This window comes from Polaribacter sp. L3A8, from assembly GCF_009796785.1.
Taxonomy (GTDB): Bacteria; Bacteroidota; Bacteroidia; order Flavobacteriales; family Flavobacteriaceae; genus Polaribacter.
Genome location: NZ_CP047026.1, coordinates 1,892,059 through 1,949,729 on the forward strand (window position 1 = coordinate 1,892,059; position 57,671 = coordinate 1,949,729).

Here is a 57,671-nt window from a genome sequence, read left to right on the forward strand (position 1 = left end):
CTAATAAAACAACATCAAAAGTTTCTTTTTCTATTTTAGCTAGCGCCTCTAAACCATCGTTTACAAGGGTTAAATTAGATTTTTCTTTCCCTAAAATATGTGCAACTATTGTTTGATTCATAATATCATCATCAGCCACTAAAATATTTTTACCTTTTAAAGACTTATTACCTTGTTTAAGACTTTCTCCTTCTAATGGTTTTGGTAATTCTTTTATTTTAGAAAAAGGAATTTCAACAAAAAAAGAAGTTCCTATATTTAGTTCACTTTCAACAGAAATATTTCCATTCATAGCAGAAATTAAGCGATTTACAATCGCCAAACCTAAACCTGCTCCACCATGAATTCTATTATCATCTAATTCGTTTTGTTGGTATTCTTCAAATATTTTTAAGCATTGCTCTTTAGACATTCCTCTACCAAAATCCGTAACTTCAAAAATGATCTTCACCAATTTCGCTGACTCAGAAGCCACTTTTACACTTGTAATAACACGTCCTTTACTCGTAAATTTTATAGCATTACCTATTAAATTTGCTAGTATTTGTTGAATTCTAACAGCATCTCCTAAAACAAGTTTAGGTAACTTACTAGAAGTAATAAAAACGAGCTCTACTGCTTGGTTTGTATGTAACTGTTCAAAATCATTTTTACAATTCTGAATAATTTTTTGAATAGAAACTTGCTCAGACGCCAATCTTAATTTACCTGCTTCAATACGAGATAAATCTAAAATATCTTCAACAATAACTTTTAAGTTTTTACCAGAAGTTGATAAATTTGCTATATATGTTGCAGCCTTTTCATTCAGTTTCTCTGATGTAATCATTTCTGCATAGCCAAGAATTGAGTTCAGTGGGTTTCGAATTTCATGGCTCATAATTGCTAAAAATCGTGATTTTTCTTCATTTGCCTTGTCAGCAATTTTTCGCAATACATCTAATTCAATGTTCTTTTCTGCAAGTTCTCTTTTGATAAAGAAAATATCATTTCTATTCTGATTCAGTTCACTTACATACTTATATACATTTGTTCTATTATGTATTAAAATATCTATTGAACTATCAGATTTAAAAATTTCTAAATCTATGTTGTATTCTATTGACTCCGAACTCAGAATCATCCCTTCTAAAAGAAAAGACTCTTTTAAAGGTAGCGCTTCTAAAGTACCTTCTAAAAAAGGGCAAGCATCATAGATAGATTCTTTAAGTACAAATTCTTTTTTAGTAAATTTTCCCGCAATAATATTTGTTATAACTCCTGAATAATCAGTAGTTAGTTGTAAAAAAACATCTTCTATTTTTGCAGGTATCAATAAATATTATTTTAAAGTTTCACTGGTTAATTTCATAAAAGCATCGGCTACATTTTCATCTTCTTTTGCACTCGTAATTAGATCTATGTCTACAGAAACCTTCTGTATTACGTTTTCTAATTCTTTATCAGAAAGTAAATCTTTTTTATTACCAACAATAGTTATATTCTGCAAACCAGACAACTCCCTAATCATGTTTAAGTTTTCATCAATCGTCACATAAGTTTCCTCTCTACTAAGATCAAACACAAACATTGCTGCATGAGAGCCTAAAAAATAGGCTTTCGGTATTTTCTCATTACCATTTGTACCTGCAACATCCCAAATCATTAATTTAATAGTTTCGTTCTTATACTCCACTACCTTTTTGCTTACTCTTACGCCAATAGTACTAATGTAATCCTCAGAAAACTCATTTAAAACAAACCTTCTAATTAATGAAGTTTTACCAACACCAAAATTACCAACTAGTAGTACTTTTTTTGCTTTCATAAATTATGATTGATTATTTATTCTTTAATTAATTCGTTAAATATTAATTGGTTTAAGCGTTCTTCATCAGACAAATAAGAACGATCTCTTAAAATAATTTCAGTTAAATTATTTATATTATCAGATAGTTCTTCTGTATGTTCTTCCGTTAAAACACCCGAGGTTGCAATGGCAATATAAATTGTTTTAAAATTTTTAATAGAAAGCTGAAAAGTTTCAAACTTTATATTTTCTAAATCTTGGCCTTCTTTAGAAAAAGCATCTTCGGCAAAAGATTTAATAGCCGTTAACATACCAGAAATCATGTCTTTATCTGCAATACTACCTCTAGAATAGCTTCCAGAAAGTAAACCAGATTCTTTTTCAATCACAAAAATTTCTTCGATAACAAATTCAAAAACTTCTTCTAAAACAATACCTGCATCGTTTCTTTTTCCTTTAAAGAATCTTTTAAGAATTTCTTGAATAGAGAATTTTTCTTTTATCGTTTTATTAATTCTATCGGATAACTTTGTAATTTCTGCAACAATAAATTTCTTAACCATTTTACCCATAATTGGGTATAAGGCTTCTACAACTTCGTCTTGAGAGTCTCTAATTTGAACTTTTATAGTTTCTGTAATTGTATCTCCAAAATCTCTTGAAAAGTTTTTACGTAAATCTAAGATTTTCTCATCTACAAGTGGAGCAACTCTTTTAGATAGTTTTTCTCTTAGAATAATTTCTTCACTAAGGGAATTAAACTTTTCTCTATCTTCAGTTAATAAAAGGTCTCTGAGCAACTCAAAACGATTGTCTTTATTGTTATCTACAGTTTTTTTTTTCATTTATTCTTGCAACATCAATGCAATTTTCTCTAAAGCTTTACCTAGTTTTTTTCTATCTGCTTTTTCATCATCTAAATCGGCTAATTTTTTATCTAAATCGTCATTTAAGTCTTGAAACTTGTGTTCCATCAAACTTTCTAAATCAGCTAATTTATTTTCTAGGTTTGTAACAGACTCTGAAATATTTTTTTCAGTTTGATCTTTAAGTGTTTTAATTTTGTCGTAAACATCAGCAAATTCACTGCTGTATTGTTGCATGTTTTCGCCAAAAATTAAATCTCTTACTGCTGCAATTCTATCATCAATTTTATGATTTTCAACTACAGGCTGTTTATTTTCTGAATTTTTTTCCATTTATACTAAAAGTTGGTTACTAAAAAGAGTTGTTTTATTCTTTATAAGTTTTTAAAAAGAAGCACTCCTAACAAAGATACATTAAAAAAAAGTTTATAAAAACCTAAATGGTTATTTTTAGGCCATCGTACGCCAAAAAAACGTTATTTGGTAGTATTTTAGAAACAGCATCATGAAAGCCTAACTTATGACTTATATGCGTTAAATATGCTTTTTTTGGTTTTAATTCGGCTATAAAATCTAATGCTTCTTGCAAATTAAAATGAGTTGAATGTTCTTCTATTCTTAACGCATTAACTACTAAAACATCTAAATTTTTCAATTTTAATTTTTCATCCTCAGAAACATATTTTACATCTGTTAAATACCCGAAATCGCCAAATCTATACGCTTTTATTGGTAAATTTCCGTGTAAAACTTCTATAGGTGTTACTTTTAATTCATCAACATAAAAACTAGTGCTACCAACAATTTTGGGCAACACACTTGGCGCTCCTGGATACCTGTTTTCTGTACTAAAAATATATTCAAACCGCTTTTCTAAACTGTGTAATGTTCTCTCATTTAAATAAATAGGCATCTCTCCTATTTGATAGCAAAAAGCTCTTAAATCATCTAAACCTCCTATATGATCTGCATGTTCATGTGTAAAAAAGACCCCGTTTAAAGACTGTACATTCTCTCTTAACATTTGCTGTCTAAAATCTAAACCACAATCTACAGTGTAAGAAACATTGTCCCAAGATATTAAAACAGAAGACCGCAAACGCTTATCTTTTAGGTTCTTAGACAAACAAACAGGGTCATTATTTGCAATCATAGGGATTCCTTGAGAAGTACCTGTTCCTAAAAAGGTAATATTTAGTTGTTTCTTGGTAAAGTTCATTAGAACAAAAATAACATAAAAATTGACTCATAGCAGTCTATTTTAGTACATTTGTTTCAACCTAAAAATCGTTATATATGGCAATTTCTTTAAAAGGAGACCAAGAAATTAGTAGTGTTCCTACTATAAAAAGCAAAGCGTTACGAATTAACCTAAATAGAGATATTTACGGAACCTTTGCGGAAATTGGGGCAGGGCAAGAAACTGCTCGTAACTTTTTTAGATCTGGAGCTGCTTCTGGAACCATAGCTAAAGCAATGAGTGCTTATGATAAAGATTTTTCTGATGCTATTTATGGCATAGAAGAAGATAAGCGTTATGTAACACAGCCTAGATTAAAAAAAATGTTAGGTCACGAAATCGATTTAATGGAAGATCGTTTAAGCCGACAAAAACATCCTGACAAATTATTTTTCAGTTATGCAAATACAGTTACTACCATAGATTTTGCAAAACAATTTAAAGGTCATGGTTGGGTAGGTATCCGTTTTCAGTTAGATCCACTAGAGGGTTATAATGAAATTGTTTTACACTTACGTTTTAAAGAAACGGATGCTCGTTTACAACAAGAAACCTTAGGTATTTTAGGTGTAAATTTAATTTACGGTGCTTTTTATTTAAATGACAATCCTAAAGACTTAGTAAAATCTTTTTACGATAATTTAAGTAGCGACCATTTAGAAATTGATATGATTAATTTCTCTGGACCGCGTTTTATGTATGTAGACAACAGATTAATGAGTTTACAGTTACTTAAAAATGGTATGACCAATGCTGTAATGTTTGGCCCAGACGGAAACAACTTATTACCTGCTCAGGTTTTATACAAAAAAAACATTTTAGCTTTACGTGGAAGTTTTAGACCTGTTACTAAGGTAAATATGGACATGTATGAAAAATCTAAAAAATTATTTTTATCAGAAAATAAAGTTGAAGAAATTAAAACACAAGTTATTTTTGAAATTACATTAAGTAACTTAACAGCTGAAGGTAAAATTAATGAAAGAGATTTCTTAGATAGAGCAGAATTATTGTGTTCTTTAGGACAAAATGTAATGATTACTAGTTTTCAACAATACTTTAAATTAGTAGAATATTTTAGTGAATTTACTAAAGAAAGAATGGGGTTAACGATGGGAACTCAAAACCTTATTCAAATTTTTGATGAAAAATATTATAGAAATTTAAGTGGAGGAATTTTAGAAGCTTTTGGAAAACTATTTAATAGAGACCTAAAGGTATATATGTATCCTTACCATGATGTAGCTACTGGAGAGTATATAGATAGTGAAAGCTTAAAGGTACACCCTAGAATGAAAGAACTTTATAAATTCTTTAAGAACAATGGTAAACTTGTAAATATTGATGATTTTGACAAAGAAATACTAGATATTTTTTCTCGTACGGTTTTAAAAATGATTTTAAACGGAGAACAAGGTTGGGAAGAAATGCTACCAGAAGGAATTGCAGATACTATTAAACAAAAAAGACTATTTGGCTACTCTAGATCTAGAATAAAAAAATAAGTATTAAACCTTTTTATATTTTTAAAGTCTAAACAATAGAAACTACTTAATTGACAGACGAAACTCTTTTAATAGAACAGTTAAAAAACGTTAAGACTAAAGAAAAAGCGTTTAGAGAACTCATTACGCTCTACAAAGAACGCTTGTATTGGCACATTCGTAAAATTGTGATTTCTCATGATGATGCAGATGATGTTTTGCAAAATACTTTTATTAAAGTTTTTAAAAACATCGATAAATTTAATCAAGAGAGTAAACTATTTTCTTGGATGTATAGAATTGCAACCAATGAATCCATTACTTTTATCAACAAAAGAGCAAAAAATAGAAATGTCGATATTTCTGATTATCAACAAGAATTAGCTTCTACGCTAGCGAGTGATGATTTTTTTACTGGTGACGAAATTCAGGTTATTTTACAAAAAGCAGTTGCTACTTTACCACAAAAACAACAACTTGTTTTTAACATGAAATATTTTGATGAAATAAAATATGAAGAAATGTCTAACATACTAGAAACCTCTGTAGGAGCATTAAAAGCCTCTTATTTTCATGCAGTTAAGAAAATTGAACTTTATATTAAAAAGGAAACCAATTAAACCTTTTAATAAATAAAAGGTCTAAAAAGTATCATGGAAAACAACATAAAAAATAGCGAACAATATTTAAACTCAATTTTAGGAGAAGAAACTGGTTTTTCTGTTCCTAAAGATTATTTTGCCAGCATTGAAGAGAGTATAGCAACAAAGTTGTCTGAAGAAGTGCTAACAAAAGAGCACGGTTTTACAATGCCTGATACTTATTTTAAAGAACTAGAAAACGAGATTTTAGCTAAAGTTGCAGTACCTAAAAAAGAAACAAAAGTTATTTCTTTTAAAGAACGAATTTTTAAAATGATTCCTATTGCGGCGGCAGCCTCTATTATTTTATTTATTGGATTAAATTCTTTTGTATTTAATACTAATGAAGAACTTACTATAGATTCTCTTTCTGATGATGATATTGAATTCTGGCTAGACTCTAACACTATAAACACCACAGACATGGCTATTGTGTTAGAAAATGACGTATTAGAAGAAGGTGACTTTTACTTTTCATCATTAGAGGATGAAAATATTGAAGATTACATAAACTCTATTGATAACACTTCGTTTTTAAACGAAATAAATTAAAATTAAGGATATGAAAAAATTAATAACTATTACATGTATAGCCCTTTTTTGTACTCTTACTTTATCTGCACAAGAAAGAAAAGATAGTAGAGAAAAAATTAAGGCCCTTAAAGTTTCTTACATCACAGAACAATTAAACTTAACACCAAATGAAGCCGAAAAATTTTGGCCTCTTTACAATGCCTACTCTAAAGAGCAGTATTCTTTAAGATACAAACTTAAGTCGGAAATAAAAGGCGCTATTAAAGATGATAAAAATGCTGTTTCTGAAAACGAGGCGGAAAGGTTAATACTATTAAAATTAGCTACAGATAAGAAGTTTTATGAAGCTCAAAAAGATTTTATAAGCAACATTAAAAAAGTAATTTCTTATAAAAAAATAATTCAACTGCAATTAGCCGAAATGGAATTTGGCAGAAAATTAATGAGAAAATATAAGCATAGAAGAGAAGATTCTAAAAATTAAAGACAAAAAAAAAAGGAAGCAATTAGCTTCCTTTTTTTTTACTTAATTAATGCTAGGCAAGAATATAACTCTGGTTTGTTAGATGTAAACTGCTTTAACCAAATTGTTAGCTCATCTATTTCATAAGGTAACAATTGACTTAATGCTTTTTCAACTTCTTTACAAAATAAATCCGAATTAAAACTCACCTTTTTTAGCACCGTTTTAGTGTACTCAAACATTGCTCTAGCCATTTTTAAGAATTAAGTTATACAATAAGAACGTTTACTATATCGTTTTAGTATGTTCGATCAAATTTAATGAAAAAACCATCATTTTTTCAAATGATGGTCTTAAATTTTGCTTAAAAATTTGTTAAGATTATAAAGTATTAATCTTTTCAACCAAACCTTTTGCTTTAACTTCTAATTCTTCATTAATCGCTTTAAAGTGCGCTTTCTTATTTTCTACCTTACTATTGTTAACTTTAGAAACTAAAGTATCAAAAGTTTCGATAGCTTCATCTATAATTGCTTCACCTTTTTCTGGTGCATTTTTTAAGATTGAAACATCTAATGCATATTCGATAACATCACCTAAAACGTAATTGATATCTTTTTTTAAGTTTTTTATACTTGCCATAACTTATTTTAAATTTTAATTTTGCAAAGTTAGGTGTTTTTATCTAATTGCCTTTGATATTCTTCAAAAAATAAACCAATGTGGTAACCGTCTACCAATGCATGGTTTGCAGAAATAGCCACAGGCATTATAAATCTTGAGTTTTCTTTAAATATTTTACCAAATGCTAACTTTGGGATACTTTCGTTTTTTTGTCCAGAATTGGGCTCTTTATGACCTGTAAACGAAACCCAAGGTAACGCAGAGCAGTAGATACACTCATCTGAATTTACAAGAGGAAACAAGTCTGTGGAATTTAAAATTCGTGTTTTTTCTTCTAGAAAATTTTGATGGAAGGTTTTAAAGTCTTTAGAAAATTTTATAAATGAAAAACCAAAAGTATTATCTTCTCTTGCAATTGTAGCCGATGCATGTAACACATCGCGAATAACAATTTTATCCTCTTTAAGAATTCTATACCTAAAATTTTCTATCTTATTTAACGCTATTAAACAAGCGTGTAAATACATAGCGAATAAAGATTCTTTTTGTTTTTTAGATGTATTAAAAATTTTAGTAACATCTAAATTTGCTGTTATTCCAAAATAAGGATCTTCTAAATTAATAAAGTGTTGAAAATGTTGTTTTCTATTCCAGTTTCCAATATCTAAATAATTCATAAAAAATCAATTATATCTCTAATGTTAGCAAGTGTTTTATAGTCAACCTCTAATTTTTCTTCATCACTCACTTCTTCATGCATCCAAGTGGTATGAAACGGAACGTGAATAGCAGAAGCCCCTAATTCTATTAAAGGTAAAACATCTGATTTTAAAGAATTACCAATCATTAAAAATTCTGATGGAGCAACATCTAAATGACTGATTAACTTCTTATAGTCTTTCTTCTTTTTATCACTCATTACCTCTATATGATGAAAGTATTTTAGCAAATTAGATTTTTCTAATTTTCTTTCTTGGTCTAACAAATCTCCTTTGGTAGCAACAATTAATTTATACTTGCCTTGTAACGACTGTAGCACCTCTTCTACTCCATCTAACAATTCTATAGGTTTTTCTATCATTTCTTTACCTATCTCTAAAATTGCTTCTATTGTTTTTTGTTTTACTTGGTAATTAGACAATTCTAAAGCACATTCTACCATAGATAAAACAAAGCCTTTAACACCGTAACCATAGAGTTTTAAGTTTTTAATTTCCTTCTTAAAAAGCTCTTGATCTATTTTATTTTCGGTCTCGTACTTTGCTAGTAGTTTTGCAAACTGATGCTCTGCATCTCTAAAATAAGTTTCATTTACCCATAAAGTATCATCTGCATCAAAAGCAATTACTTTTATGTTTTTACCTATTTTAGTCATAATTTATGCCTTTAAAAATTGAATTGCTTTTTCTAAATCTTCTGGAGTATCTATACCAACAGCTTCTACATCTGTTTCTACCATTTTAATTTTCTTACCAATTTCTTGATATCTAATGGCTTCTATTTTTTCTGCCGCTTCTAAAGGCGTCATCGGTGTATTATAAAAATCTATTAATGCTTGTTTTCTAAACGCATAGACTCCTTTATGTTTATAGTATTTTACAGCTACATCTTTATCTCTATGGTAAGGAATTACGCTTCTAGAAAAGTAAATAGCTAAATTATTTACATCGGTAATTACCTTAACATTATTAGGGTTTTCTATATCTTCTTTATTGGTAATTTGTACTTTTAACGAAGCTAAATCAATTTCTTTTTTATCGTCTTTTTTAAAGACATCAATTAATTTAGATAATGAAACTTCATCAATAAAAGGTTCATCTCCCTGAACATTAATCACAATATCTGCTTCTATATTTTCTACCGCTTCGGCAATTCTATCAGAACCACATTCGTGTTCTTTGGTACTCATAATTGCTTTTCCACCTGCTTTTTCTATGGTTTTAAAAATAATATCAGAATCTGTTACAATATAAACATCATCAAATAGGTTGGTATGCAAAGCTGCTTCATACGTTCTTAAAATAACGGGTTTACCTCCTAAATCTTTCATTAATTTCCCTGGAAAACGAGATGCACTATAACGTGCAGGAATCATGGCAATTATTTTCATAAATTATATTTAATGTAGATGCTTGTAAAAGAGATTACTCTCCTGTATAACGCACAAAATTTCTTCGTGTTTCGTATAAAGTTACTTCTATTTCTAAATGTGCTGGTATATGAGGACGTAATTTATTGTAAATAACAATTGAAATATTTTCTGCCGTAGGATTCAAACTTTTAAATTCTGCTACTTCAATATTTAAGTTTTTATGATCAAACGGATCTTCTACTTCGTTTTTAATCAACTCTCTTAACAAGCCTAAATCATACACAAAACCAGTTATAGGATCTACCTCACCAAACAAAGCTATAATCATCTCGTAATTATGACCATGGTAATTAGGGTTGCTACATTTGCCAAATACTTCTGCATTTTTGGCATCAGACCAAGCAGGATTAAACAACCTATGTGCAGCATTAAAATGGGCTCTTCTATAAACTTTTACTTTAGGCATTTGTTAATTTTTCAAAAGATTTGTCAAAAATAATTTTAAACCACTCTGTATATTCTTGCGGATTCTCTGTCATGTCTTTTTTAACATCAATTAAAGTCATCCATTTATAAGCCTCTACTTCTTCTTTGTTAATTTTAGGTGCATCATTATAATACCCAATCATAACATGGTCTAATTCGTGTTCTGTTAAACCATTGTCAAAAGGCGCTTTGTAAATAAACGAAAAAACTTCCTTAATTTCGGTAACAAACCCCATTTCTTCTTCTAATCTTCTTTTACCTGCTGCTAAATTAGTTTCCCCATCTCTTTGATGAGAACAACAAGTGTTTGTCCATAATAAAGGCGAATGGTATTTACTTGCTGCTCTTTGTTGCAACATTAACTCTCCTTTTTTATTAAACACAAATACAGAAAAAGCTCTATGTAAAAGGGCTTTTTCGTGGGCTTCCATTTTTGGCATCAATCCTATCGGATTGTCTTTTTCATCAACTAAAACTACTTGTTCTTCCATAGTTACAAAAATAAGAAAATCAACTATCAATAAATCATAAATTAATTACAAAAACCATAAGACTTTTCTATTCTTTTATTATGATACCATATATTTGTAAGAATTAACATCTAATTGCTTTCATGAAAACTTTATTTAAACTCTTTTTAGTGCTCGCTTTCATCACTTTTTATCAATGTAAAGACGAAAACAAATCTGTAGAAAAAAAGACCTTAACCTTAAAAAATAAGAAAGTTAAAAAAGAGGTTATTAAAGCTTGGGATAGTTTAAATAGTAATAATACAGAAGCTTTTTTAACCGAATTTGGCAATCAGAATTCAGAAACAAAAGTATTGATTAAGACAGATTTTGGTGATATAAAAATCCGCTTATATGATGATGTTCCTATCCACAGAGCTAATTTTATATTCTTAACCAAAATAAAATATTTTAATACGACTGTTTTTTATAGAATTGCTAAAAATTTTGTAATTCAAGGTGGTAATTCCGATGAAATGTACACGCAACGAGAACGTAGAAAATATGGAAATTATTTATTAAAACCCGAATTCAGAAAAAACAGAAAACATAAATACGGAGCATTGGCCGCTGCCAGACAGTGGGATCATAATCCTAATAAATTATCAAGTCCTTTTGAGTTTTATATTGTTCAGAAAAAAAGTGGCGCACATCATTTAGACAATGAGCACACTGTTTTTGGTGAAGTAATTTCTGGTTTTTCTACCATGGAAAAAATATCTAAAGTAGCTGTTGGTGTTGATGAATGGCCAATTGACGATGTAAAAATGACTGTAGAAATTATAGATTAGTAAAAAAAACACTGAAATTTTATACTTTTTTTTGATAGTTTTATGCGGTAAAACGATTAAAAAAACAAACAATTACTACATTTTACAACCCTTTAAATTGACTATAAAATATCGTATATAAACCCTATCTTTGCACCTCAAATTTTGTAGATGACTTTTTTAGAAGAAATAGCACGTAGAAGAACCTTTGGTATTATATCGCATCCAGATGCTGGTAAAACCACATTAACAGAGAAATTGTTACTTTTTGGAGGGGCAATTCAAGAAGCAGGTGCTGTAAAAAATAATAAGATAAAAAAGGGAGCAACTTCCGATTTTATGGAGATTGAACGTCAGCGTGGTATCTCTGTAGCTACTTCTGTTTTAGCTTTCATCTATCAAGATAAAAAAATAAACATTTTAGACACACCTGGTCACAAAGATTTTGCAGAAGATACTTTTAGAACTTTAACAGCTGTAGATAGTGTTATTGTTGTAATTGATGTTGCAAAAGGTGTAGAACCACAAACTGAGAAATTAGTTGAAGTTTGTAGAATGAGAAATATTCCAATGTTGGTTTTTATCAACAAGTTGGATAGAGAAGGAAAAGATGCCTTTGATTTATTAGACGAAGTTGAACAAAAATTAGGCTTAACCGTTACACCAATGAGTTTTCCTATTGGAATGGGATACGACTTTAAAGGAATTTACAATATCTGGGAAAAGAAATTAAATCTTTTTTCTGGTGATAATAAAACTTCTATTTCTGAAGGTGTTGAGTTTGATGATTTATCAAACCCAGAATTAGACACTATAGTTGGTAAAAAAGCTGCTGATACTTTACGTGAAGAAATAGAATTAATTAGTGAAGTATATCCAGAATTTGACAGAGATGAATACTTAAAAGGCTTGCTACAACCTGTATTTTTTGGTTCTGCTTTAAATAACTTTGGAGTAAAAGAATTATTAGATGCATTTATTAAGATTGCTCCTTCTCCGCAACCTAAAAAAGCAGAAGAGCGTTTAGTAGATTCTAAAGAGAAAAAAATGACTGGTTTTGTGTTTAAAATCCATGCAAACATGGATCCTAAACATAGAGATAGACTGGCTTTTATTAAAATTGTATCGGGTACTTTTAAAAGAAATGCGCCTTATTTACATGTTAGAAACGGTAAAAAAGTAAAATTTTCTAGTCCGAATGCATTTTTTGCTGAAAAGAAAGAAATTGTAGACGAGTCATTTCCTGGAGATATTGTTGGTATTCATGATACCGGAAACTTTAAAATTGGAGATACTTTAACAGAAGGAGAAGAATTGAATTTTAAAGGAATTCCAAGTTTTTCTCCAGAGCATTTCCGTTATGTAAATAACGCAGACCCAATGAAATCTAAACAATTGTACAAAGGTTTAGACCAATTAATGGATGAAGGTGTTGCCCAATTATTTACGTTAGATATGAATGGTCGTAAGGTAATTGGTACTGTTGGTGCATTACAATACGAGGTTATTCAATATCGATTAGAGCATGAATATGGAGCAAAATGTTCTTACGAAAACTTAAGTGTTCATAAAGCTTGTTGGGTAGAACCAGAAGATATAAAGAACGATGAGTTTAAAGAATTTAAACGTGTTAAACAACGCTATTTAGCAAAAGACAAACAAGGTCAGTTAGTATTTTTAGCAGACTCTGAGTTTACAATACAAATGACTCAAAGTAAATATCCAACGGTGAAATTACATTTCACGAGTGAATTTAAAAAATAGATTATGAAGAAAATATTTTTTTTACTAATTACTTTTGTAGCCCTAAATACTTTTTCTCAAACAGATAATCTATCCTATTTAAAAGGTAATGAACTACGCAACAGTATTCGTTTAAATTATATTTTAGTTCATCAGCCAGTAAGTCAAGTTAGCTATGGCTTAGAGCCAACAATGGGCTTTATTGGTTTAAATTATAACTTCCCTTTAAATGATTGGTTGTATACAGGTATTGGTTTCCACACAGCAATTACAGGAGATCAAGGTGGTTTGTTTACTCTTGGTGTAAATTTAGGGGTAAATAAACAAATTTATAAAAACTTATATTTTGATGCTAACGTTCACTTTGGTGGCGGTGGTGGCTTTAGAAGTTTGGTTAACGGAGGAGGTATTATTTACCCTAATGCAGGTTTACAATACAAAGCTAATGGGTATTCCTTTGGAGTGCAGTATGGTTACGTAAACTTTTTTACGGGAATTCAAAAAAGTGATAATATTTCGTTTTTTGTAGAAATACCAACTTCTTTAAGATCTACTTCTTATGCAGATGCTCAAAAATCTTTTATCAACAAAAACGAATCTAAAGATGAATTTTGGACAAAACCAGCCGTAAAAAGTGTGCAACAAGTAACTTTCGACTACTTTTTTCCTTTTGGAGATTCTAGAACAGATGCTAGTACAACACCAAAATACAAACCTATAGATCATACATTATCTATTATCGGTTTTGAGTACCAACGTTACCTAACAAATAATACTTTTATCTATGCACATGTAGATGCCATGTATGCAGGTTTAACTGCTGGTTTTATGGATTTATTTATGGGTGTTGGAAAAAATTTTATTGAAACCAAATATGTAAATTTCTTTGGTAAGTTTGGTATTGGAGCTGCAGGTGGTAGAATTTACCCAGAAGGAGGTTTAACCATGTACCCAAGTGTTGGTGCCGATGTAAAAATTACAGAAAAATTTGGTTTAAGTGCTCATGGTGGTTATCACAGATCTATTGGCGGTACATTCGAAGCTTATACGGCAGGTTTTAGTATTAAATATTATGGCTTAAGTGGAGGAACTAAAGATCCTTTTTCGGGTGAAGAAGCAACAAGTATAAAAACACAAGGAATACAAATTGGCGTTCAAAATCAAACATATTTTGATGTTGCTAAATTTGGAATTCCAGCAAGTGATTTACAATTAATTGCCATAAAAGTAAACTACGATTTAAATCATCGTTTTTACATTACTGGAGAAGCTTCTTTTGCATACGAAGGAGAATCTGGTGGGTATGCACACGGTATTTTTGGTTTGGGCGTAAAATCAAATAGATTTGCAAACGATAAACTTTCTTTATTTGTAGAAGCTGCTGCTGGTGTAGCTGGTGGTGGAAGAGTAGATTCTGGTGAAGGTATTTTAGTAAGACCAACCGCAGGTATTAATTACCACGTAAACGATAATTTTTCTTTTAATATTGCAGGCGGACAAATGTGGTCTCCTTATGGTAATGTAAATTCATCTAACATCAATATTGGTTTATCTTATGGTCTATCAATTTTAAATGCTAAAAAATAATGTATGCTGAATGAATTTCAGCATTTTATCAATAATAAAATCTTAAGTTATTTTAAGATTACAATTAAGGTCAGTTCGAGCGCAGTCGAGAACTAATAAATGAATAAAACCTCTCGACTGCGCTCGAGAACACAAAAAAGTAAATTAAAGATTATGAATAACGGAATTTATGCAAAATTCACCACTCCAAAAGGTGAGATTTTAGTACAATTAGAACACGAAAAAACTCCTGGAACTGTTGGTAATTTTGTTGCTTTAACAGAAGGTAATTTAGAAAATGCTGTAAAAGAGCAAGGAACTCCTTATTATGACGGATTAAAATTCCACAGAGTAATTCCAGAATTTATGGTACAAGGTGGTTGTCCACAAGGTTCAGGTACTGGTAACCCAGGTTATAAATTTGATGATGAATTTCATCCAGATTTAAAACATGATGCTCCTGGTAAATTAGCAATGGCTAATTCTGGACCTGCAACAAACGGAAGTCAGTTTTACATTACCCACGTTCCTACTCCATGGTTAGACGGTAAACATACTGTTTTTGGTTCTGTAATAGAAGGACAAGATGTTGTTGATGCAATTGCGCAAGGAGATGAAATAACAACTGTAGAAATTATTAAAGTTGGTGCAGAAGCAGAAGCTTTTAATGCGGTTGAAGCTTTTAGAACTTTTGAAGGATCTAGAGAAAAGCGTGAAGCTGCTGAAATAGCAAAACAAAAAGCATTGTTAGATACAGTTGCTGCTGGTTATGACGAAACTGCAAGTGGTTTGCGTTACCAAATTTTACAAAAAGGTGATGGAAAAAAAGCAACAAAAGGCGCTGGAGTTTCTGTACACTATAAAGGTCAATTATTAGACGGTACTGTTTTTGATTCTTCTTACAAGAGAAAAGAACCAATCGACTTTAATGTTGGTGTAGGTCAGGTTATTGCTGGTTGGGATGAAGGAATTTTATTATTACAAGTTGGCGATAAAGCTCGTTTTGTAATTCCTTCTAATTTAGCGTATGGTTCTGCAGGTGCAGGAGGAGTAATTCCACCAGATGCAACACTTATTTTTGATGTTGAATTAATGGCTGTAAAATAAGAATAACATTCTTTACAAGTTATATAATTACAAAAAGCTCTCTGATTTCAGGGAGCTTTTTTTTATGTAAAAATTTAACTTCTTAGACCTATATTATAAGTTCTTAAAAAAATTATACTAAACTAGTTGCGAGTCTTACTCGTAATCTTTCATTTCTAAATCATAAAAAGCACCTGCTTTATCCATTAAATCGGCTAATTCAGTTGCAATATCTTCTTCACTTTCTCCTGTTAAATCCTCAAACCACTCTATTTCATCATCTTTTAAATTAATTAAAAAACGAGGAAACTCTGTATGGAGTACAAAAATATCTTCAGGAAAGTTACTGTTATCTGCTAATAAAAATTTAGGTAAAGTCATTGTTATTTTATTAATTATATCTGTTCGAGCGCAGTCGAAAATTAATTTAAACTTCTTAAAACAACCTCTCAACTGCACTCGAGAGGACTCAATTATTCTTTTTCTCTTATTAACTTTAAAGTTAATCTATTAAACCTTATAAACAACAAAATAGAAGCTGTTGTTAAACCAGCAAGCAAACCTAACCAAATTCCAAAACTACCATACATTTCTTCGCTTCCAAAATAATAAGAAACAGGAAAACCTACAATCCAATAAGAAATAAAAGTAAGAATTGTAGGCACTTTCACGTCTTGCAAACCACGTAAAGCACCTAAAAACACAACTTGTATACTATCTGATATTTGAAAGAATGCTGCTGCTAATAATAAGCTAGAAGCAATGGAAACTACCTCCATATTATCTACATAATTTGCAGTGTCATTTAAATCTACATAAATCATTGGTAAACTTTCATGAAAAACAAAGAAAAGTAATGCAAAAAACATTGCTAATAAAACTCCTAATAAAAAGATAGAAAAAGCAATTCTACGCAATTCTTTATAATTCTGCAACCCTTTCTGATTCCCTACTCTAATCATAGCAGCAACACTTAACCCAGTTGCAACCATAAATGTCATAGAAGATAAGTTTAATGCTATTTGATTTGCCGCTTGCGGATTCTTCCCTAACAAACCACTTAACCAAACTGCAGCAGTAAAAATAGCGACTTCAAAAAACATTTGCATAGCGCTTAAAGAACCTAAATTAACAATTTTTTTTATTGTTAAAATATCTAAAACAAAGAACTTTATATTTTTTACTATTTCTGCAGATCTTTCTTTATAACGAAGTAATAGCCATAAGTAAATAACCATTATAATTCTAGAAATTAACGTACCATAAGCTGCGCCAACAATACCCATCTCTGGAAAACCAAATTTTCCGAAAATTAATAAATAATTTAAAACAATATTTACAATATTTGCTATTAAGGTAGCATACATTGGGTATTTTGTCATAGACATACCATCACTAAATTGCTTAATAGCTTGAAAAATAATTAATGGAATTAATGAAAAGGCAACCAAATCTAAATACGGAATAGCCAATTCTACAACCTCTTTTGGCTGTTTCATTAAATACATAAAAGGTTTAGAAAAATAAACCCCTAAAAATAAAGCAATCCCCAAAGTTGTACATAAAAACAAGCCACTTTTATAAGTAGACCTTGCTTCTTGTATATTACCAGACGAGTCTGCTTCTGCAATTAATGGTGTAATAGCTGTAGAAAAACCAATACCTATAGACATTGCAATAAACATAAAACTGTTTCCTAAAGAAACTGCAGCCAATTGCGCTGTTCCCATTTGCCCAACCATAATATTATCTACAAAACTCACAAAAGTATGCCCTAACATACCTAACATTACAGGTGCTGCAAGCTTCCAATTGTATTTAAATTCTGATGTATATTGAGAAATATTCACTTTTATTATTTATTTTTAAGACTGCAAAAATACAACTTGTAAACAGAATAAATTGCAGCTATTATATAAAATAAAAAGCACAAAAAAACCACTTATATAAAGTGGTCTTTCAATTTAAATAATTAAATATTTTCTACATTGTTGGTCTTGGTAATAAAACAGCATCAATAACATGAATAACTCCGTTAGATTGATTTACATCTGCAATAGTAACTTTAGCTTTCCCTCCGTTTTCATCAGAAATATAAACGTTTTTGCCTTTCATCCAAGCAGTAATTGTTCCACCACTTACTGTTTTAATAGCAGCTTTACCCTTTCCTTTTTTTATCAATGCGATAATTTCTTTCGCATTCCATTTACCTGCAACAACATGGTATTTTAAAATTATTTGCAACTTCATTTTATTATCTGCCATTAACAAAGTGCTTACAGTGCCTTCTGGTAACATGTTAAAAGCCTTGTTTGTTGGTGCAAAAACAGTAAAAGGACCTTCACTAGTTAGAACATCTACTAAATCTGCTGCTTTAACCGCTGCAACCAAAGTGGTATGGTCTTTAGAGTTTACCGCATTTTCTACAATGTTTTTAGAAGGATACATTTCTGCTCCTCCAACCATTTTTGATTTTTCTTGTGCAAGAAAATTTTGACTGATAAATATACTAAATACTAGAACTGTTGCTTTTAAAAAATTTAAAGTTTTCATAATTTGATTTTAAAAATTAATAATAATTTTGTGTTCAATATATCTACGAAATTTATTTACTTATGGTTTTAAAAAAAATTTAAATCTAAATGAATCGCTAGATTATTTCCATAAATAATTTAATTATCATTACTTTTGAAGTTCCAAAAAAACATACTAAAATGGCAAATATCACATTAAAAGGAAATGCAATAAACACAATAGGTAGTTTACCAGAAACAGGAACTAAAGCTCCTGACTTTAAGTTAACTGGCGCAGATTTATCTCAAAAAAGTTTATCAGATTTTTCTGGTAAAAAAGTAATTTTAAATATTTTTCCAAGTGTAGACACAGGTACTTGTGCTACGTCTGTTAGAGAATTTAACAAAAAAGCAGCAGATTTAGAAAACACAGTAGTTTTATGTATTTCTAAAGATTTACCATTTGCTCAGGCTCGTTTTTGTGGTGCAGAAGGTATTGATAATGTAGTTATGTTATCTGATTTTGCTGATGGAAACTTTGGGTTGTCTTACAAATTAGAAATTGCAGATGGTCCTTTAGCTCATTTACACTCTAGAGCAATTGTTATTATTGATGAAAATGGTAAAGTAATTTATACAGAACAAGTTTCTGAAATTGTGGACGAACCAAATTACACAGCTGCTTTAAACGTAATTTAGTCTATGAAGAATCCTAATGATAGCTTTTTAAGAGGAAGACTTCGTAGTTTTAAGTTTGCATTGAGAGGAATGTGGCTTTTAACAACTACTGAAGATAGCATTAAAGCACAACTATTTATTGCTATTCTTGCTACTATTTTAGGTTTTTATTTTAAGATTTCTAATGTAGAATGGATGTTTCAGTTTATTGTAATCGGGCTCGTTTTAGTTGCTGAAGCTTTAAACACCGCCATAGAAAAAATGGCTGATTTTGTACATCCAGATTATCATGAGAAAATAGGTTTTATAAAAGATATAGCTGCAGGTGCACCAAGCTTTGCAGCTTTTACTTCATTAATTATTGCGGGTTTTATATACCTGCCTAAAATAGCGTTACTATTTTAAGTAAATATGTATATTTACTGCTAATACGACCAAAAATCATTAATGGCCAAAAGGAAAACAATCACAAAAAAACCCTTAAATTCTTCGGAAAATAAACCGAATATTTTTGCCTTCTTTAAAACAAGACAGGCACAAACAATTTTAGGTACCTTCTTAATTTTATTCTCATTTTTTCTTTGTATTGCTTTTATTTCTTTTTTCTTTAACTGGCAAGAAGATCAAAGTACACTTACAGAAATGGCTGATAAAACGGTTAGAAGCAAAAATTTATTAGGTAAAGTTGGTGCTAATTTAAGTAACTTTTTTGTTTATAATGGTTTTGGTATTGCTGCTTTTATAATTGCTTTTCAAGTGTTCTTAACAGGTTTATACATTCTTGTTCAAAAGAAATTATCTGCAGTAATTATTTCTTGGAATTGGGGTATTATAACAATGTTATGGATTTCTATTTCTCTAGGCTTTGTAAATAACAACTATGCGCTTTTATCAGGAACTATTGGTTTTGAAGTTCATCAATATTTAAAAGCTTTTATAGGTAATACTGGCTTAGTAATTCTATTAACATTTTTATTAATTACCTATTTAGTTGTACGTTATAGAGTAACTTTTGATAACCATATAGAAAATTTAAAAATAAAAAGAGAAGAAAGAAAAGCAAAAGCTCTTTTAGAAGAAGAAGAGGAAGAAAATGTAACAGAAACAGATATAGTAGTAGAGCCTGCTAAAACCAACCAAGAAACCACAACAAACTCCTTAAAAAAGGATAAAAAGGAAAAATCTGATGTTGAGCTTTCTTTAGAAAACCTACAACCAACAATTTCTAAACATTCTGATGTACCTTCTAAAACTGAAGAAATTACTTTAAATGTTGACAAAAATGAAGGTCCAGTATTAAAAACTGAAATTGCTAAAGAAGAGGAAAAAGGAATTGAGGAAGAGATAGAAATGGAAGTTGAGATTGATGTTGCTATCGGTAGGGATGAAGAGCACTCTACAGAGAATTTAGCCAATCAATTGGTAAAAGATTTTGGAGAATTTGATCCTAGATTAGAGTTAGGTAACTTTAAATTTCCAACTTTTAATCTTTTAAAACAATATAATGAATCTATTTCTATAGATCCAGAAGAACTAGAAGCTAATAAAGATAGAATTGTTGATACCTTAAAGAATTACAAAATTGGTATTGCAGAAATAAAAGCAACGGTTGGACCTACAATTACTTTGTATGAAATTGTACCAGAAGCCGGAATTAGAATTTCTAAAATTAAAAATTTAGAAGATGATATTGCACTTTCTTTATCTGCATTAGGTATTAGAATTATTGCTCCTATTCCTGGTAAAGGAACCATTGGTATTGAAGTTCCTAATAAAAAATCTACCATTGTTTCTATGCATTCTGTTATTTCATCAAAGAAATTTCAAGAATCTACTATGGAATTACCTATTGCTTTAGGTAAAACAATTTCTAATGAAACCTTTGTGGTAGATTTAGCTAAAATGCCACACTTATTAATGGCAGGTGCAACAGGTCAGGGTAAATCTGTTGGTTTAAATGCAGTTTTAACATCACTCTTGTATAAAAAACATCCTGCAGAAGTAAAATTTATTTTAGTAGACCCAAAGAAAGTAGAACTTACTTTATTTAATAAAATAGAACGTCATTACTTAGCAAAGCTACCAGATGTAGAAGAAGCTATTATTACAGATACCACTAAAGTTGTACACACGTTAAACTCGTTGTGTATAGAAATGGACAATCGTTACGACTTGCTAAAAGCTGCAATGGTTCGTAATATTAAAGAATACAATGTTAAATTTAAACAACGTAAATTAAACCCAAATGATGGGCATCAATTTTTGCCATACATTGTTTTGGTTATTGATGAATTTGCCGATTTAATTATGACCGCTGGTAAAGAAGTAGAAACACCAATTGCACGTTTAGCACAACTTGCTAGAGCTATCGGTATTCATCTAATTGTAGCAACACAAAGACCTTCTGTAAATGTTATTACAGGTATTATTAAAGCAAATTTCCCTGCAAGAATAGCTTTTAGAGTTACTTCTAAAATAGATTCTAGAACCATTTTAGATGCTGGTGGAGCAGACCAATTAATAGGACGTGGAGATTTACTTTATACTGCAGGTAATAACCTTAGTAGAATACAATGTGCCTTTGTAGACACGCCAGAAGTAGAAAAGATTACAGATTTTATTGGGTCTCAAAAAGCTTATGCAGAAGCGTATCAATTACCAGAGTATGTAGATGATGAAAGTGGCACGAGTCTTGATATAGATATTTCCGATAGAGACAAACTATTTAAAGATGCAGCAGAAATTATTGTTACCGCACAACAAGGATCTGCTTCTCTATTGCAAAGAAAATTAAAATTAGGATATAATAGAGCTGGTAGGTTAATAGATCAGTTAGAAGCTGCCGGTATTGTTGGTGGTTTTGAAGGAAGCAAGGCAAGACAAGTTTTAGTACCCGATTTTATAGCTTTAGAACAATTATTAGAAAACGAAAAGAACCAATAGCCTCTCGACTACCTTTGAGATGACAAGAAATAAAATTATGAAAAAAATAGGAATCTTATTTTTAAGTTTATTTTTAACAACCATTACTTTTTCTCAAAATGCAAAACAAGCTAAATCACTTTTAGACGAAGTTTCCACCAAAATGGGAGCTTATAAAAACATGTCTATCAGTTTTAGTCAGACATTAAGTAATGAAGATGCAGGTATTATGGAAGGTGACGAACCACCGATTAGAGGAAAAATTACCTTACAAGGAGAAAAATATAGCCTTAATTACTTAGGAAATAGATTTATTTTTGACGGAAAAAAATTATATGTAATTAATAATGATGAAAAAGAGGTTACCGTTACAAATGGAGATATGGGTGGAGACGACGGTTTTATTTATCCTTCTAAATTATTAACATTTTACAAAGATGGTTACAATTTTGAAATGGGTAATTTACAAAACTTAAATGGCAGAAAAATTCAACTAATCATCTTAAATCCAATAGATAGCAATTCTGATATTGTAAAAGTTGAGTTAGCAATAGATGCTAAAACAAAACATATTTACAAGTTAATTCAGATAGGTACAAATAGCTCTAAAACTACATTTACAATTACAGAGTTTAAAAGCGATCAGACTTTGTCTAGCAGTTTTTTCTCGTTTGATGAGGAAAAATACAAAAAGCTACATTTTTCAATAGATTAATAATAGTCCAATTAACAGAAAATTAGTAGCTTCTTTCATCTTAAGAAACTACTTTTGCCGAGATGAAAATTTTAGACAAATACATCCTAAAAACATTTTTAGTTCCTTTTGTAGCTACATTTCTAATTGTGCTTTTTGTTTTGGTGATGCAGGTTTTATGGCAAACCTTCGAAAACATTGCAGGTAAAGGGATTAGCTTGCCTTTTATTTTAAAATTTCTATATTACTCTACCTTAATCATTACACCACAAGCGTTGCCCATCGGAGTGCTGTTATCTTCTATTATGGCATTAGGTAATTTAGGAGAGAACTACGAATTTGCTGCGGCAAAATCTGCTGGTATTTCTTTACAACGTTTAGTTAGACCGTTGGTTTTCTTAACATTAATTCTTAGTGGAATCAATTTTTTATTTTTAAATAATATTTATCCTTATGCTGTTTTAAAGCAAAAGAACTTGTATTTAAATATTAAAAAGAAAAAACCCGCTATGGCTTTAGTTCCAGGAAGTTTTAATAGTGACATTCCAGGGTTTCAAATAAAATTTGATGAAAAATATGGTGAAGATGAAAATTTACTAAAAAAAGTTTTAATCTACGATTTATCTGAAGGAAAAGGAAATCAGAAAGTAATTACTGCCGAAAGAGGTAAAATTATTTCTGAAGAAGGAAGTAGATACATGACCCTTGTTTTATATAATGGTTACTTTTACCAAGAACATGTAAAATCTGCAAAGACAAGTCTTCAAATAAAAAAAATGGCAGCCTCCAATGCTACATTTAAAGAATATGAATTTAACATTGATATTTCATCTGTAACAGGAGATGGCGACTTAGACAAAACAGATCATACCAAGAACTACATGATGCTAAGTTTAAATCAATTAGGAGATACAATTCCAGATTTAAAAGCAAGTTATGATGAAGTGTTATTACTTAAATCTAAAAACTTATATGCAACAACTATTGCTAGAGATTTATACCAATATCCAGATTCATTAAAAACAGAAAATATTAATATTGATATTTTAGAAAACTTTAATTTAAGCTCTAAAATTAACATTCTAAATTCAGCCTCTACAAAGGCAAGTAGAGCTTTAAGTTCTATAAAAAACAACATGACTTCTATTAAATACAAAAGAAAAAATCTTAATTTCTTTGATACAGAATATTATAATAGAATTGCATTTTCACTTTCTTGCCTAATTTTATTTTTTATAGGTGCGCCTTTAGGTTCTATTATTAGAAAAGGAGGTTTTGGTTTACCAATGATACTTGCAATAGCCATTTATGTAACCTATTTCTTTAGCAATACTTTTGGTAAAAATTTAGCAGAAGAAAGTACAATTTCATCATTTTTAGGGTCTTGGGTAGCGGCTTTTATTATGATTCCATTAGCTATTCTATTAACAAGAAGAGCTACAAAAGACAAAGGGATTTTTAATTTAGATGCTATTACGCAGCCTATTATTAATTTCTTTAAAAAAATATTTTCAAAAAAAGAAGCATAACTATTATGACAGTTCAAAATAATAAAACAACTACACAATTAAACCCTATTTCTGAAGCAATTGAAGACATAAGAAATGGTAAAATTATTATTGTTGTAGATGATGAAAATAGAGAAAATGAAGGCGACTTTTTAGCTGCAGCAGAAAAAGTAACTCCAGAGATGATTAATTTCATGGCAACTCATGGTAGAGGATTAATTTGTGCTCCTTTAACAGAAACTCGTTGTAAAGAACTAGACTTACATGTTATGGTTAACAACAACACAGACCCTATGGAAACCGCGTTTACAGTATCTGTAGATTTACGCGGAAAAGGTGTTACAACAGGTATTTCTGCCCGAGATAGAGCTTTAACCGTAAAAGCATTAGTAGAAAAAGATACAAAACCTTTCGACTTGGCTAGACCGGGTCATATATTTCCTTTAATAGCCAAAGAAGGCGGTGTTTTAAGAAGAACTGGTCATACAGAAGCTGCTATAGACTTTGCTCGTTTAGCAGGTTTACAACCAGCCGGTGTTATTGTAGAAATTATGAATGAGGACGGAACCATGGCTCGTTTACCTCAACTTTTAGAAGTAGCCAAAAAGTTCGATATTAAAATTGTTTCAATAGAAGATTTAATTGCTTACAGAATGGAACATGATTCTTTAATTGAGATTAAAGAAGATTTTGAAATAAAAACGAGATTTGGAGAATTCAGATTAAGAGCATACCAACAAACTACAAATAATCAAGTACATATTTCACTTACAAAAGGTTCATGGACTAAAGACGAACCAATTCTTACAAGAGTAAATTCTACTTTAGTAAATAATGATATTTTAGGAACCTTAACAAATGATGCTGATAAAAAATTAGACAAAATGTTTCAGGTGATTAATGAAGAAGGAAAAGGTGCCATTATTTTTGTGAATCAACAAAATCAATCTCAAAACTTATTAAGTAGATTAGCTAGTTTAAAAGTAAATCAGCTAAACGGAGAGATAAAAGCGCCAGTAATTAAAATGGACAATAAAGATTTTGGAATTGGAGCGCAAATTTTACATGATTTAAACATTCGTAAATTAAAACTAATTACCAATACACAACAAACAAAACGTGTAGGTATTATTGGCTATGGTTTAGAAATTGTAGATTACGTAGGCTACTAATATCTTATACCCTATTTATCAAATTAATATTTTTTAAAATTACAACATTATAAATGTTAAACAAAGTTAATAAAACATACTACCTAGTATTTTTTATTAACTTTGTGTTATGTTACAGAAGCAAAAATCTGAATTTACAAAACAGTTAATTCTTAATGAATCATTTAAACTATTCTATAAAGACGGTTTTAAAACTACTAGTGTAGATAAGATAATGATAAAAACAAAGCTTACAAAAGGAGCCTTTTATTACCATTATAAAAACAAAAAAGAATTAGGTCTTGATGTAATTAAACTAAAAATACAGAAGAGAGTTTGTGATGGTATGATTTCTCCTCTTTATACTTCTGGTAATGCCATAGACATCTTAAAAGCTACTTTTTTAAACAGAATAAAAGCATTTCCTTTAGAAGAAAAACAACAAGGTTGCCCAATGAATAATTTTATCAATGAAATTGGAGATTCAGAAAAAGTATACCAAACGGCATTAAAAAGTATTATAGAAGAGTGGAAAACGGCATTAATTAATTTAATCGATAAAGGAAAAAAACAAAAAACTATTAAAAACGCTATTTCCAGTGAAGCAACCGCTGTTTATTTAATCAGTGCCTTTGAAGGTATGAGAGGAATACGTAAACTATATGATACGGATGAAATTATAGATGAATATGTATTAGGTTTATCCATGTACATCAATCAAATAAAAGTATAATTTTTTTTATCTCAAAAAAGGTACTAGTTGGTATCTTTTGTATAAAATATTAAAAAATAAAAGAATGAAACTAACAGACAAAGTAGTAATTGTAACGGGGGCTTCTAAAGGAATAGGAAAAGAAATAGCAATACTATTAGCAGAAAACAATGCTAAAGTAATTGTTAATTATTCTAATAGTGAAACTGAAGCTAATGAAACGGTAAGTACCATCATTAATAAAGGAGGAACTGCTTTTGCCATAAAAGCAGATGTTAGTAAACGAAAAGAAGTTACCAATCTGTTTGATAAAACAATTGAAGTTTACGGAAAAATAGATGTATTGGTTAACAATGCAGGTGTTATGGCATCAAAAGAACTTAAAGATATTACAGAAGATGATTTTGACCATCATTTTAATGTAAATGTTAAAGGTTTATACAACACATTACAAGAGGCAGAAAGTAAACTTGCCGATAATGGTAATATCATAAATATTTCTTCGAGTACCGTAAAACTTATGTTACCAACTTATGCTATTTATTCTGCAACAAAAGCTGCTGTAGAACAAATAACACGTGTGTTTTCTAAAGAAATTGGTAGAGGAATTTCTGTGAATGCTCTTGCTCCTGGCCCTACCGAAACCGAATTATTTTTAAAAGGAAAATCACCCGAATTTATAGAAACATTAAGCGCTATGAATGCCTTTAACAGATTAGCAAAACCTATAGATATTGCTCGTGTAGTTCTGTTTCTAGCCAGCGATGATTCTAAGTGGGTTTCTGGTCAAGTAATTGGTGCAAACGGCGCTATGGTTTAGTCTATTTAAAATTTTAATAAGTCCCCACTTTTTAATTCAATTGGCTGTTCGTTGTTTTTAAATAAACGAGCAGTCAATTTTCCTCTTAAAAAAACAGCCTCATTATCAACTTCTAACCAACTTCCTTCACGCAAACCTAAAACCGGAGTTTCATTAAACACATGAAACTCTTTAATGCGCGTTTCTCTGGTTTCTCCCATGTGTGTAGAACCTTCAATAGGATCTAAATAATGGGCATTGATATTAAAATTGATACATCCCAATGTTGTAAAACTTGGGGGATATACAATTGGCATATCATTAGTGTTTTTCATATTAATACCGCAAATATTACTTCCGGCACTTGTACCTAAATAAGGTGTTCCGTTTTCAATCACCTCTTTTAAGGTATTTAAAACATCATTTTTATACAATTGATTTACTAATTCAAAAGTATTTCCTCCGCCTGTAAAAATTGCTTCGGCGTTTTTAACGGTTTCTTTAGCATTCTCAAATTCGTGAATCCCTTTTACATCAATATTTATTTCTGAAAAGGCTTTTTTAGCTATTGCCGTGTATTCGTCGTAAGAAATTCCACTTGGTCTAGCGTACGGAATAAATAACAATTCTTTTACTCCAATAAAATGTGTCTTTAAAGTAGGTAATAAATACGCTAAATATTTACTTCCATGTACTGTTGATGTACTTGCAATAATCATTTTTTTCATAATTCAAAAATAAGAATTTTAAAACTTTTATTTTAACACAAGTTTACAATTCTCTTAATAGAGTTTTAAGACGTATTCCTACTTTCTTTGTAATAATGAAACAAATACTTACTTTACTAACTCTTTTTATCTGTCTGACTTTCTTAAATGCACAAGAAAAAAGAAAATTGATAGTAGGTAAAATTGTATTAGACAGTTTGTCTATTGTTAATATGCATATTATCAATCAAAATACAAATATTGGAACAATAAGTAATGATAAAGGTGCTTTTGAAATTCCGGTTCATCTTGGTGACACCTTATTTTGCTCTCATCTAAAATATCAAGACAAAATTATTATCATCACAGATAAAACAATTGTTAATCGAAAAATCAACATTTCTTTAGAAGAAAAAACAGTTGTTTTAAAAGAAATGGTATTAGAAAAACAACAAAGTATTTTTTATCAAGATCCAGAAATAACCACTTATAAAGGTCCTATTGTAAATGCAGAGAAACTAAACCTACCTTATGCAAATACATTTGCTAAAGAAGATAAATCTATCATTAATTTTAGCTCTGGAGCTGCCATTAGTTTAGATAATTTAATAGGTGCTTTAAACGGTAGTAAAAAAAGAGAAAAACAGTTAAAAGAAATGGCTTTAGAAGATAGTGAACTCATAAAAATTAGAAAGCATTTTACAGACGACTTTTTTATTACTGATTTAAAAATCAAGAAACTTTATATCAATCAGTTTTTAAATGATTGTATTGATAAAAATATAATTCCTATTTTTAAAAGGGATAATAAATTAGATGTACTCAAATTATTAATGAAAGAAAGTCAACTTTTTCCTCATAAAATAGTAAAGGAAGATATCTATTTAACCAACCATTAATACTCGTAAATGGAAAAAAGACTACTTCAACTACTTTTTGTTTTTTTATCATTTACTGCCTTGGGGCAAGAAAGTAAAACATTAATATCGGGTAGAATTATAGATTCTTTAGGTATAGTTAAAAATGCGAATATCATCAACTTAAAAACAAAGCAAGGTACTTTTTCTTTTGATGATGGCCGTTTTCAAATCTATGTTTCAGAAGGCGATACCTTACAAATTTCAAACATACAATACAGTACTAAAACAATTATAATTAACAGAAAAAACATAACAGACAAAGCATTAATTGTTACTTTAAAACAAAGCACCTATGTTTTAGATGAATTCGAATTAAAAAGAAACCATTTAATTGGGCAGTTAGCTGTAGATATTAAATCTGTCCCCAAAAATGAAAAAATTGCTTTGTTAAAAAGTAATATGGATTTTTCTAATGTTGATTTCTCTTTAAAAGACCATAGAATTGATGCTAATGATAGAGCAAAAACTAAAGTAGTAAACACGGTTGCTAATTCGTATTCTGGACTTAATGTAGGCGGAATTATAGGTGGTTTATTTTCTTCTAAAAAGTTTAAAAAAGCACAATCTAGAGATAAAGAATTTGATCGTAAAAAGGTGTTTAAAGATAAAATATTGGTTGAGTTCGGTGATACCTTTTTCTTTGATAAATTAAAAATTCCTAAAGAAAAATACTTTCATTTTATAGAATATTGTTTACCTTTTGATATTGAAAAAATGTATGCCGAAAATAGACTTTTAAAGATTATAGAAATATTTCAACAAGAAAGTGCATCTTACTTAGAAACTTTAAACAAAGAATAAATCTATCTGACATGGTAAAAAAACTATTTACAATTTTAGTGTTTTTTGTAACGTTTACTACTTTATCACAAGAAACAAAAATATTACTATCTGGTAAAGTTATAGATTCTTTGGGCATTGTTAAAAATGCAAATATTATTAACATACAAACAAACCAAGGTACTTTTTCTTCGGATGATGGCCGCTTTAGAATTTTTGTTTCGGAAGGAGATTCATTACAAGTTTCAACAGTACAACACATAACTAAGAAAATAAGGATTACCAAAACAATTAAAGATTTAAAATCTCTAACTGTTACACTAACATCAACTACTTATGTTTTGGATGCATTTGATTTAAAACGAAATGATTTAATGGGCAGATTAACTGCAGATTTAAAAGAAGTTCCTAGAAATAGAAAAGACTCTTTATTAAGTAAGGTTTTAGATTTTTCTAACATCAATTTTAAACAAAAAGACCCTACAATTGATGCCGTTGTAAAAGCAAAACCACCTACTGTAAACACCGTACCCAATTCCTTTGGAGGCGCAGGAGCTGGTGCTAAAATTCCTTTTCGTGATTCTGAACGCTTATGGGCATTGCGTAAAAAATTAGAACGCAAAAAACAATTTCCTTATAAAATAATGTCAAAATTAGGTGAAAAATTCTTTTTCGAAAAATTAAAAATCCCTGTAGATCAATATTTTCATTTTTTAGAATACTGTAATCCTTTGGGTATAGAAGAATTACATAAAGAAAAAAGGATTTTAGAGCTTATAAAAATCTTTCAGAAAGAAAGTGTTCCTTATTTAAAAATCATAAAAAAAGAGTAATTTGGCGCAATAATTGTTTTATCACCTACATGAATACTAAAAAAACTATTTTACTTTTATTTATAATTCCGCTTCTCTCCTTCTCTGCTCACAAGTATTATTTGAGCTTAACCCAAATTGAATATAGAAGTGAATTACATACGGTACAAATTACAATTAATGTTTTTATTGATGATATAGAAAAAGCATTAAATAGCGATTACAATATAGACTTACAGTTAGATACCAAAAACGAATTAAAAGATAACGACGTATATTTTAAGAAATATCTTAACAAAAAACTACATTTAAAAATTGACGAGGTTTCTAGAAGCTTTAATTACATCGGTAAAGAATACGATGGAGATTTAGTTTATTTTTATCTAGAGATTGAAGATGTAGCCCAATTAAACACAATAGAAGTTTCTAATAAAATATTAACAACACATTTTCCTCAACAACAAAATTTAATAAAATCTAAAGTGGGTAAAGAACACAAAAGTATTTTATTAAATGCAAAAAATGATAAAGGTTTGTTAAAATTTTAACTCTTTTTAACTTTTTTACCTACTAATCCTTAATTTGTACGCTAATTCAACTCAGGTACAAATGAAAAAAATTACTTTACTCTTACTCTCTGTATTTTTTATTGGGACTGCTACGTATGCCCAAGAACAAAATATTACCAAACAAGGTCATACCAATCAAAACAAATTTAAACAACTTAAAGATGAACTAGCTACCCCAAATAGCCAAAGAACAGCTTCTGGTGCTCCCGGTGTAAATTACACGCAGCAAAAGGTAGATTATGTAATGGATATTGTTTTAGATGATGAAAATCAAAAAATAACAGGTAAAGAAACCATTACCTATCATAACAACTCTAAAGATGATTTATCTTATTTATGGGTGCAATTAGACCAAAATATGAGGGCTAAAGATTCTAAAACGCCAGATATTCAGCCAAATAAAATTTCTAAAAGCATCAGTAAAAAGAAATTTGAGAGCACTTATTCTGCTGAACCTTTTGATGGTGGTTTTAAAATTACAAGTGTAACAAACACAAACGGTAGCAACTTATCTCATACTATTAACCAAACAATGATGCGTATTAATTTACAAAAACCTTTGGCTTCTGGAGAAACTTTTTCTTTTAAAATAAATTGGTGGTACAATATTAATAACCACAGAACACAAGGTGGTCGCTCTGGATTTGAACATTTTACAGAAAATGACAATAACAATTATGTAATTGCACAGTTTTACCCAAGATTGTGTGTATATGATAATGTAGAAGGATGGCAAAACGGTCAGTTTTGGGGAAGAAGTGAATTTGCTTTAGAATTTGGAGATTTTACGGTAAATATTACAACACCCAAAGACCACATGTTAGGTGCAACGGGAGTTTTACAAAATGAAAGTGATGTTTTTACAAAAACAGAATTAAAGAGATTAGCTAAAGCTAGAAAAACTTTTGACAACCCTGTTGTTATTCGTACTCAAAAAGAAGCAACTAAAATTGAAAAAAGTAAATCTAAAGAAACTAAAACTTGGAAATTTATTGCTAAAAACGTGCGTGATTACGCATTTGCAACTTCAAGAAAGTTTATTTGGGATGCCATGGCAGTAGATATTAATGGTAAAACGGTAATGGCATATTCTTTATATTCTAAAGAAGCAAATCCTTTATATGGAGAGCATTCTACAAGAGCAGTTGCACAAACCTTAAAAACATATTCTAAATATACATTTGATTATCCGTATCATAAAGCAATTTCTGTAGACGGACAAATGGGAATGGAATACCCTCAAATTTGTTTCAACCCAGGAAGACCAGATGCAGACGGCACCTATTCTGATAGAGTAAAATACAGAATGATAAAAGTAACGATTCACGAAGTTGGTCATAACTTTTTTCCGATGATTGTAAATTCTGATGAAAGACAATGGACTTGGATGGACGAAGGTTTAAATTCTTATGTAGAAATGCAAGCCGAATTAGCGTATGATAAAGATTTCCCTATTACTAGAGGATATCCTAAAAATATTGTAAAATATATGGCAGGAGATCAATCTAAGATTGCTCCAATTATGTCTAAAGGAGATCATGTGTATGAATTTGGTAACAATGCGTACGGTAAACCTGCTACCGCTTTATGGATTCTAAGAGAAACAATTATGGGTAAAGAATTGTTTGACCATGCTTTTAGAACTTATTCTCAACGTTGGATGTTTAAACACCCAACGCCTGCAGACTTTTTTAGAACAATGGAAGATGCCTCTGGTGTAGATTTAGACTGGTTTTGGAGGGGATGGTTTTACACTACAGATGTAACAGATATTGGTATTAAAAGTGTAAAAAAATACTACACAAAAGCAAATGGTGAAAATGTAGATTTTATAGAGGACACAACAGAAGGTTTAGCTTTTGGCACTGCTAAAAACAAAAAATCTAAATTTCATTATGAAATTACATACAACAAACCAGGTGGATTAGTTATGCCAATTATTGTACAATTTAACTATACCGATGGTACAACAGAAAGAAAAGTATATCCTGCACAAATTTGGAGACTTAACGATCAAGAAATAACCAAAGTGTTTTCTTCTGACAAAGAAGTTTCTAAAATTACTATAGATCCTAATCAAGAAACTGCAGACGTAGATACCTCAAATAATAGTTGGCCAAAAGAACAAAATAATAAATTCGAAAAATTTAAAAGCAAAGTAAAAGGATAACAGTAGTTCTTTAATTAAAAAAAGCGATATCTCTGGGTATCGCTTTTTCTTATAAAAATTTGTTAATTTTTTAACATTCAACCAACCTTTGTAGACTTATCACTAATTTTATCGATAATTAAACCCAAATTAAAACAAATGAAAAAACTATCTTTATTCATGTTTTCTTTATTTTTTATTGCAGCAGGTACATTTGCTCAAGAAAAAAAAGAAGAAAGTAAAGCTCCTCAAGGACACACAGACCAAAATAAGTTTAGACAATTAAAAGATGTTTTGGCAACTCCTAACGATCAACATACAGCTTCAGGTGCTCCTGGAAGCCAATACAGTCAACAAAAAGTTGATTATGTAATGGACATCCGTTTAGAAGAAAGTACTAACAAAATTTATGGTAGCGAAAAAATTACATATCACAACAACTCTAAAGATGCTTTAGAATATTTATGGGTTCAATTAGACCAAAATATGAGAGCCGATGATTCTAAAACACCTTTAGCAAAATCTACAGGGGCTACTCCTTTTATTACTCCAGAGAAATTTAAAAAAGAGTATATGAAAGAAAGTAATGGGTTTGGTTTTAATATCGAAAAAGTAGAAAGTGATGGTAAGCCTTTATCACACTTTATCAATAGAACTATGATGCGTATTAATTTACCAAAACCATTAGCTTCTGGAGATACTTTTAAATTTAGTATTCAATGGAATTATAAAATTAACGACATCAACAAAGATGGTGGGCGTTCTGGTTTAGAATCTTTTCCTGACGGAAACAACAACTACACAATTGCTCAATTTTTTCCAAGATTAGCAGTGTATAACAATGTAGAAGGATGGCAAAATATGCAATTCTGGGGACGTAGTGAATTTGCTTTAGAATTTGGAGATTACGAAGTAAACTTAACAGTACCTGCAGATCATATTGTAGACGCTACCGGTGTTTTACAAAATGAAAAAAATGTTTTAAGTAAGACGCAACGTAACCGTTGGGAAAAAGCAAGAAAAACTTTTGATAACCCAGTGATGATTGTAACGCAAGCTGAAGCTGAAGAAGCAGAAAAAGGACGTGCTACAAATACAAAAACTTGGAAATTTAAAGCAGAAAAGGTAAGAGACTTTGCCTTTGCATCTTCTAGAAAATATATTTGGGATGCCATGGCAACCAAAATAAACGGTAAAACAGTAATGGCTGTTTCATTATATCCTAAAGAAGGAAACCCATTATGGGAAGAGCACTCTACAAGAGCTGTGGCTCACACTTTAATTGAATATTCTAAATTAACATTCGATTATCCGTATCCTAAAGCTATTTCTGTACACTCAGAAAGACAAGGAATGGAATACCCAATGATTTGTTTCAACTTTGGACGTCCAAACCCAGACGGAACTTATTCTGATAGAACTAAAAAAGGAATGTTAGGTGTAATTATACATGAAGTAGGACATAACTTTTTTCCGATGATTGTAAATTCTGATGAAAGACAATGGACTTGGATGGATGAAGGTTTAAATTCATTTGTAGAAATTTTAGCAGAATATAGTTACGATTATGATTTATTTGCAAATAATCCTGCAAAAGAAATTACAAGATACATGAGCGGGGACCAAAGTAACATCTCTCCTATTATGTCTCAAGGTGATTATGTAAAACAATTTGGACCTAATGCATACACCAAGCCTGCAGCAGGTTTATTTATATTGCGTAAAACAATTATGGGTCCAGAATTATTTGACCATGCATTTAGAACTTACGCTAAAAGATGGATGTTTAAGCACCCTACTCCTGCAGATTTCTTTAGATCTATGGAAGATGCTTCTGCAATGGATTTAGATTGGTTTTGGAGAGGTTGGTTTTATACTACAGATGTAAATGACATAGGTATTAAAACAGTAAAACCACTATATTTAACAGACAAACCTAATGAAAGAGTTACCAAATTAAAAGAACAATACAAACAGTATTTTGATGGTTTAGGAGACTTAGTCTACATTACAGATAAAAAAGAAGACGCTAACGCTAAAGCGATGGATGAGCATGCAGAAGGTAAAGAAGTGCCTGCTTATATTTATGCAGTAGAATTTGAAAAACCAGGAGGATTAATTATGCCATTAATTGTAGAGTTAACCTATGCTGATGGTACAAAAGAAAAACAGACATTTCCTGCTCAAATTTGGATGAAAAATGATACTTCTGTAAAAAGAGTATTTGCTTCATCACAAGAAATTAAAAGCATACAAGTAGATCCTGAATTTGAAACGGCAGATGTAGATACGTCTAACAATAGCTGGCCAAAGAAAGAATCTAATGAGTTTGATAAATTTAAAAAGAAAGTAAAAGAATAACTAACTATAGTTTTCCTTATAATGCTAAAGCCTCACAAATTTGTGAGGTTTTTTTGGCTTTAAATTAGCCTTTTATCTTATGATATTTATCCTAAAAAACATAACTTCGTTAGAGGGAACAAACTGACTTTTAAGAAACAAAACCCTGATAAATAAAAAAACAGTATGAAAATTGACAATATATTAGAATCTATTGGTAACACACCCGTTGTAAGATTAGCTAAATTATTTCCAGATGCGAATGTTTGGATGAAACTAGAAAAAGCAAATCCTGGTGGTAGCATTAAAGACAGAATTGCATTAGCAATGATTGAAGATGCCGAAAAAAGAAACCTTATAAATAAAGACACCGAAATTATAGAGCCAACTTCTGGTAATACAGGTATTGGCTTAGCAATGGTTGCTGCTATTAAAGGCTACAAACTTACACTAGTAATGCCAGAATCTATGTCTGTAGAAAGACGTGCTTTAATGAAAGCTTACGGTGCTAACCTTGTATTAACTCCTAAAGAATTAGGTTTAAGTGGTACAATTGCAAAAGCAAAAGAAATGGTTGCTCAAAATAAAAATTCGTGGATGCCATCTCAATTTACAAATCCTGCAAACCCACAAATACACTATAACACAACAGCTATAGAAGTTGTTAACGATTTTCCGGAAGGAGTAGATTATTTAATTACTGGTGTTGGTACAGGTGGTCATATTACGGGTATGGCAGAAGTTTTAAAAGAAACATTTCCTACCATAAAAGTACTTGCCGTAGAACCAAACGATTCTGCTATTATTTCTGGAGATAAACCAGGACCTCATGCATTACAAGGTATCGGACCCGGTTTCTTCCCAGAAGTATTTAATACAGATTTAATTGATGGTGCTATTAGAATTACCAAAGAAGAAGCTTTTACAGAAGTAAGAAATATAGCAAAAACAGAAGGTATTTTAGTTGGTATTTCTACAGGAGCATCTTTAGCTGCGGTTAGAAAACAACTGCAATCTTTAAAAGGAGAAGAAACAATACTAACCATGAATTATGATACTGGTGAACGTTACCTTTCTATTGATGGTCTTTTAACAGAATAATACATTTAGAAGATATTAAAACCATTAGATAATACAGAACCTAAAGCCTCACAATTTTGTGAGGTTTTATCTTTTAAACAAACCTTATAAATCTTTTTTTAAGCTTGAAAAAGTTAACTTTGCTGCTTCTACTTAACTCTATTGATAATTATTCTTATCTAAACTAGCATTAGATACAACCATAAAAATTAGAATGACAAACGAAGAAAGCGCCATAAAGACAACTTACTTTAGCCTTGTATCAAATTTTATTTTAGCAATTATAAAAGGTCTTGCAGGTTTTTTTGGTAATTCTTATGCGCTAATTGCAGATGCTATTGAATCTACCACAGATATTTTTGCCTCATTTTTAGTTTTATTAGGTTTTAAGTATGCAAAACGTCCTGCGGATGAAAATCATCCCTATGGTCACGGAAAAATAGAACCTTTAATTACATTTGCTGTTGTTGCTTTTTTAGTTATTTCTGCAACAATCATCGCCTATAAAAGTATTTTAAATATTCAAACACCACATAAGGTTCCAAAATCTTGGACTTTAATCGTATTGGCGATCATCATAATTTGGAAAGAAATTTCATATCAAGTTGTAATAAAGAAAAGTAAAGAAACAAAGAGCACATCCCTTAAAGCAGATGCTTGGCATCATAGAAGCGATGCCATTACGTCTATAATGGCTTTTATTGGTATCTCCATTGCCATTCTATTTGGTAAAGGTTATGAAACTGCTGATGATTGGGCTGCATTATTTGCTGCTGGTTTTATTTTATACAATAGCTATTTAATTTTAAGACCCGCTTTAGGAGAGGTAATGGATGAACAACTTTATGACAGTCTTATCATAGAGATTAGAAAAAAATCGATAAAAGTACCTGGTATATTAGATACCGAAAAATGTTTTATCAGAAAATCTGGAATGAAGTTTCACGTAGATTTACATGCCATTGTAGATAGTGAGATTTCTGTAAAAGTAGGACATGATATTGCACACCAATTAAAAGATTATTTACAATCAGAAATACCAAACTTAGAGCATGTATTAATACATATTGAACCGAATAGATAAAAAGAATCCCTGTGTATTAAAAATACACAGGGATCTATAAATTTTAAAAAGATAATAAGTTCTTATTTAAAGAAAGAATCTACAAATTCGTATTTATTAAATACTTGTAAATCATCTATTCCTTCTCCTACTCCAATGTATTTTACAGGAATTTTAAATTGATCTGAAATACCTATTACAACACCACCTTTTGCAGTACCATCTAATTTGGTAACGGCTAGAGAAGTTACTTCTGTTGCCAAAGTAAATTGTTTTGCTTGCTCAAATGCATTTTGTCCTGTAGAGCCATCTAAAACTAATAATACTTCATGTGGAGCATCTGTAACCACTTTTTGCATTACACGTTTAATCTTTGTCAACTCATTCATTAAATTGACTTTATTATGCAAACGACCAGCGGTATCTATAATTACAACATCTGCATTTTGAGTAACGGCAGATTTTAAGGTATCGAATGCTACAGAAGCAGGGTCAGAGCCCATTTCTTGGCGCACAATTGGCACGTCTGTTCTGTCTGCCCAAACTTGTAATTGATCTATTGCTGCAGCTCTAAAAGTATCTGCTGCTCCTAAAACAACCTTTAAACCTTGTTTCTTAAACTGACTTGCTAATTTACCAATAGTGGTTGTTTTACCAACGCCATTTACACCAACAACCATTATTACATAAGGTTTTTTACCTTCTGAAATCGTAAACTCGGTTTCATTACCAATATTGGTTTCAGACAAAAGTCCTGCAATTTCTTCTCGAAGAATTTTGTTTAACTCATCTGTACCAACATATTTATCTTTAGCAACTCTAGCTTCAATTCTATCAATAACTTTAAGAGTTGTACTTACACCAACATCAGATGCTACTAAAATCTCTTCTAAATTATCTAAAACATCATCATCTACTTTAGATTTACCTGCAACTGCTTTTGTTAACTTACCAAAAAAACTTTCTTTAGACTTTTCTAATCCTTTGTCTAAGGTTTCTTTTTTTTCTTTTGAAAATATTCTTTTAAAAAAACTCATTTTTATTTTTTATACTATATGACAATACGTTAAAAAACGTGCCACATGTTAGGTTTGGTCAAATTGTCACTTAAAAGCTTGCGTTAGCGATTGAAATGGCATCCTTTTCTTTTAAAAATTATTACTTCTTTTTTAAGTAAAAGGTTGTCATTTAAAGGTAAAACGCTCTTTGCTATAACAGTATAAGAAAAGATATAATGTAAAGCGCGACCTTTAGGTAACGCCCAAAAATACGCAATTATAAGGCACAAAAAAAACTACTTTCTAAATTAGAAAGTAGTTTTATATATTTTGTGTAGTAAAAATTACTTTTTAGCTAAAAAAGCATCTACTTTTTCTGGTTGCATAATTGACTCTACAAATGTGTAAGCTCCTGATTTTGGAGATTTTACCATTTTGATCGCTTTACTTAATCTTTTTGAAGATGTTTGTAAAGATGCTACTGTTTTTTTTGCCATTGTCTAAGTTTTTTAATCTATGTGCTCTATTCTGAGTTCTAGACAGTTTAATTATTTAATTTCTTTGTGAACAGTCATTTTCTTTAAGATAGGATTGAATTTTTTAATTTCCATTCTATCTGGAGTGTTCTTTTTGTTCTTTGTTGTAATGTATCTAGAAGTACCTGCTTTACCAGAAGCTTTATGCTCTGTGCATTCTAAAATTACCTGAACTCTGTTTCCTTTTTTTGCCATCTGTATAAAATTTTAAATTGCTTGAGCTTATTTAGTTAAAAATCCGTTAGCTCTCGCGTCTTTTATAACTGAAGAAATTCCTTTCTTGTTAATATTTTTTAATGCAGAAGCAGAAACTTTTAATGTTATCCATTTATCTTCTTCTGGGATATAAAAACGCTTGGTCATTAGATTAGCGTCAAACTTTCTCTTAGTTCTATTTAAAGCGTGAGATACATTGTTCCCAACCATTGCTTTTTTTCCTGTTAATTCACAAACTCTAGACATCTTTTCGACAGTATTTATAGTGTTATCTCTAAACGAGGTGCAAATATACAACTAATTCTAAATCTGAACAAAACAATTTTTATAATTTTTTAATTTTATTTACCAAATACTCCTAACTTATTAAAAATGAATGTTTTTACACTCGTTTTATACAAATAAGCAATAATTACAATAATTCTTTATAAAGCATTTCTAAAGCTTTACTTACAGTTCTATTGATTACCTTTTCTCTTGGTTGCCCAAAATTAAATTCTTGTACAACTTCTTTTTCATCAGATATTAGAGCAATATAAACGATTCCTACACTTTTATCTGTGTTATCTGTTGTTGGACCAGCATTACCTGTTACGGCAATTGCATAATTTGTTTGCAATTTTCTTTTAGCCCCTTTTGCCATTTCTAAAGCAACTTCTTTACTTACTACTGAATATATTTTAATAGTTTCTTTAAAAACATCTAATTGACTTATTTTAGTTTCTGCTGAATAGGTTATAAAACCACCTTTAAAATAGGCAGAAGAACCTGGTACAGAAACTAAATTTGCAGCTATCTGTCCGCCTGTTAAACTTTCTGCAGTAGCAATAGTTTGTTCTTTTTTCGTTAACAACTCGCCTACTCTTTTTTCTAAAGAACTATCATCATCTATACCGGTAATAATTTCTGGTATTAGTTGATAAATGGCAGCTACTTTTTCATTTAACTCTTTTTCTAGAATTTCTTTTGTATCGCCTTTGGCAGATAAACGCAGCCTAACTTTACCAAATGATGGCAAATAGGCTAACTTTATATAAGGTGGTAAATTGTTTTCAAAATCTTCAATTCTTTCTGCAATCATACTTTCTCCAGCTCCATACGTCATAATTGTTTTATGGATGATGAAGGGCAGTTGAAATTGTTTTTGAATTTTTGGTAAAACTTGATTGGTAATTAAACCTTTCATTTCATACGGAACTCCTGGTAATGACACAAAGACAGTCTCATTTTCATAAAACCACATGCCAGGTGCTGTACCAAAACTATTTTTTAATAAAGTAGCTTTTGATGGTAATTGTGCTTGATATCTTTGAATTTCTTTAAATGGATGACCAATTTTCTGAAACATCTCTTTAATATGAGCAATCACTTCTGGATATTCTATTAGTTGATCATCATTAAAGAATTTTGCAATTGTTTTTTTGGTGATATCGTCTTTTGTTGGCCCTAAACCTCCTGTTAGAATAACAATATCTACTCTTTCTTGTGCTTCCTTTAAAGCATTTAGAATATGTTGCTCGTCATCTTGGATGGAAGTTATCTGATAAACCGAAACTCCAATTTTATTTAATTCCTGACCAATAAATTGCGAATTTGTATCTACAATTTGTCCGATAAGAATTTCATCTCCAATAGTTATAATTTCTGCTTTCATTGTCTGTTTTTAAACGCAAAGGTTTCAGAGTTTTTGCAAAAACCTCAAAGAATTATTTCTTTGCGAACGCTGCTTATTCTTTGCGTACTTTGCGGTTTAACCTATTTTACTCTAATATTAAAAGCTTCTTTACCTTCAATTACTCCTTTTAAGTTATCGTTTTCTACAACTTTTCCAACACCTGCGGGTGTACCTGTAAAAATGATATCTCCTTTTTTTAAGGTGAAATATTGAGAAACATAAGCAATTAATTCATCTGTTTTCCACAACATTGCATTTGTGTTTCCGTCCTGAACAATTTCATCATTTTTATATAATTGAAATTTTAAGTTTTCCAAATCAAATTCTTCCTTCGGATAAAACTCTCCAACAACGGCACTTCCATCAAATGCTTTTGCTTTTTCCCACGGTAATCCCTTTTCTTTGCATTTTGCTTGCACATCTCTTGCTGTAAAATCGATTCCTAAACCAATTTCATCATAATATTTATGAGCAAACTTTGCATCAATATGTTTACCTACTTTATTTATTTTTACCAAAACCTCTACTTCATAATGAACGTCATCAGAAAAAGGAGGAATAAAAAATGGATTTTTTCTTGGTAAAATTGCCGAATCTGGCTTTAGAAAAACAACAGGATTTTCTGGTCTTTCATTTGCCAATTCTTCGATGTGTTTTGCGTAATTGCGCCCAATACAGATTATTTTCATTTATATACGTTGAAAATTAAATGATTCAAAATTTATAATTAAAGTAGGTTTTAATTCTAAACTGCCAACTCCAACTGAATTACTGCCTACTTTTTTTATTCTCCTGCTTCTGGAAAAACAATTGCTCTATTTCCTGAAACAATGATCTGATGATTTAAATGGTTTTTTACAGCTCTTGCCAAAACCAATTTTTCTATATCTGCACCAATTCTCTTTAAAGTTACTGGTGTACTTTCATGCGTTACTGGTTTTACATCTTGCTCTATAATTGGACCTTCATCTAAATCTACCGTTGCATAATGTGCCGTTGCGCCTATTAACTTCACTCCTCTTTCATACGCTTTTCTATAAGGATTTGCTCCTTGAAAAGCAGGTAAAAAAGAATGATGAATATTGATGATTTTCTCTGGATAATGATTGATAAAATCTGCTGATAAAATTTGCATATATCTTGCCATAATAACCAAATCTATTTCGTTAGTATCTAACAAATCTTTAACTTTAGCTTCCTGCTCTAATTTGGTTTCTTTTGTTACAGGTAAATAATGAAAAGGAATATTAAACATTTCTGCAATATATCTTAACTTATTATGATTACTAATAATCATTTTTACAGTACAATCTAATCTTCCTTCTTTAGATCGCTCTAACAAATCATACAAATTATGACTTGTATGCGAAACCATAATGGCTACATTTTGTTTTCTATCATCATAATTTACAGACCATTCTATATCTAAAGGAGTTGCCAACTCTAAAAAACTACTTTCTAACTCTTTTTTAGAAAGCGTGGTTCCATCCGCGTTTAAGCGAACTCTCATAAAATAAGTGTCTTCAATAGCATTTACATACTGTTGTGAGCTTACAATATTGAATCCTTTTTCATAAAAAAAACTGGTAATTTTTGCTACCAACCCTTTTTGATCTGGACATTTTATTAAAAAAGAAACTACTTGTGATTTCATTGTTTATTCAAAATTTAAATGTTCTCGATACAAATTTATTCATACTTCATAAATTCACTCGAACTGACAAACTGATACTGTTAACTGAATACTAAAACCTATGGTATCCATTTTTTAGGAAAGTTTGGTTTTCTTTTTTCTAGAAAAGCATCTCTTCCTTCTTTAGCCTCATCCGTCATATAAGCAAGTCTTGTTGCTTCACCAGCAAAAACTTGTTGCCCAACCATTCCATCGTCTGTTAAGTTCATAGCGAATTTTAACATTTTTATAGAAGTTGGAGATTTTTCTAAAATTTCTTGTGCCCATTCATAAGCAGTAGATTCTAATTCTTCATGCGGAATAACAGCATTTACCATTCCCATATCATACGCCTCTTGTGCTGAATAATTTCTTCCTAAAAAGAAAATTTCACGGGCTCTTTTTTGTCCCACCATTTTTGCCAAATATGCAGAACCATAACCACCGTCAAAAGAAGTTACATCTGCATCTGTTTGTTTAAAAATAGCATGTTCTTTAGATGCCAAAGTTAAATCGCAAACAACATGTAAACTGTGTCCGCCACCAACTGCCCAACCAGGTACTACCGCAATTACTGCTTTTGGCATAAACCTAATTAAACGTTGTACTTCTAATATATTTAATCTGTGGTAACCATCATCGCCAACATAACCTTGATGTCCACGTGCTTTTTGATCTCCGCCTGAACAGAACGAATAAACTCCGTCTTTTGTACTTGGTCCTTCCGCAGAAAGTAGCACAACACCAATGTTTACATCTTCGCCAGCATCATAAAATGCATCGTATAATTCTTTGGTTGTTTTAGGTCTAAAAGCATTTCTAACATTAGGTCTATTAAATGCTATTCTTGCCACTCCATTACACTTTTTATAGGTAATGTCTTCGTATTCTTTAACAGTTTTCCACTCGGGTTGTATCATAATTTTGTATTTTGGACGTTCTTTTAGAAGAACAAAATAATTGGGTACAAAAATAAAAGATTCAAATTTATGATAAAGAAATCGTTCACACTAATATTTATGCTATTTTGCCTTAACGGGTTTGCTCAAAAAATCATAAAAAAAACAATTGCATCTGACTACGCAGATGACCAGAGAGAAATAAAAATCTATTTACCAGAAGGTTATAATGACAAAGAAGAAAAAAACTACCCACTAGCTGTTGTTTTAGATAGTGAGTTTATGTTTGATACTTATGTTGGTAATTCTGTTTTATTTGCAGCAAAAGACAAAGCTCCAAAGCAAATTGTTGTAGGTATTGATATGGCAAAAACTAGAAAAAAAGACACCTATTTTAATATTACAAACGGAGAATTAACAACAGATAACAAAAAGTTTTATCAATTTATAAAAGATGAAGTTATTTTAAATATAGAAAGCACTTACAAAACATCTCCTTTTATTACACTTGTAGGCGAAGGTACTTCTGCAAACTTAGTTTCTTATTTTTTAGGAGAAAAAGCTCCGTTTATCAATTCTTATATCTGCATAAACCCTACGTTTTCAGATTTTATTGGGCAACAAATGGAGTCTTATAATTTACCTAGATACCTAAAAGAAGACAATACTTTTTACTTATACATAAACAACGCTACCTCTTTTTCTGCTGCTAAACAGACACAAATAGGAGAATTACAAACTCTTTTAAATTCTGTAGAATTAAAAAACTTTAATATTATAAATGACACTATACAGACGTCAAGTAGTATTTCTGCTATGAGCGAAGCAATACCTAGAGCTTTAAACCAAGTGTTTCAAGTTTATTCTGCTATTTCTAAAGAAGAATTTAATGAAAACATAAAAGATTTATCGCCTGCAGATGCTATTGCTTATTTAGAAAATAAATATGTAGAAATAGAATTTCTTTTCGGAAGTAGCTTAGACATTAGAGAAAACGATGTGTATGCGGTAGAAAAAATAGTTATGGAAAAAGAAAACGGAAATCAGTTACTTCCGTTTGGTAAAATGATTTTAAAACTATTTCCCAACTCTCCTTTAGGCGACTATTATATTGGTAAATATTACGAAAAAGGAAAACAAATTAGAAAAGCAATCTTACAATATAAAATAGGCTATGGTAAAATGGATCCTGCAGACCCAAATGCCGATAAATTTTATGACAATATTTTAAGACTTGGTGGGAGATAAAAAAAGTAGGCAGTAGGCTAAATTAAAAATTCTATATCTAAAAAACATTTTTACTGCCTACTGCTAACTGACGACTGAATACTTATGTTACACCAACTCTATTCTATCTTCTTTAATTAAAATAAGTTTCTGTCTATATAAATTTCCAACTGCTTTTTTAAATGCTTTTTTACTCATTTTCATGTGAAAACGAATAGAATCTGGAGAACTTTTATCTGTTAATAACAAAAAGCCTTCTCTACTTTCTTTTAACTTAGTAAGCACTTTATCTACGTCAGAATCAATTACGTTTCTAAAACCTTGTGGACGCAAAGAAACATCAATTTTTCCGTCTTCACGGATTTGTTTTATGTAACCAACAACTTCCATATTCTCTTCTAATTCCTGAAAAACTTCACTTCTAAAAAGCAAACCATCAAACTCTTCATTAATTAAAACAGTGTAACCTAAACCTGTTTCTGTTTCAATGACTAAGTTTACTTTATCGCCTTCTTTTAAGTACATATCTACCTCCTCCGAATTATTTTCGTCTTCTTGTAAATTTTCTTCTCCTTCGTATAAATCTTCTTGTGAATCCATTATTGTATATATTTAAAATATGCTTTTAAAATTAAATCATTTTCTTCACTTGGCGTAAAGATTTCTAATATTTTTGGTTTTTTCGTAAGTACTGAATTTATTTCAGTATCTGTTTCATAAAAACCGTCTAATTGTTCTTGTACTGTTTCTGTAGAATCTGCTTTTAAATAATCGAAATTATACATTTTACATAAATGTGCTGCAGTTAAAGAATGCGGAGTTTCAAAATATTTAGCAGCGTTTGTGGTTCCTGGTCCTGGAATAATTTTAAAAATTCCGCCACCAGAATTATTAATTAAAATAATTCTAAAGTTTTTAGGAATAGCAGCATTCCACAACGCATTACTGTCATAAAAAAAACTAATATCTCCTGTTATAAAAACAGTCTGATTTTTAGCCGCAAAAGCCGCTCCAATAGCCGTACTTGTGCTACCATCAATTCCGCTTGTTCCTCTATTACAATAAACATTGTTTGTTTTATCTATAGAAAATAATTGCGCGTATCTAATAATAGAACTGTTGCTAATTTGCAACTGACTATTAGTAGGCACACTTGCTATAATTTGCTCAAAAACTTTAAAGTCAGAATGTGTTGTTTTTGATAAATAGGCAGTATGTTTCTCGCGCTTCTCATCACGAAATTGCAACCATTTTTGCTGATAGTTACTTTCTTTTTTTACGATTGTTGTGTTAAATTTAGAAAAGAAATCTACAGGTTCTATTTGAATAAATTCTGATAAACAAAAAAACGTGTTCATTGCTTTTTTCTTATCAATATTCCAATGATGTTTTGGTGGATATTTTCTTAAAAACTGCTTTACCTTTTTAGAAACAATCATTCCTCCAAAAGTGATTAACACGTCTGGTTTTAAATCTATAAACTGAGTATCGTCTAAAGAAAAAATTAATTGATCTATAGAATCGATTGCTTTCTGTTGATGTAAATTAGAAGTCGTTTCTGTTAAAATTAAAACAGAAGTATCATCTGCATAAAAATCCATTAATTGATGTAGTTCTTCATCCGGATAATTAACTCCAACAAGAATCATTTTCTTTTCGGCTGCATTCCAAATTGAAGCTAGTTTTTTATAATCTGTATCGTCATTACGAGGAGTAAACAACGAAGTAATCTCTTCAAAAGATTGCTTCACTTTGTTTGCAATGACCGTATCAATTGTAGAAACAGTTTCATACAAAGGCTCATCAAACGGAACATTTATATGGACAGGTCCTTTTTGCGAAATCGCTATTTGCAAAGCCTCACAAATGAGTTTTGAGTTCTCGACAGCACTCGAACTGACAACTTCATCAATTAAATTGGCAGAAAACAAAATATGGTTTTCAAAGACATTTTCTTGTCGAATGGTTTGTCCGTCTCCAATATCAATTAAATGTTTTGGTCTGTCTGCAGAAATTACCACTAACGGAATGTTGCTATAAAAAGCTTCTGCAATTGCAGGATAATAATTTAACAAAGCAGAACCAGAAGTACATGAAATTGCTACAGGTTTCTGAGTTTGTTGCGCAATACCCAAAGCAAAAAAAGCAGCACAACGCTCGTCTACCACACTTAATGTTTCTATTTCTGGATGATTAGAAAAACCAACCGTTAAAGGAGCATTACGTGAACCTGGAGAAATAACAACCGTATCAATATTAAATTGACTACATGCTGAAATTACAATTTGTGCGAGTTCTTTTTTAGGGTACATTTTTTAAATCTTTTTTAAGATTTAAAAGTTGTTAGTTTTCAGTTCTTAGTTTTTAGTGAGGTTCTAAAACTAAAAAAAACTAAAAACCAAAAACCGTTTTTAATTTTGTTATTAGCTAATAAATAAGCTTAGCCCTGATTGAAACGATATCCTTTTTGCTTTTTCTGCAAAAAGATAAAGTGTAAAGCAGGAAATAGCTTCTTATTATTTTTAAAATTTTAGTTGTTGATTTTAAGTTAAGAGTGGATACTAAAAACTAAAAACCAACAACTAAAAACTATACGCTAGTTTCCTTTTTTGTAATCTGCTAAAAATGTAGCTAAACCACTATCTGTTAATGGGTGTTTTAACAAACCTTCTATTGCACTTAAAGGTCCAGTCATAACGTCAGATCCTAATTTTGCACAGTTAATAATGTGCATTGTATTACGTACAGAAGCTGCTAAAATTTGAGTTTCGAAACCGTAATTGTCATAAATTAAACGAATTTCTTTAATTAAATTCATTCCGTCTGTAGAAATATCGTCTAAACGACCAATAAATGGAGAAACATACGTTGCACCTGCTTTAGCAGCCAATAAAGCCTGACCTGCAGAAAACACTAACGTTACGTTTGTTTTAATCCCTTTAGAAGAAAAGTATTTACACGCCTTTACACCGTCTTTTATCATTGGTAATTTTACCACAATCTGAGGGTTTAAAGCAGCTAAAGCTTCACCTTCTTTTACCATTCCGTCAAAATCTGTAGAAATCACCTCTGCAGAAACATCACCTTCTACCAAGTTACAAATTTCTTTGTAATGGTTAATAATGTTTACTTCGCCAGTAATACCTTCTTTAGCCATTAAAGATGGGTTTGTAGTTACACCGTCTAAAATACCTAAAGCTTGCGCTTCTTTAATTTGCTCTAAATTTGCAGTATCAATAAAAAATTTCATTTGTATATATTTAGTTGTAATTGTTCTGTTTTATTTGGGCGTTCGAGCGGGCTTTTCGCTGCAATCTTTTTTAATTTGTTCTCGATACAAATTTGCCGAAAAAGCAAATTTACTCGAACCGACATTAAAAAAGGATTTCCACTTCAATCCCTAACGCAAAGATAGTTACTTGCCTGTAAGTATAAGAAGTGAAATAAAAATATTTTTTTACTACTTATAAACATAAAAACAAATCTTCTAAAACTATAATTTATAATGATCCATTAAGATTTTCTCATACATTCTGTCTGGTAAAATTCGTTTTAAAACAATAGAAAATTTCTCCATAAAGCCACCGACCTTATAATGAATTTTAGGGTTTTTAGTATTTATAATTTTAAAAATAGCATTTGCCATTTCTATAGGATCCATTCCGCCACTTACGTGCGCATCCATCAAATTTAAATTCATTTGATAATTCTCTTTATAAGCAGAAGTTTCAAAAACCGGCGTATGATATCTTCCGGCAGCAATATTGGTTGCAAAATCTCCAGGAGCAACACATGTTGCTTTAATTCCGAATGGTTTTACCTCCATACTTGTAGCTTCAGTAATCGTTTCTAAAGCTCCTTTTGTAGCAGAATACAATCCCCTGAAAGGTAAGCCCATATAACCAGCAATAGAAGTTACGTTTATAATAAGTCCCGATTTTTGTTTACGCATTTGCGGTAAAGCAGCTTTCATAACATCTACAGCTCCAAAAAGATTGGTATTAAAAACAGCGCGCATTTCATCAGTTGGTGTATCTTCTATGGGACCTGTAATTCCCATTCCCGCATTGTTTACCAAAACATCTAAGCGTCCTTCTTTTTGAATGATAAAATCGATTGCCGAATTAATAGTATCAACCTTTAAAACATCTAAAGCAATTAACGTAAAAGAAAAGTTTTCTGTGTTTTTAGGGTTTCTACTTGTTCCGTATACTTTGTACCCTTTTTCAGATAAAAACGTAGCAATAGATTTTCCTATTCCGGATGAAGCTCCAGTAATTAATACAACTTTAGACATGTGATTATAAAAAGATTGATTTATTAAAAATTTATAGAATACAAACCTAAATTTTTTAATAAAATATTTGAATGCTTGAATTTGGATGCAAATATCTTAAAAGTAAACGAGGGAAACTAAAAAGGAGAAAGTTAATAATTGCTGTAAAAAAGAAAAATTCTGAAGAAATTCAGAATTAAGTTATAAAGATCCTGAAATAAATTCAGGATAAAAAAATGGCAAGCTACCTACATCACACCGCTACAACCTAATACCTTTGCTGCGTTCCCGCCCTGGAGGATTCAAAGGGAGCTAGTTGTGTAGGACTTGCCGCGGCAAATTTACGAGGTTTTTTTATTATGACAACAAAAAAAAGTAATATTTTTTTGTAACATTTTCAACACTCTGAATACTAATGTATTGTTGAGATAAGTTACAATCTTTTTTCGTAAAGTAAAAACTATCAACAATGAAAACAATATATTTGTATCACTAAACTTAAAAAAAATATGGAAAATCAAGCAAACAGTAAAAACATCATACTAACTTATGGTGTATACTTAGGATTAATAGGAGTAATTGTTCACCTAATTCTTTTTGCTGCTGGTAGTTTATTAGAATATCAATGGATAAATAGCCTTATTAGTTTTGCAGCAATGATTGCACTTATTATAATTGGTATTAAAAAGTTTAGAGAAGCAAATGGCGGCTTTATTTCTTGGGGAGAAGGTGTAAAAATAGGTTTAGGAATTACAATGATTAGCGCTGTAATTGCTTTAGTTTATACGTTATTATTTATGACTTACATAGATCCTACTTTTCAACAACGAGCAATAGAGGTACAAGAACAAGCTTGGCTAGATGCTGGTATGACAGAAGAGCAAGTTGACAATGCAACAGCAATGGCTCAAAAATTTCAGACTCCTGGTATTTTATCGGCTATTATTCTTGCCACATCTGCCTTTTTTGGTTTTATAATTTCTGCTATTACTGCAGCTATTATGAAAAAAAATGAAGAAGAAACTTACTAAAACAAAAAAAACATCGTTTAATATTTATATAAATGATGAGTTAAAATTTTTGAATATATAATATGGATATTTCGGTAGTAATACCACTTCTTAACGAAGATGAATCTTTACAAGAATTATACGATTGGATTGCAAAAGTTATGCAATCCAATCGTTATTTTTATGAAGTTATTTTTATAGATGATGGTAGCACAGACAATTCTTGGAAAGTTATAGAAGAATTATCTTCTAAAAATGAAGCTGTAAAAGGAATTCGTTTTAAAAAAAATTACGGAAAATCGCAGGCGTTAGATGCTGGTTTTGAAATGGCAAAAGGTAACGTCGTTATAACTATGGATGCCGATTTACAAGACAATCCAGATGAAATTCCTGAATTATATGATTTAATCGTTAAAGAAGATTTCGATTTAATTTCTGGTTGGAAAAAGAAACGTTATGACAACGTTATCACCAAAAACATTCCATCAAAATTATTTAATGCTGCCGCTAGAAAAACATCTGGTTTAAAACTAAACGATTTTAATTGCGGCTTAAAAGCGTACAAAAACGAAGTTATAAAAGCAGTAAAAGTAAGCGGAGAAATGCACCGATACATTCCTGTTTTAGCTAAAAACGAAGGCTATACTAAAATTGGCGAAAAAGTAGTACAACATCAAGCAAGAAAATACGGAGAAACTAAATTTGGAATGGATCGTTTTGTAAATGGTTTTTTAGATTTAATTACCATTTCTTTTTTATCTAAATTTGGTAAAAGACCCATGCATATTTTTGGTCTTTGGGGAACTCTAATGTTTTTATTCGGTACTACATCAGCATTTTATATTGGAGCCATAAAACTATACAAAGTGTTTAATGGCATTAAAACAATACTGGTAACTGACAATCCTTGGTTTTTTATTGCCCTAACCTCTATGATTTTAGGAACTTTATTATTTTTAGCAGGATTTATTGGAGAACTCATTATAAAAACAAAAAGTAACGAAAAACACTATACGATTAAAGAAAAACTCAATTTCTAAATAGTATATTTGTACATCAATTAAGTAATACAACCTTTATACAATGGATAATATTTTAGACAAAGCAAAACAATGGTTAACAGCTACATTTGATGCTGAAACTCAAACAGAAATTCAAGAATTAATCGCTAATAACCCTGATGCTTTAGCAGACAGATTCTATAAAGACATGGAATTTGGTACTGGTGGAATGCGTGGAATTATGGGCGCAGGAACCAATAGAATTAACAAATACACATTAGGTAGAGCTACACAAGGTTTATCTAATTACTTAATAGAAAATGTAAAAAAAGAACAACGTAGTGTTGTTATTGCTTTCGATTGTAGACATAATAGTAAAAAGTTTGCTAAAGTTGTTGCAGATGTTTTATCTGCAAATAACATAAAAGTATATCTTTTTGAAGATTTACGTGCAACTCCAGAATTATCTTTTGCAGTACGTCATTTAGGTTGTGATGCTGGTATTGTATTAACTGCTTCTCATAACCCGCCAGAATATAATGGTTACAAAGTATACTGGGCAGATGGTGGACAAATTGTTCCTCCGCATGATGGTGGAATTATAGCTAAAGTAAATGCTTTAGATTTCTCTGAAATTAAATTTGATGCAAACGAAAACTTAATTGAAGTTATTGGTAAAGAAGTTGATGATGTTTTTATTGAAGCGTCTGTAAAAAATGGTTCTTTATCTGATAACATTGATAGAAAAAATTTAAAAATTGTCTTTACGTCTTTACACGGAACATCTATTGTTTCTGTACCAGATGCATTGGCAAAAGCAGGATATACAGATGTACATATTGTTGAAGAACAAAGAGTACCTAATGGAGATTTCCCAACAGTAAAATCTCCAAATCCAGAAGAACCAGAAGCTTTAAAAATGGCAACTGATTTAGCAAACAAAATTGGCGCTGATATTGTTATTGGTACAGATCCTGATTGTGATCGTTTAGGTGTTGCAATTAGAGATACTGATGGAAACATGAAATTAATGAATGGGAACCAAACAATGGTTGTTATGACTGAATTTCTATTAAAAAAATGGAAAGAAGAAGGTAAAATCAATGGAAAACAATTTGTAGGTTCTACTATTGTTTCTACAGAATTGGTAAATGATGTAGCTGCAAATTATGGTGTAGACACCAAAGTTGGTTTAACGGGTTTTAAATGGATAGCCAAAATGGTGAGAGATTTCCCTGAACTAGATTTTGTTGGTGGTGGAGAAGAAAGTTTTGGTTACATGGTTGGTGGTTTTGTAAGAGATAAAGATGCAGTTACCGCAACACTTTTAGCTTGTGAAGTTGCTGCCTATGCAAAACAAAACGGAAGTTCTTTTTATGAAGAGTTATTAGCAATCTATGTTAAAAACAGTTATTATAAAGAGCATTTAATTTCTATCACTAAAAAAGGAATGGATGGTGCTGCAGAAATTCAGCAAATGTTGAGTGACATGCGTAATAATCCTTTAACAGAAATTGATGGAGAAAAAGTAGAATCACTTTGTGATTACGATGCATCAACAAAAAAGAATTTAATTACCGGTAAAGTAACAACGATTGATTTACCAAAATCGAATGTTTTAATTTATCAAACAGAATCTGGAACAAGAATTGCTGCAAGGCCTAGTGGAACAGAACCAAAAATAAAGTTCTACTTTAGTGTAAATACTGCATTAGATAATGCTACAAATGCAGATGCAACAGAAGCTGCTTTAGATGCTAAGATTCAAAGAATTATTGAAGAAATGAAATTGAATTAATGGGGTATTTTAAAGACATTTTAAAATATGAAAAAAAGTATAGAAGGTTTACAGTTTTAAACCTTCTATTCAACATACTTTACGCTATTTTTAATGTATTGTCCGTATTAGCTTTTATACCTGTTTTAGGCATCTTATTTAGCACAGATAAAAAGGTTGTAAGTAAACCAACCTACGAGGGGATTACCGGAATTGGAGACTACTTAAAAGAAAGTTTTTATTTCTATATATCAAATAAAATAGAAACTGAAGGCAATATAAAAACACTTGTTTTTATTTGCTTACTATCTGTTTCTTTATTCTTTTTTAAAAATCTATTTAGATATTTAGCTTCTTATGTAATTACCTTTTTAAGAACAGGAATTGTAAAAGATTTACGAGATAAATTATACGAAAAAATTGTAGAATTGCCTATCTCCTACTTTTCCGAAAAAAGAAAAGGAGACATAATTGCGCGTATGACCTCTGATGTGCAAGAGGTAGAAAATTCTATTTTAACATCTATAGAAACCATTGTTAGAGAGCCGTTAACCGTAATTATTGCAATTTCTATTATGCTTTTTATGAGTGTAAAATTAACACTCTTTGTTTTTGTTTTATTACCCGTTTCTGGATTTATAATTTCATCCATCAGTAAAAAATTAAAAGCAAAATCTGCCAAGGCTCAGAAAGAAAATGGTAATTTTTTATCATTTATAGAAGAAACCTTAACCGGTTTAAGAATTATTAAAGGCTTTAATGCAGAGGGCGTAATCGCTAAAAAGTTTAACAACTCTACACTTCATTTTAAACAATTAATGACCAGTGTAATTCACAGGCAAACATTGGCTTCTCCAATGAGTGAATTTTTAGGTTCGGCAACCATTATTGCCATTCTTTGGTACGGAGGAACAGAGGTTTTAGCAAAGACGAGTACTTTGCAACCAGATGAATTTTTAGGTTATATTGTGTTATTTTACACGGTTTTAAACCCTATAAAATTAATTACTTCTACCTTTTATAATATTCAAAAAGGAGAGGCTTCTGCAGAAAGAATTATGACGGTTTTAAATACAGAAAATAGTATTAAAGACAAACCAAATGCTATTGTAAAAGAAGATTTTACCAATAAAATTGAATTTAAAAATATCTCTTTTAAATATAAAGATAATTATGTTTTAAAAGACTTTTCATTAACCATTAACAAAGGAGAAACCGTTGCTTTGGTTGGTCAATCTGGTAGTGGAAAATCTACATTAGCCAACCTAATTACTCGTTTTTACGATGTTAATAAAGGTGATGTTCTTATTGATAATCAAAACATTAAAGACGTTACCAAAAAATCTTTAAGAAATTTAATGGGTATTGTTTCTCAAGATTCTATTTTATTTAATGACACCATTGCAAACAACATTAATTTAGGTACTAAAAACGCAACGGATGACGCTATTTTAGAAGCGGCTACAATTGCAAATGCTGATGAATTTATTCAGAATTTACCAGAAAAATACAATACAAATATTGGTGACAGCGGAAACACACTTTCTGGCGGACAAAAACAACGTTTATCTATTGCGAGAGCTGTTTTAAAGAACCCTCCAATAATGATTTTAGACGAAGCTACTTCTGCGCTAGACACAGAGTCTGAACAATTGGTACAAGTTGCATTAGAAAAAATGATGCAAAATAGAACTTCTTTAGTTATTGCACACAGATTATCTACCATTCAAAAAGCAGATAAAATTGTGGTCATGAAAAAAGGAAAAATTGTAGAACAAGGTAAACATGAAGAATTACTTGCCAAAAAAGGTGAGTATTTTAAGTTGGTTACGATGCAAAGTTTAGCGTAATTAATAAAAGATTACAATGAAATTAGATGTTATTATTCCGATTAAATCGAATTTAGTTTCATTAGCTATTGATAAAACAATTCCTTCTATAATTAAAAATATCTCTTACAATAACATTTATATTATTACTAAAAGAGATAATTTCGAAACTATAAAAAATGCTCTAGGAGATACAGTTATTTACTTAGATGAGAATGAAATTTTAGATGGATTAACTTTAAATAATATCCAAGAATACTTTAAAAAACGGAATGCAGATATTTATAGGGCTGGTTGGTATTTTCAACAATTTTTAAAACTAAGTATTTCTAAATTAAGTTTTATAACGAATTTATATTTAGTCTGGGATGCAGATGCTGTTGCTTTAAATCCGATTCATTTTATTTCAAAAGATAATAAGATTTTCTTAGAGAAAACAAAAGAACATCATAAACCTTATTTTATTACTTTAGAAAAACTTATTGGATTAAAAAAACAAGTAAACTTTTCTTTTATAGCAGAACATTTAGTATTCGATAAAGAGATTGTAAAAGAAATATTACTTAAAATTTCCCAAAAAGAGAATTGGTGGTATGATATTTTAGATAAAATTGATTCCGAGAATTTAGAAAAAAGCGGATTTAGTGAATACGAAACTTATGGAAATTATATTTTTAAATTTTATAAAGACCGTTTTATTATCAGAAATCTTAACAAAACTAGAAAAGGAGTAAAATTTCTTGGAAAACAACCTAGTAAAAAGGGATTAAAATTATTTTCCTACGCCTATGATTATATGTCTTTCGAACAGTTCCATGAAAAACACAAACCATTTCTAATTAAAATAATAGCTATCTTTTTTTCTATAGGTTCTGGAATTATTAAAAAAGGAACAAAAGTTATTTTAGGTTCTTAAATTATTTTTAACCCCAATTCCTTCCCTTTTCTAATCATAAAGTCATAAGAAGCTTGCTTTTCATTAGGAATATCTCCTTCTAAAATTGCTTCTTTTATAGCTTCTTTTATTTGACCAATTTCTCTACAAGGTTTTAAATTAAAAGCTTCCATAATTTCTTCACCTGTAACTGGTGGTTGAAAATTACGTACCTGATCTCTTTCTTCTACCTCTTTTATTTTAGCTCTAACTAATTCGAAGTTTTGATGATAACGCTTAAATTTCTTTGGATTCTTAGTGGTAATATCCGCTTCACACAAGGTCATTAAAGAATTAATATCATCACCAGCATCAAAAACCAAACGCCTAACAGCAGAGTCAGTAACCTCGGTTGCTAAAACAATGGGTCTAGAACTTAGCATCACCATTTTCTGAACAAATTTCATTTTATTATTCAGTGGCATTTTTAATCGCTTAAACAATTTAACTACCATTTTAGACCCTACAAATTCATGCGCATGAAATGTCCAACCTACTTTTTTACTAAATTTTTTAGTTGGAGCTTTCCCAATATCATGTAACAAAGCAGCCCAACGTAACCAAACATCTTCCGTATTTTCACAAATATTATCCACCACTTCTAAAGAATGATAAAAATTATCTTTATGTTTCTGCCCCTCCACTTCCTCTACTCCTTTTAAAGCAATCAATTCCGGAAGAATTTGTTGTAACAATCCTGATTTTTCTAATAATAAAAACCCAATAGAAGGTTTTACTGAAGACAAAATTTTATTCAACTCATCTACAATTCTTTCTCGAGTAATAATTTTTAATCGATAGGCATTTCTAGAAATTGCTTCTAAAGACTCTGTATCAATATTAAAATTTAATTGCGTTGTAAAACGAATAGCACGCAGCATTCTTAAAGGATCATCCGAATAGGTAATATCTGGGTTTAAAGGTGTTTTAATCACTTTATTTTCTAAATCTTCTATTCCTCCAAAAGGATCTAACAATTCTCCAAAATTAGCTTCGTTTAAACTTAATGCTAATGCATTTATCGTTAAATCTCTTCTGTTTTGATCGTCTTGTAATGTTCCGGCTGTTACATCTGGGTTCCTGCTATCTTCAGAATATGATTCTTTTCTAGCACCAACAAACTCAATTTCTACATCATTAAAACGTAGCATTGCTGTTCCGTAAGTTTTAAAAACTTGTACTTTAGGTTTGTTTGGCAATAATTTAGCAACTTGTTTAGCTAACTCAATACCACTACCAACTGCTACGACATCTATATCTTTAGAATTACCTCTTTTTAAGAAAAAATCACGAACAAAACCTCCAATAACATAACTATCTATTTGTAGTTGAGTGGATGCTTTTGATATTACACTAAATATTTCTGATGAAATTGCTTCTTTAAACAACTGTTTCTGCATGAACTATGGTCTTAAAACTTAAATCTAATTACCAATTTTTAAAAACCAGCAAAGCATTATAGATTCTCTTTATTTTGATGCAAATTTACTATATAAAATGCGCCATCCAAAATTGGTTTAACAATTTCTTTAAATGAATTTACATATTAATAATTTTACAATGAGCTGGCTAATTAAAATAAATAGCGATAACCTGTTAGGTTTAAACCAACTTTCCTTTTAATAGCTATTAATTATTACCAAAACACCTTATTCAGACTTATAGATTCTAAAATTATAACAATTAAATTGTATTTTTACACACGGTGAAAATACCACATTCTTATAGAAAAAAGGTAATATGATTGTTGTTAGAATACTTGGTGGATTAGGAAATCAAATGTTTCAATATGCGTATGCAAAAGCTCTTGAAAATAAAGGGTACAATGTAAAGTTAGATCTTTCTGAAATTAAGAAATATAAATTACATGGTGGTTACCAATTAGATAAATATAAAATTAATTTAAAAACAGCAGATTCTTTCTCTACTCTTTTTGCTAAAATTGGATTAAAAAAATCGATCAAAGAAAAAAGCTTATTATTTAATAAAAACCTTAAATCACTAAAAGGTAATGAATACGTAAAAGGATACTTTCAAACTGAAAAATATTTTATAGAAATAAGAGACACATTATTAAAAGAGTTTAGTATCAATCAAAAATTATCTTTTAAGACAGAAATAATTGCTTCACAAATTACAGAATCAAAAAATAGCTGTTCTCTTCATATTAGAAGAGGTGATTATATTTCTGATAAAAAAGCAAATAATATTCATGGAACTTGTAGTTTAGAATATTATAGAAGCGCCATAAGTATAATAAATAAAAAATATCAAGACACACTTTTCTTTGTTTTTTCTGATGATATTACCTGGACAAAAGGAAACTTAAAA

Annotated in this window: 60 protein-coding genes and 1 other RNA gene (2 of these 61 only partly in view); 31 read left to right on the forward strand and 30 right to left on the reverse strand. The window is 30.3% G+C overall.

What is annotated here, in order from left to right; translation table 11 throughout:
* From GQR92_RS07720 to GQR92_RS07740, 5 genes are all read right to left on the reverse strand, one after another.
* On the reverse strand, positions 1-1,315 hold the 5' portion of the coding sequence (locus tag GQR92_RS07720; protein WP_158838557.1) for an ATP-binding response regulator. 206 nt of this gene lie to the left of the window's left edge; the window shows 1,315 of its 1,521 coding nt (coding positions 1-1,315); its start codon is at positions 1,313-1,315; its stop codon lies off the left edge, out of view.
* A gap of 6 nt (positions 1,316-1,321) precedes the next feature.
* A complete protein-coding gene (locus tag GQR92_RS07725; protein WP_158838558.1) occupies positions 1,322-1,807 on the reverse strand; it encodes a Rab family GTPase in 486 nt (161 codons plus the stop codon).
* A gap of 17 nt (positions 1,808-1,824) precedes the next feature.
* Complete coding sequence (locus GQR92_RS07730; protein ID WP_158838559.1) at positions 1,825-2,634, reverse strand: cell envelope biogenesis protein OmpA; 810 nt, start codon at positions 2,632-2,634, stop codon at positions 1,825-1,827.
* Positions 2,635-2,988 carry a hypothetical protein gene (locus tag GQR92_RS07735; RefSeq protein ID WP_158838560.1) on the reverse strand — a complete coding sequence of 118 codons (354 nt, stop codon included), beginning with the start codon at positions 2,986-2,988 and terminating at the stop codon, positions 2,635-2,637.
* A gap of 103 nt (positions 2,989-3,091) precedes the next feature.
* Entirely contained in the window at positions 3,092-3,874 is a 783-nt protein-coding gene (locus GQR92_RS07740; protein WP_158838561.1) for an MBL fold metallo-hydrolase, read from the reverse strand.
* A gap of 77 nt (positions 3,875-3,951) precedes the next feature.
* Between GQR92_RS07740 and GQR92_RS07745 the strand changes: the two genes are divergently transcribed.
* Genes GQR92_RS07745 through GQR92_RS07760 form a run of 4 tightly spaced genes read left to right on the forward strand, consistent with a single transcriptional unit; the run spans position 3,952 to position 7,038 of the window.
* Positions 3,952-5,400, forward strand: a complete 1,449-nt coding sequence (locus GQR92_RS07745) for a TonB-dependent receptor (RefSeq protein ID WP_158838562.1) — start codon at positions 3,952-3,954, stop codon at positions 5,398-5,400.
* A gap of 50 nt (positions 5,401-5,450) precedes the next feature.
* A complete protein-coding gene (locus tag GQR92_RS07750; protein ID WP_158838563.1) occupies positions 5,451-5,999 on the forward strand; it encodes an RNA polymerase sigma factor in 549 nt (182 codons plus the stop codon).
* A 33-nt stretch (positions 6,000-6,032) separates the two neighbouring features.
* Complete coding sequence (locus GQR92_RS07755; protein WP_158838564.1) at positions 6,033-6,572, forward strand: hypothetical protein; 540 nt, start codon at positions 6,033-6,035, stop codon at positions 6,570-6,572.
* Positions 6,573-6,582: 10 nt separating this feature from the next.
* Positions 6,583-7,038: a sensor of ECF-type sigma factor gene (locus GQR92_RS07760; RefSeq protein ID WP_158838565.1), complete on the forward strand. Its 456-nt coding sequence runs from the start codon at positions 6,583-6,585 to the stop codon at positions 7,036-7,038.
* A gap of 38 nt (positions 7,039-7,076) precedes the next feature.
* On the opposite strand, the gene GQR92_RS07765 is transcribed toward GQR92_RS07760, so the two are convergent.
* The 7 genes from GQR92_RS07765 to idi form a co-directional block, all read right to left on the reverse strand.
* Entirely contained in the window at positions 7,077-7,271 is a 195-nt protein-coding gene (locus GQR92_RS07765) for a hypothetical protein (RefSeq protein ID WP_158838566.1), read from the reverse strand.
* 127 nt (positions 7,272-7,398) lie between these two features.
* Positions 7,399-7,659: a hypothetical protein gene (locus GQR92_RS07770; protein WP_158838567.1), complete on the reverse strand. Its 261-nt coding sequence runs from the start codon at positions 7,657-7,659 to the stop codon at positions 7,399-7,401.
* Between the two features lie 29 nt (positions 7,660-7,688).
* Positions 7,689-8,318 (reverse strand): CatA-like O-acetyltransferase, encoded by a 630-nt coding sequence (locus GQR92_RS07775; RefSeq protein WP_158838568.1) that lies wholly within the window; start codon positions 8,316-8,318, stop codon positions 7,689-7,691.
* On the reverse strand, positions 8,315-9,016 hold the full coding sequence (locus GQR92_RS07780) for an HAD family hydrolase (RefSeq protein ID WP_199269199.1): 702 nt from the start codon (positions 9,014-9,016) through the stop codon (positions 8,315-8,317). Before GQR92_RS07780 ends, GQR92_RS07775 begins: the two co-directional genes overlap by 4 nt.
* A 3-nt stretch (positions 9,017-9,019) precedes the next feature.
* Entirely contained in the window at positions 9,020-9,751 is a 732-nt protein-coding gene (gene kdsB / locus GQR92_RS07785; RefSeq protein WP_158838569.1) for a 3-deoxy-manno-octulosonate cytidylyltransferase, read from the reverse strand.
* 34 nt (positions 9,752-9,785) lie between these two features.
* On the reverse strand, positions 9,786-10,199 hold the full coding sequence (locus GQR92_RS07790; RefSeq protein ID WP_158838570.1) for a 6-pyruvoyl trahydropterin synthase family protein: 414 nt from the start codon (positions 10,197-10,199) through the stop codon (positions 9,786-9,788).
* Positions 10,192-10,710 (reverse strand): isopentenyl-diphosphate Delta-isomerase, encoded by a 519-nt coding sequence (idi, locus tag GQR92_RS07795; protein ID WP_158838571.1) that lies wholly within the window; start codon positions 10,708-10,710, stop codon positions 10,192-10,194. The genes GQR92_RS07790 and idi overlap by 8 nt, the downstream gene beginning before the upstream one ends.
* 122 nt (positions 10,711-10,832) lie before the next feature.
* Here idi and GQR92_RS07800 point away from each other — a divergent pair, with 122 nt between their 5' ends.
* The 4 genes from GQR92_RS07800 to GQR92_RS07815 all read left to right on the forward strand — a co-directional run bounded on the left by GQR92_RS07800 (position 10,833) and on the right by GQR92_RS07815 (position 15,914).
* Complete coding sequence (locus GQR92_RS07800; protein ID WP_158838572.1) at positions 10,833-11,519, forward strand: peptidylprolyl isomerase; 687 nt, start codon at positions 10,833-10,835, stop codon at positions 11,517-11,519.
* 150 nt (positions 11,520-11,669) lie between these two features.
* Positions 11,670-13,262 (forward strand): peptide chain release factor 3, encoded by a 1,593-nt coding sequence (locus GQR92_RS07805; protein WP_158838573.1) that lies wholly within the window; start codon positions 11,670-11,672, stop codon positions 13,260-13,262.
* A 3-nt stretch (positions 13,263-13,265) separates the two neighbouring features.
* A complete protein-coding gene (locus GQR92_RS07810; RefSeq protein ID WP_158838574.1) occupies positions 13,266-14,828 on the forward strand; it encodes a hypothetical protein in 1,563 nt (520 codons plus the stop codon).
* 153 nt (positions 14,829-14,981) lie between these two features.
* Positions 14,982-15,914 (forward strand): peptidylprolyl isomerase, encoded by a 933-nt coding sequence (locus GQR92_RS07815; protein ID WP_158838575.1) that lies wholly within the window; start codon positions 14,982-14,984, stop codon positions 15,912-15,914.
* 135 nt (positions 15,915-16,049) lie between these two features.
* On the opposite strand, the gene GQR92_RS07820 is transcribed toward GQR92_RS07815, so the two are convergent.
* From GQR92_RS07820 to GQR92_RS07830, 3 genes are all read right to left on the reverse strand, one after another.
* Entirely contained in the window at positions 16,050-16,274 is a 225-nt protein-coding gene (locus tag GQR92_RS07820; protein ID WP_158838576.1) for a hypothetical protein, read from the reverse strand.
* A gap of 92 nt (positions 16,275-16,366) precedes the next feature.
* A complete protein-coding gene (locus GQR92_RS07825) occupies positions 16,367-17,743 on the reverse strand; it encodes an MATE family efflux transporter (protein WP_158838577.1) in 1,377 nt (458 codons plus the stop codon).
* Positions 17,744-17,876: 133 nt separating this feature from the next.
* Positions 17,877-18,446 (reverse strand): fasciclin domain-containing protein, encoded by a 570-nt coding sequence (locus GQR92_RS07830; protein WP_158838578.1) that lies wholly within the window; start codon positions 18,444-18,446, stop codon positions 17,877-17,879.
* A gap of 161 nt (positions 18,447-18,607) precedes the next feature.
* Here GQR92_RS07830 and tpx point away from each other — a divergent pair, with 161 nt between their 5' ends.
* From tpx to GQR92_RS07870, 8 genes are all read left to right on the forward strand, one after another.
* Entirely contained in the window at positions 18,608-19,105 is a 498-nt protein-coding gene (gene tpx, locus GQR92_RS07835) for a thiol peroxidase (RefSeq protein ID WP_158838579.1), read from the forward strand.
* A gap of 3 nt (positions 19,106-19,108) precedes the next feature.
* A complete protein-coding gene (locus GQR92_RS07840) occupies positions 19,109-19,489 on the forward strand; it encodes a diacylglycerol kinase family protein (protein WP_158838580.1) in 381 nt (126 codons plus the stop codon).
* A gap of 42 nt (positions 19,490-19,531) precedes the next feature.
* Positions 19,532-22,027, forward strand: coding sequence for an FtsK/SpoIIIE family DNA translocase (locus GQR92_RS07845; protein ID WP_158838581.1), 2,496 nt, complete (start codon positions 19,532-19,534; stop codon positions 22,025-22,027).
* Positions 22,028-22,064: 37 nt separating this feature from the next.
* Positions 22,065-22,721, forward strand: coding sequence for a LolA family protein (locus GQR92_RS07850; protein WP_158838582.1), 657 nt, complete (start codon positions 22,065-22,067; stop codon positions 22,719-22,721).
* 62 nt (positions 22,722-22,783) lie between these two features.
* Positions 22,784-24,229: an LptF/LptG family permease gene (locus GQR92_RS07855; RefSeq protein ID WP_158838583.1), complete on the forward strand. Its 1,446-nt coding sequence runs from the start codon at positions 22,784-22,786 to the stop codon at positions 24,227-24,229.
* A gap of 5 nt (positions 24,230-24,234) precedes the next feature.
* A complete protein-coding gene (gene ribB, locus GQR92_RS07860; protein WP_158838584.1) occupies positions 24,235-25,380 on the forward strand; it encodes a 3,4-dihydroxy-2-butanone-4-phosphate synthase in 1,146 nt (381 codons plus the stop codon).
* Between the two features lie 109 nt (positions 25,381-25,489).
* Positions 25,490-26,092, forward strand: a complete 603-nt coding sequence (locus GQR92_RS07865; RefSeq protein WP_158838585.1) for a TetR/AcrR family transcriptional regulator — start codon at positions 25,490-25,492, stop codon at positions 26,090-26,092.
* 64 nt (positions 26,093-26,156) lie between these two features.
* A complete protein-coding gene (locus tag GQR92_RS07870) occupies positions 26,157-26,891 on the forward strand; it encodes an SDR family oxidoreductase (protein ID WP_158838586.1) in 735 nt (244 codons plus the stop codon).
* A 5-nt stretch (positions 26,892-26,896) separates the two neighbouring features.
* Here the strand turns inward: GQR92_RS07870 and pepE are convergent, their stop codons facing one another.
* Positions 26,897-27,598, reverse strand: a complete 702-nt coding sequence (gene pepE, locus GQR92_RS07875; RefSeq protein WP_158838587.1) for a dipeptidase PepE — start codon at positions 27,596-27,598, stop codon at positions 26,897-26,899.
* Positions 27,599-27,693: 95 nt separating this feature from the next.
* Between pepE and GQR92_RS07880 the strand changes: the two genes are divergently transcribed.
* The 8 genes from GQR92_RS07880 to GQR92_RS07915 all read left to right on the forward strand — a co-directional run bounded on the left by GQR92_RS07880 (position 27,694) and on the right by GQR92_RS07915 (position 37,311).
* Positions 27,694-28,476 carry a hypothetical protein gene (locus GQR92_RS07880; RefSeq protein ID WP_158838588.1) on the forward strand — a complete coding sequence of 261 codons (783 nt, stop codon included), beginning with the start codon at positions 27,694-27,696 and terminating at the stop codon, positions 28,474-28,476.
* A gap of 9 nt (positions 28,477-28,485) precedes the next feature.
* Positions 28,486-29,298 carry a carboxypeptidase-like regulatory domain-containing protein gene (locus GQR92_RS07885; protein WP_158838589.1) on the forward strand — a complete coding sequence of 271 codons (813 nt, stop codon included), beginning with the start codon at positions 28,486-28,488 and terminating at the stop codon, positions 29,296-29,298.
* An 11-nt stretch (positions 29,299-29,309) separates the two neighbouring features.
* Positions 29,310-30,110, forward strand: a complete 801-nt coding sequence (locus GQR92_RS07890) for a hypothetical protein (RefSeq protein ID WP_158838590.1) — start codon at positions 29,310-29,312, stop codon at positions 30,108-30,110.
* Between the two features lie 29 nt (positions 30,111-30,139).
* A complete protein-coding gene (locus tag GQR92_RS07895; RefSeq protein ID WP_368074175.1) occupies positions 30,140-30,637 on the forward strand; it encodes a DUF6702 family protein in 498 nt (165 codons plus the stop codon).
* A gap of 61 nt (positions 30,638-30,698) precedes the next feature.
* On the forward strand, positions 30,699-32,828 hold the full coding sequence (locus GQR92_RS07900; RefSeq protein WP_158838592.1) for a M1 family metallopeptidase: 2,130 nt from the start codon (positions 30,699-30,701) through the stop codon (positions 32,826-32,828).
* A gap of 138 nt (positions 32,829-32,966) precedes the next feature.
* A complete protein-coding gene (locus GQR92_RS07905) occupies positions 32,967-35,168 on the forward strand; it encodes a M1 family metallopeptidase (RefSeq protein WP_158838593.1) in 2,202 nt (733 codons plus the stop codon).
* 165 nt (positions 35,169-35,333) lie between these two features.
* Positions 35,334-36,248 carry a cysteine synthase A gene (gene cysK / locus GQR92_RS07910; RefSeq protein ID WP_158838594.1) on the forward strand — a complete coding sequence of 305 codons (915 nt, stop codon included), beginning with the start codon at positions 35,334-35,336 and terminating at the stop codon, positions 36,246-36,248.
* A 193-nt stretch (positions 36,249-36,441) separates the two neighbouring features.
* Complete coding sequence (locus tag GQR92_RS07915) at positions 36,442-37,311, forward strand: cation diffusion facilitator family transporter (RefSeq protein ID WP_158838595.1); 870 nt, start codon at positions 36,442-36,444, stop codon at positions 37,309-37,311.
* Between the two features lie 62 nt (positions 37,312-37,373).
* Here the strand turns inward: GQR92_RS07915 and ftsY are convergent, their stop codons facing one another.
* The 8 genes from ftsY to GQR92_RS07955 form a co-directional block, all read right to left on the reverse strand.
* The gene (gene ftsY / locus GQR92_RS07920) at positions 37,374-38,327 is read right to left on the reverse strand and encodes a signal recognition particle-docking protein FtsY (RefSeq protein ID WP_158838596.1); all 954 of its coding nucleotides are present in this window, start codon (positions 38,325-38,327) and stop codon (positions 37,374-37,376) included.
* A gap of 305 nt (positions 38,328-38,632) precedes the next feature.
* The gene (locus tag GQR92_RS07925) at positions 38,633-38,785 is read right to left on the reverse strand and encodes a DUF4295 domain-containing protein (protein WP_158838597.1); all 153 of its coding nucleotides are present in this window, start codon (positions 38,783-38,785) and stop codon (positions 38,633-38,635) included.
* 51 nt (positions 38,786-38,836) lie between these two features.
* Positions 38,837-39,019 (reverse strand): 50S ribosomal protein L33, encoded by a 183-nt coding sequence (rpmG, locus tag GQR92_RS07930; RefSeq protein WP_068449915.1) that lies wholly within the window; start codon positions 39,017-39,019, stop codon positions 38,837-38,839.
* A gap of 27 nt (positions 39,020-39,046) precedes the next feature.
* Positions 39,047-39,286: a 50S ribosomal protein L28 gene (gene rpmB / locus GQR92_RS07935; RefSeq protein ID WP_158838598.1), complete on the reverse strand. Its 240-nt coding sequence runs from the start codon at positions 39,284-39,286 to the stop codon at positions 39,047-39,049.
* A 166-nt stretch (positions 39,287-39,452) separates the two neighbouring features.
* The gene (locus GQR92_RS07940; RefSeq protein ID WP_158838599.1) at positions 39,453-40,694 is read right to left on the reverse strand and encodes a competence/damage-inducible protein A; all 1,242 of its coding nucleotides are present in this window, start codon (positions 40,692-40,694) and stop codon (positions 39,453-39,455) included.
* Between the two features lie 101 nt (positions 40,695-40,795).
* Positions 40,796-41,404 carry a fumarylacetoacetate hydrolase family protein gene (locus GQR92_RS07945; protein ID WP_158838600.1) on the reverse strand — a complete coding sequence of 203 codons (609 nt, stop codon included), beginning with the start codon at positions 41,402-41,404 and terminating at the stop codon, positions 40,796-40,798.
* A 95-nt stretch (positions 41,405-41,499) separates the two neighbouring features.
* On the reverse strand, positions 41,500-42,369 hold the full coding sequence (purU, locus tag GQR92_RS07950; protein WP_158838601.1) for a formyltetrahydrofolate deformylase: 870 nt from the start codon (positions 42,367-42,369) through the stop codon (positions 41,500-41,502).
* Positions 42,370-42,467: 98 nt separating this feature from the next.
* Positions 42,468-43,307, reverse strand: coding sequence for a 1,4-dihydroxy-2-naphthoyl-CoA synthase (locus GQR92_RS07955; protein WP_158838602.1), 840 nt, complete (start codon positions 43,305-43,307; stop codon positions 42,468-42,470).
* A gap of 99 nt (positions 43,308-43,406) precedes the next feature.
* Between GQR92_RS07955 and GQR92_RS07960 the strand changes: the two genes are divergently transcribed.
* Positions 43,407-44,534, forward strand: a complete 1,128-nt coding sequence (locus tag GQR92_RS07960; protein ID WP_233270067.1) for an alpha/beta hydrolase-fold protein — start codon at positions 43,407-43,409, stop codon at positions 44,532-44,534.
* 87 nt (positions 44,535-44,621) lie between these two features.
* On the opposite strand, the gene GQR92_RS07965 is transcribed toward GQR92_RS07960, so the two are convergent.
* The 5 genes from GQR92_RS07965 to ffs form a co-directional block, all read right to left on the reverse strand.
* Complete coding sequence (locus tag GQR92_RS07965) at positions 44,622-45,113, reverse strand: DNA-binding protein (protein ID WP_233270069.1); 492 nt, start codon at positions 45,111-45,113, stop codon at positions 44,622-44,624.
* Complete coding sequence (menD, locus tag GQR92_RS07970; protein ID WP_158838604.1) at positions 45,113-46,825, reverse strand: 2-succinyl-5-enolpyruvyl-6-hydroxy-3-cyclohexene-1-carboxylic-acid synthase; 1,713 nt, start codon at positions 46,823-46,825, stop codon at positions 45,113-45,115. The genes GQR92_RS07965 and menD overlap by 1 nt, the downstream gene beginning before the upstream one ends.
* Before the next feature lie 284 nt (positions 46,826-47,109).
* Positions 47,110-47,763 (reverse strand): fructose-6-phosphate aldolase, encoded by a 654-nt coding sequence (fsa, locus tag GQR92_RS07975; protein WP_158838605.1) that lies wholly within the window; start codon positions 47,761-47,763, stop codon positions 47,110-47,112.
* Positions 47,764-48,006: 243 nt separating this feature from the next.
* The gene (locus GQR92_RS07980) at positions 48,007-48,810 is read right to left on the reverse strand and encodes an SDR family oxidoreductase (protein WP_158838606.1); all 804 of its coding nucleotides are present in this window, start codon (positions 48,808-48,810) and stop codon (positions 48,007-48,009) included.
* A gap of 213 nt (positions 48,811-49,023) precedes the next feature.
* Positions 49,024-49,122: signal recognition particle sRNA small type (ffs, locus tag GQR92_RS07985), an RNA gene on the reverse strand.
* A 176-nt stretch (positions 49,123-49,298) separates the two neighbouring features.
* Here ffs and GQR92_RS07990 point away from each other — a divergent pair.
* The 5 genes from GQR92_RS07990 (at position 49,299) to GQR92_RS08010 (ending at position 55,322) form a co-directional block, all read left to right on the forward strand.
* Positions 49,299-49,820: a DUF4199 domain-containing protein gene (locus GQR92_RS07990; RefSeq protein ID WP_158838607.1), complete on the forward strand. Its 522-nt coding sequence runs from the start codon at positions 49,299-49,301 to the stop codon at positions 49,818-49,820.
* A 62-nt stretch (positions 49,821-49,882) separates the two neighbouring features.
* Positions 49,883-50,839 (forward strand): glycosyltransferase family 2 protein, encoded by a 957-nt coding sequence (locus GQR92_RS07995; protein ID WP_158838608.1) that lies wholly within the window; start codon positions 49,883-49,885, stop codon positions 50,837-50,839.
* Positions 50,840-50,882: 43 nt separating this feature from the next.
* The gene (locus GQR92_RS08000) at positions 50,883-52,598 is read left to right on the forward strand and encodes a phospho-sugar mutase (RefSeq protein WP_158838609.1); all 1,716 of its coding nucleotides are present in this window, start codon (positions 50,883-50,885) and stop codon (positions 52,596-52,598) included.
* A complete protein-coding gene (locus tag GQR92_RS08005; RefSeq protein WP_158838610.1) occupies positions 52,598-54,427 on the forward strand; it encodes an ABC transporter ATP-binding protein in 1,830 nt (609 codons plus the stop codon). Before GQR92_RS08000 ends, GQR92_RS08005 begins: the two co-directional genes overlap by 1 nt.
* 16 nt (positions 54,428-54,443) lie before the next feature.
* Complete coding sequence (locus GQR92_RS08010) at positions 54,444-55,322, forward strand: DUF6492 family protein (RefSeq protein WP_158838611.1); 879 nt, start codon at positions 54,444-54,446, stop codon at positions 55,320-55,322.
* Here GQR92_RS08010 and GQR92_RS08015 read toward each other — a convergent pair.
* A complete protein-coding gene (locus GQR92_RS08015) occupies positions 55,319-56,740 on the reverse strand; it encodes a CCA tRNA nucleotidyltransferase (RefSeq protein WP_158838612.1) in 1,422 nt (473 codons plus the stop codon). The two genes, GQR92_RS08010 and GQR92_RS08015, sit on opposite strands and share 4 nt — an antisense overlap.
* A 340-nt stretch (positions 56,741-57,080) precedes the next feature.
* Here GQR92_RS08015 and GQR92_RS08020 point away from each other — a divergent pair, with 340 nt between their 5' ends.
* A protein-coding gene (locus GQR92_RS08020; protein ID WP_158838613.1) for an alpha-1,2-fucosyltransferase crosses the window boundary here: on the forward strand, positions 57,081-57,671 show its 5' portion. The gene runs 213 nt beyond the window's last position; the window shows 591 of its 804 coding nt (coding positions 1-591); the start codon lies at positions 57,081-57,083; the stop codon falls past the right edge of the window.

What these genes read in the sequence shown, in the direction of transcription:
- GQR92_RS07955 (WP_158838602.1), bottom strand. Translation starts at nt 43,307, where the DNA reads ATGATACAACCCGAGTGGAAAACTGTTAAAGAATACGAAGACATTACC.
- GQR92_RS07755 (WP_158838564.1), top strand. Translation starts at nt 6,033, where the DNA reads ATGGAAAACAACATAAAAAATAGCGAACAATATTTAAACTCAATTTTA.
- GQR92_RS07775 (WP_158838568.1), bottom strand. Translation starts at nt 8,318, where the DNA reads ATGAATTATTTAGATATTGGAAACTGGAATAGAAAACAACATTTTCAA.
- GQR92_RS07805 (WP_158838573.1), top strand. Translation starts at nt 11,670, where the DNA reads ATGACTTTTTTAGAAGAAATAGCACGTAGAAGAACCTTTGGTATTATA.
- GQR92_RS07765 (WP_158838566.1), bottom strand. Translation starts at nt 7,271, where the DNA reads ATGGCTAGAGCAATGTTTGAGTACACTAAAACGGTGCTAAAAAAGGTG.
- GQR92_RS07760 (WP_158838565.1), top strand. Translation starts at nt 6,583, where the DNA reads ATGAAAAAATTAATAACTATTACATGTATAGCCCTTTTTTGTACTCTT.
- GQR92_RS08000 (WP_158838609.1), top strand. Translation starts at nt 50,883, where the DNA reads ATGGATAATATTTTAGACAAAGCAAAACAATGGTTAACAGCTACATTT.
- GQR92_RS07965 (WP_233270069.1), bottom strand. Translation starts at nt 45,113, where the DNA reads ATGGATTCACAAGAAGATTTATACGAAGGAGAAGAAAATTTACAAGAA.
- GQR92_RS07845 (WP_158838581.1), top strand. Translation starts at nt 19,532, where the DNA reads ATGGCCAAAAGGAAAACAATCACAAAAAAACCCTTAAATTCTTCGGAA.
- GQR92_RS07790 (WP_158838570.1), bottom strand. Translation starts at nt 10,199, where the DNA reads ATGCCTAAAGTAAAAGTTTATAGAAGAGCCCATTTTAATGCTGCACAT.
- GQR92_RS07820 (WP_158838576.1), bottom strand. Translation starts at nt 16,274, where the DNA reads ATGACTTTACCTAAATTTTTATTAGCAGATAACAGTAACTTTCCTGAA.
- GQR92_RS07905 (WP_158838593.1), top strand. Translation starts at nt 32,967, where the DNA reads ATGAAAAAACTATCTTTATTCATGTTTTCTTTATTTTTTATTGCAGCA.
- rpmB (WP_158838598.1), bottom strand. Translation starts at nt 39,286, where the DNA reads ATGTCTAGAGTTTGTGAATTAACAGGAAAAAAAGCAATGGTTGGGAAC.
- GQR92_RS07940 (WP_158838599.1), bottom strand. Translation starts at nt 40,694, where the DNA reads ATGAAAGCAGAAATTATAACTATTGGAGATGAAATTCTTATCGGACAA.
- menD (WP_158838604.1), bottom strand. Translation starts at nt 46,825, where the DNA reads ATGTACCCTAAAAAAGAACTCGCACAAATTGTAATTTCAGCATGTAGT.
- GQR92_RS07980 (WP_158838606.1), bottom strand. Translation starts at nt 48,810, where the DNA reads ATGTCTAAAGTTGTATTAATTACTGGAGCTTCATCCGGAATAGGAAAA.
- GQR92_RS07995 (WP_158838608.1), top strand. Translation starts at nt 49,883, where the DNA reads ATGGATATTTCGGTAGTAATACCACTTCTTAACGAAGATGAATCTTTA.
- rpmG (WP_068449915.1), bottom strand. Translation starts at nt 39,019, where the DNA reads ATGGCAAAAAAAGGAAACAGAGTTCAGGTAATTTTAGAATGCACAGAG.
- ftsY (WP_158838596.1), bottom strand. Translation starts at nt 38,327, where the DNA reads ATGAGTTTTTTTAAAAGAATATTTTCAAAAGAAAAAAAAGAAACCTTA.
- GQR92_RS08015 (WP_158838612.1), bottom strand. Translation starts at nt 56,740, where the DNA reads ATGCAGAAACAGTTGTTTAAAGAAGCAATTTCATCAGAAATATTTAGT.
- GQR92_RS07815 (WP_158838575.1), top strand. Translation starts at nt 14,982, where the DNA reads ATGAATAACGGAATTTATGCAAAATTCACCACTCCAAAAGGTGAGATT.
- GQR92_RS08010 (WP_158838611.1), top strand. Translation starts at nt 54,444, where the DNA reads ATGAAATTAGATGTTATTATTCCGATTAAATCGAATTTAGTTTCATTA.
- GQR92_RS07800 (WP_158838572.1), top strand. Translation starts at nt 10,833, where the DNA reads ATGAAAACTTTATTTAAACTCTTTTTAGTGCTCGCTTTCATCACTTTT.
- GQR92_RS07735 (WP_158838560.1), bottom strand. Translation starts at nt 2,988, where the DNA reads ATGGAAAAAAATTCAGAAAATAAACAGCCTGTAGTTGAAAATCATAAA.
- cysK (WP_158838594.1), top strand. Translation starts at nt 35,334, where the DNA reads ATGAAAATTGACAATATATTAGAATCTATTGGTAACACACCCGTTGTA.
- GQR92_RS07925 (WP_158838597.1), bottom strand. Translation starts at nt 38,785, where the DNA reads ATGGCAAAAAAAACAGTAGCATCTTTACAAACATCTTCAAAAAGATTA.
- GQR92_RS07810 (WP_158838574.1), top strand. Translation starts at nt 13,266, where the DNA reads ATGAAGAAAATATTTTTTTTACTAATTACTTTTGTAGCCCTAAATACT.
- fsa (WP_158838605.1), bottom strand. Translation starts at nt 47,763, where the DNA reads ATGAAATTTTTTATTGATACTGCAAATTTAGAGCAAATTAAAGAAGCG.
- GQR92_RS07830 (WP_158838578.1), bottom strand. Translation starts at nt 18,446, where the DNA reads ATGAAAACTTTAAATTTTTTAAAAGCAACAGTTCTAGTATTTAGTATA.
- tpx (WP_158838579.1), top strand. Translation starts at nt 18,608, where the DNA reads ATGGCAAATATCACATTAAAAGGAAATGCAATAAACACAATAGGTAGT.
- GQR92_RS07730 (WP_158838559.1), bottom strand. Translation starts at nt 2,634, where the DNA reads ATGAAAAAAAAAACTGTAGATAACAATAAAGACAATCGTTTTGAGTTG.
- GQR92_RS07890 (WP_158838590.1), top strand. Translation starts at nt 29,310, where the DNA reads ATGGTAAAAAAACTATTTACAATTTTAGTGTTTTTTGTAACGTTTACT.
- GQR92_RS07895 (WP_368074175.1), top strand. Translation starts at nt 30,140, where the DNA reads ATGAATACTAAAAAAACTATTTTACTTTTATTTATAATTCCGCTTCTC.
- purU (WP_158838601.1), bottom strand. Translation starts at nt 42,369, where the DNA reads ATGAAATCACAAGTAGTTTCTTTTTTAATAAAATGTCCAGATCAAAAA.
- GQR92_RS07990 (WP_158838607.1), top strand. Translation starts at nt 49,299, where the DNA reads ATGGAAAATCAAGCAAACAGTAAAAACATCATACTAACTTATGGTGTA.
- ribB (WP_158838584.1), top strand. Translation starts at nt 24,235, where the DNA reads ATGACAGTTCAAAATAATAAAACAACTACACAATTAAACCCTATTTCT.
- GQR92_RS07770 (WP_158838567.1), bottom strand. Translation starts at nt 7,659, where the DNA reads ATGGCAAGTATAAAAAACTTAAAAAAAGATATCAATTACGTTTTAGGT.
- GQR92_RS08005 (WP_158838610.1), top strand. Translation starts at nt 52,598, where the DNA reads ATGGGGTATTTTAAAGACATTTTAAAATATGAAAAAAAGTATAGAAGG.
- pepE (WP_158838587.1), bottom strand. Translation starts at nt 27,598, where the DNA reads ATGAAAAAAATGATTATTGCAAGTACATCAACAGTACATGGAAGTAAA.
- GQR92_RS07840 (WP_158838580.1), top strand. Translation starts at nt 19,109, where the DNA reads ATGAAGAATCCTAATGATAGCTTTTTAAGAGGAAGACTTCGTAGTTTT.
- GQR92_RS07885 (WP_158838589.1), top strand. Translation starts at nt 28,486, where the DNA reads ATGGAAAAAAGACTACTTCAACTACTTTTTGTTTTTTTATCATTTACT.
- GQR92_RS07850 (WP_158838582.1), top strand. Translation starts at nt 22,065, where the DNA reads ATGAAAAAAATAGGAATCTTATTTTTAAGTTTATTTTTAACAACCATT.
- kdsB (WP_158838569.1), bottom strand. Translation starts at nt 9,751, where the DNA reads ATGAAAATAATTGCCATGATTCCTGCACGTTATAGTGCATCTCGTTTT.
- GQR92_RS07745 (WP_158838562.1), top strand. Translation starts at nt 3,952, where the DNA reads ATGGCAATTTCTTTAAAAGGAGACCAAGAAATTAGTAGTGTTCCTACT.
- GQR92_RS07725 (WP_158838558.1), bottom strand. Translation starts at nt 1,807, where the DNA reads ATGAAAGCAAAAAAAGTACTACTAGTTGGTAATTTTGGTGTTGGTAAA.
- GQR92_RS07865 (WP_158838585.1), top strand. Translation starts at nt 25,490, where the DNA reads ATGTTACAGAAGCAAAAATCTGAATTTACAAAACAGTTAATTCTTAAT.
- GQR92_RS07780 (WP_199269199.1), bottom strand. Translation starts at nt 9,016, where the DNA reads ATGACTAAAATAGGTAAAAACATAAAAGTAATTGCTTTTGATGCAGAT.
- GQR92_RS07900 (WP_158838592.1), top strand. Translation starts at nt 30,699, where the DNA reads ATGAAAAAAATTACTTTACTCTTACTCTCTGTATTTTTTATTGGGACT.
- GQR92_RS07740 (WP_158838561.1), bottom strand. Translation starts at nt 3,874, where the DNA reads ATGAACTTTACCAAGAAACAACTAAATATTACCTTTTTAGGAACAGGT.
- GQR92_RS07870 (WP_158838586.1), top strand. Translation starts at nt 26,157, where the DNA reads ATGAAACTAACAGACAAAGTAGTAATTGTAACGGGGGCTTCTAAAGGA.
- GQR92_RS07855 (WP_158838583.1), top strand. Translation starts at nt 22,784, where the DNA reads ATGAAAATTTTAGACAAATACATCCTAAAAACATTTTTAGTTCCTTTT.
- GQR92_RS07880 (WP_158838588.1), top strand. Translation starts at nt 27,694, where the DNA reads ATGAAACAAATACTTACTTTACTAACTCTTTTTATCTGTCTGACTTTC.
- GQR92_RS07915 (WP_158838595.1), top strand. Translation starts at nt 36,442, where the DNA reads ATGACAAACGAAGAAAGCGCCATAAAGACAACTTACTTTAGCCTTGTA.
- idi (WP_158838571.1), bottom strand. Translation starts at nt 10,710, where the DNA reads ATGGAAGAACAAGTAGTTTTAGTTGATGAAAAAGACAATCCGATAGGA.
- GQR92_RS07960 (WP_233270067.1), top strand. Translation starts at nt 43,407, where the DNA reads ATGCTATTTTGCCTTAACGGGTTTGCTCAAAAAATCATAAAAAAAACA.
- GQR92_RS07945 (WP_158838600.1), bottom strand. Translation starts at nt 41,404, where the DNA reads ATGAAAATAATCTGTATTGGGCGCAATTACGCAAAACACATCGAAGAA.